The organism is Halomonas sp. PAMB 3232 (assembly GCF_031954225.1).
Classification (GTDB): domain Bacteria; phylum Pseudomonadota; class Gammaproteobacteria; order Pseudomonadales; family Halomonadaceae; genus Vreelandella.
The window spans coordinates 340,111-396,410 of the sequence record NZ_CP134865.1; the positions used below are offsets into that span (position 1 = coordinate 340,111).

Below are 56,300 nucleotides of genomic sequence, written 5' to 3' on the forward strand. Positions count from 1 at the left end.
AACCAATTGATTTCGGCTTGAGTAAGGCCGCTGGTGCTTGTCGAGAGTAAAGCGCCGGCCTTGCGCTGGCCTGTAGGCTGGTGCGAGGTCAGCAGCCGCCGGCTCCCGACCTGTTGCGCAAGCATCGTTTCGGCATCCCAGCGTGGGGTGCGCTGACCGCGCTCGTTCACGGCGGAGGCGACCAGCCGCCCCGACCAGTCGCCGCTTCGGTAGCCCGCGCTGTAGACCAGGTTGTTGCCTTGCAGGTCGAAGGTGTCGCTACTGACCGCCGAGGCGGTGCTCGACTGCGACGAGCTGATGATGCGACCCAGCACCTGACGCATGACCTGGTTGAGCGAGGCCTCGTCGTTGGCGAAGTAGGCGCGCTCGGTGCCGCCGGCTTTAGCCAGCTCGCCCAACGGGTCGGTGGGTACGCCCGGCAGATTGTTGATGTCCGGCGGCAGGTTGAAGCCCACTACGTAGGTGCGCACCGGGTTAGGCAAGGCGCTTGCGGTATCGCTGTAAAGGCGGCGAATGGCGTTCTGAGCATCGGTCAGTGCCTGGCTTACGTTATTGCCTAGCGAGCGACCGGTACGGTCTACCGAAGGCAGGCCGTCGGTGAGCCAGATGTTGGCGTTAACCAGGCACTGGCGAGCCGTCGCGTTGCTCATGTTCGGAATCGTAATGCCTGATTGGCGCCCCTGCGCGCTGCTAAACGAGGTGCCACTGCTGGTGTTGTTGAGAAAGTAGTCCCGCACGGTGTACATGGTGCCTTCGATAGGCGTTAGACCGGTGGCCAGCAAAGGCCAAGCGGGGTCGGTCATCGGGTTGCCAAGGCTGCTCCAGTCGTGGCGTTGGGGCTGTAGCTTTGTGAGAATCCGGCTCCAGTGTGCATCATTAATCGAGCCGTCCGTATTGAGCCCGCCGATCGGAACATGCAAATAGCCAAGCCCGGGGGAGGAGGTGGTGCGCCACTCCAGCTGATTGAGCTGCAAGGAAAGAATGTTTTGACCCCAGTTGGGAATGCCGCGCTGGCGCATGCTATCGACCAGCGCAATTTGAGCGGCACCATCATAGTCCGAGTAGTACAAACCGTTCGAGCCCTGGAGAAGACGCAGGTAACGATTGATGCTCTGGTCGCCGCTCGCGCTCACGCCGGTATTCGCCCAGTACTCGGTGCGATCGTCGCTTGCGTCCGGTGGCAGCAGGCTGGTTCGGTTGATGACGTAATAGCCGGGTAGGCCGACATTGAAAAACGCATGTATGCTGCTATTGGGTAGCCGCGTCCGATAACGCTTGGTAGTCGCATTCCAGGCGCCCTCGAAACTCGGGTTGTACCAACTGGGGCTCGCATCCGTTGAGTAGCGCACATCTAGCGCTCGCTCGGTCAAACGCCAAAGAACGGTATTATTGGCAAAGCTGTTACGGTCTCTGGACGCCTGGTTCTGCTGATAAGCCATCAGCCCTAGATTGATCTCCCCGCGATAACGGTTGATGAGCTCGCGCCCAACACTTTTCATGATGCTCGATTTGCTCAGCGGTGAACGAGCCCCTGCTGGACACCTGGAGGCATCAAAGGTATTGGTCTGACAGGCGGCTAACGTTTCACGATCGCCCAAGGCGTTACCAATCGCCACGCGCCCATCGAGCCCTTCCTGACCGCTTTCGGAGTTATCCAGAATAAGCAGAATGTTGGGCGGAACCTGGCTGACCACGTTGAGCGGCGCGTTGGAGAGCCCGGTTCTGTCCGCGGGGATCGCGTAGTTTTCGTCTACCGTCCCTTCGCCGCCGCTGATCGGCGTAGCCGGCGTAGGGGCGGGCTGGGTGGGCTCCTGCGGCGTCGGCTGGGTCGGCGTGGGCTCTGTCGGTGGCGGCGGGTTGTAGGTCGTACCGCCCCATGCCGGTGCCGTAGCCAGCCACATTAACAGTGCCAGCCAGCGCGTAAGTAAAAGCCGAGTACCGCTATGTTGGGACATGATCGATTACTCCACGCGAACGTAAAAGGCTTCGAGCCTGACGCTGGTATCCGTCAAGCGGCCACTTCCTCGAGCTTCGAGACGATAGAGGACCTCAAGTGTTTCGACCCCTTGGCTGGTAACGCGTGAGCCGATCACTTCGCCGGTTTGCTGAGGCATTTGATACTGCCCTTCAATGGTGGCACTTGCGCTATCTGCCGTGTAGGACGTCCACGTCGCTGGGGGCTTATTGCCTCTTTCCAGTACGCGCTCGGCCTCCTGCAGCGCGGCCTCGGCGGCCTGCAACGCCACGCTGTAATCCTGCTGATTGAGAGCCATGCTTCCCTGAGTCATGGCGCCCTGCATCGACGAGAGGCTCACCAGCGTCACGATCGTGAGAAAGATCAGGCTGAGTATCAGCGCCATGCCGCGCTGGGCCACCGGATAGAAGTCATCGTTTTTCACGACCGATTCCTCAGGTCGATGGTGGTCGTAAATACCTGATACAGGCGTCCATCGTTGGCGGTGAACGGGTTCGAACGGAAGTTACCGGTTTCGATAGTCGTCGGGGTTTGGCGCAAGTCGGTGCGCTCGCTCTGCACGATCAGGCTTACGCGCACCGCGCGTACGTTCTGCCACTCGTTGGCGTCCACGTCATTGACGGTGACGTAAGCATCGTTTTTCAAAAAGCGGGCGCGCAGCGCGACCACGTGGCTGGCGAGCACTTCGTTGACCGGCGTGGCGGTACTCGTATCCAAACGCATTAGCGAGGGTCTATCGGCGTTGGTCGGATCGCGGCCCAGGTAGTAAACGCCGCTGGTCAGCGCGGTCAGTGTGACAGCCTGGTTCTGGGTATAGGGCAAGGGCGCCGCCTGCGCGCTGCCCGCGGGCCAGCCCGTGGTACTTTTTTGTAGCTGGTCGGGCTGGCTGGCCGCATTGAGAAAGAGCTCGCAGCGCTGCGCGCTTTGAAGCAGCAGCATTTGGCCAGCCGCGTTATGAGCGGGCGCGAAGCTGAATGTCTGGTTGGATACGCCCGTAATACGGCCTTTTATCGGTGTGCCCGCCGCGCGATAAGCGATCACTTGAGCGTTGGCGAGGGGCTGCTCAAAGGTACTCGAGAGCGTCGTGTTCTGGGGAGAGGTAAACCCCTGCAGGCCAGGGGCGGGCGCGATGTTCGTCGTGCGCGCAAGGCTTGGAATGCTCACGTTGATCTGGCCCGGCGCGCAGCCACCTCTGAAGTCTGCCTGACGAAGTTCGCGGGCCAGTGTCTCCAGCGCGAAGCGCCCGGTATCCTGCATGTTGGCAAGTGCCGTGGTCACGCGATAATTCTGCTGCGAGGCGATGAACAGCTGGGTGGCGCCCAGAATCACCAGCACCCCGATCACCATGGCGACCAGAAGCTCGATGAGTGTAAAGCCTGTTTGTTTTTGGAAGACGCCACGAGCAGTATTCATTTCATAGCTCCGTGACCAGCTCGATCTTGCGTTTGCCGCTCGAGAAAGGATTGTTGAAGCGCACCGCGACGCTGACCTGACCATTCACTTCGATCTTGCCCTCGCCTTCGGGCAGCACCGCCTCGAGGTCGCATATCCACGTGGCGGTATCGTTGGCCACAAGCCCCGGGCCACTGCAGTCTTCGCCCACGTCTTCGTCAAAGTCCAGGTTATAGGCGCTAGCCTCATCGGGGTTGGCGCGAATCCGGTCCATCATGTCCTGAGCCATGTTGGTGGCTTGAGTTTCCAGGTAGGCGCTTCGCTGCTGAGTCAGTGCATTGGTTTGCAGCGCCACCACGCCCAGAAGGCCCACCGACATGATCAGCATGGCCACCAGCGACTCGATGAGCGAAATACCCTGCTGTGTCCGTCTCATATGGCTTCAGCCTCGCATCAGGTCGTGCACGCCCTGGGGGTGTCCTGTACGCGCGAAAGGCCGCTGGGTTCAAGACGGATACAGCGGCCTTTTCCATCGGCTTGCTCACCCAGCCAGATCGATATCCAGACGGTCTCGGGGCGGCTTCGTTGCAAGCGCCCCAGGCTGTTGAACGCCAGCCCCCCCGAAATGGGCTTTTTGGCCGCATCGAGAACTTGAATCTCAAGCCCCCGGGTGGACTGCGGCCAGTAGCGTAGCGCTTGGCTTCCGGACGCGACCTGCCAACCTGCACTCCATCCTTCGGGCAAGGGCGTAAGCGTCACGCTTTGATTGCGGCGAACCGCCTCGCTTCGTGCGTAATTCATGGCGGTCTTGAACTCGTTGGTGGCGCTCACGACACGGTTGATCTCGATCATGCGCAGGAAGTTGGGAAATCCGACGCCCAGCAGAATCCCCATGAGAGCCAGCGCCACTAAAAGCTCCAACAGCGTAAATCCTTTCAGGTAACGGTTACGGGCCATGGCATACTCGCTATCGGACCGAGCAGAGCCACTGTGCAGAGGGCTGCCATTGATCGATATGAAATAGTTAATCCGCTTCTAGCATTAAAGTACCAGATGAAGATCAAGGGTAGCGTTGAAATACCCGGGGTGAATAGGCCCATTTGCGTCGATACGTTCACTAGCCTTACGGTATCCCGCATTACTGATACCGACTTGTTCATCACCTCTTGACGTCATGTGACCGGGGCAGCCAGTGCGGCCCCGGTTGTCTCAGGTGCTCTCTTTTACCAGGAGAGCGATATTAAAACGCTTCCCACTCCGGTTCGGCCACCGAGGGTTTGGCAAGCGCTTTGGGCGCTGCCGGTGTTTGAGGTGGTATCGATGAAGAGGGTTTGGCCGGGTGCCGGGTTGCGACGTGGGTGGTGTGATCGAGAATGAACTCACCCATCAACCGATCCAGCTGCTCGGCATTTTCACGCATGCCTGCTGCAAGCGAGGCGCTCTGGCTGACCATGGCGGCGTTTTGCTGGGTCATGGTGTCCATTTCCGCTACTGCCGTATTCACCTGCTCGATGCCTGCTGTCTGCTCGCGAGCGCCCGCGGTGATTTCGCCGACCACGTCGGAGACCTGGGTGATGCTGCGGTGAATCTCGCGCATCTGCTGGGCGGCGTGGCGGACGATATCGTTACCCTGCTGGGCGTGATCGACCGAGACGTCGATCAGTGTGCGAATCTCCTGAGCCGCGCTGGCCGAGCGGCTGGCCAGGGTGCGAACCTCGTTGGCCACCACCGCGAACCCGCGGCCCTGTTCACCGGCGCGAGCGGCTTCTACCGAGGCGTTGAGCGCCAGAATGTTGGTTTGAAAGGCGATGGAATCGATCAGTCCGATAATGTCGCTGATTTTCGTCGAGGACTCGCTGATGGAGGCCATCTTCTCTTCCATGCGCGCCATCGACTCGGTGCCCCGCTGGGACGCACTGGCCGCCTCCACGGCGAGTCCGCTGGCCTGTTCGGAGGCCTGGGAGGTATGGGCGACCGTCGAATGAATTTGCTCCATCGAGGCCGAGGTCTCCTGAAGATTGGCGGCCGCCTGGTCGGTGCGCGTGGAAAGCTCCTGGGTGCTATCGGCCATATCCACGGCGGTGCTCAGCACCGTCTGGGCGTTGTGGCGTACTTCTGAAAGCGTGGCCTGCATGCGCTCGGCGAAGGCGTTGAAACCCTGGGCCAGATCGCCCACTTCATCCTGGGTGTCGACGCTCAAGCGGCGGGTCAAATCGCCCTTGCCCTGGGCGATATCCTTCATGGCCCGTGCGGTGTGCTTGATGGGGGCGAGCGCGCGGCGCGCGGCGAACGCCACCACGATCAGCAGCAGGCCGAACAGCACGACGCCTGCGATCAACAGCGACATCAAAAGCTGGTGGGTGACGCCGGTAAAGACCGACATCGGCACCGTGGTGCCGACCACCCAGGACGTCTCATCGACCGGGCTCCAGATCAGCGTTTTGCGCTCGCCGCTGGGCATGACGATCTCGCCGGTGCCCGGCTGGCCGCTGAGAATATCGCCGCTGAGCGCGCTCAACCCTTCGTAATCGTGGGTTTCATCGCCATCGGCGTAGTTGAGTGTGAGCCGGTAATCCGCGTTGGGGTGTGCAATCACGCGGCCCTGGCTGTCGATGAGCCAGCCGTAGCTGCCTTTTCCGACATCGATATCGGTGGTCACGCTCGAGAGGGTATCGAGCGATAGGGCGATGCCGATGATCCCCACGCGCTGGCCCTGCTCGTTAAAGAGTGTTTCCACCATGAGCGCGGCGGGCTCGTTGGTTGCCTTGGAGACGAAGGGGTCGAGCAGCATGCGATCCGCCGTGGCATCGGTCATCAGCGCCTGGAAATAGGGGCGCTCGGCGATATTGAGCACCATCCCTTCCTGGTTGATGGTATTGCCCTGCGCGTCAGAAACGAACAGGGACTCGATCGTGCCGTCGGTTTGATAGCGTTTGGCAAGCCAGTCCACATGTCTCTCCAGCGGTGCGCCCCGGCTCAAGCGCTCGTCCTGGGCGAGTACGTTCAGCCATTTGCGATAGCCGTTCAGCCACTGGCTGACTTCGTCGGCCCGGGCGTCCACCTGACGCATGGCCGTGTTGTCGATCAGCGATGGAATGGCCCGGCTCAACTGGGCTTGAACGATGATGCCCAGCACGATAGCCACCCCGCATAGCGGCAGCGCCACGGCGAACAGCAGCTTTTGGGTCAACGACAGGTGAGAAAGCTTGCGCATTGATGGCCTCGGTTTTTACGACATTATTTGACGGCGTGGTTGTCACGAATCGTTTTACGGCATCGTTTTACGACCGGGGCACAACACGACCTCGTACGCTGGCGAATCGGTCGAGCGGAGAAGCTTGCCCAGGGCTACGGCACCCGTTGTAATAACGACTCACGAGGCGACGACTTTAATAAAAATGTTCGCATTTAATTAAAATGGCGAAATTTTGCATTATGTTATGGGGTTTCGGCGTTTACCTGAGTATCAGGGAAGCGTTTACGGCGACCTGGCGTGTATGCTTGCTCGCTGGACTTAAAAACAACACAACGAGGTGACCTATGGCGCGGGACAAGTGGATAGGGGCTATCGCGATGCTGGTAGTGCTGTGCTGCCTGGTACCCTATACCCTGCTTTCAAACGTGGCGGCCTGGTACGGCAGCTTTCTTTTTTGGAGCGTGGCGGGCGTCGTCGTGATTGCGCTGAACGTGTTCATTACCAAGGGGTTCAAGGAGCACGATCGTGACTGAATCGATGATCTGGATGGCCATTGTCGCTTATCTTGCGGTATCGGTGATGATCGCCTTTCTCTCCCGCCAGAAGGGCGTGGAGAGCATGTCGGGCTTCTTTTTGGGCAACCGGCAGATGAACGGCTTCGTCTCGGCGCTGAGCTACAGCGCGACGACCTACAGCGCCTTCATGATGGTAGGGCTTGCCGGGCTGACCTACGCCGGCGGCGTGGGCGCGCTCGGTTTCGAGATCATCTACTTCGCCGGGGTGTCGCTGGTGGCGATTTTCGGGCCGCGCTTCTGGGCGGTCGGCCGCGCGTTCGGCTTCGTCACGCCCAGCGAAATGCTCGGTTTTCGCTATCACAGCAAGGCCGTGGCGCTGTCGATGTCGATCGCCAGCTGTATCTTTTTGATTCCCTACTGCGCGGTGCAGCTCGCGGGGGTGGGGTATCTGCTGGAGGGCATGACCAACGGGGCGATCGGTTTTACCACCGGGGTGTTGCTGGCCACCGCGATCGCGATTCTGTTCGCTTACGTGGCGGGGATTCGCTCGGTCATGTGGACCGATTCGCTGCAGGCGCTGGTGATGATCGTCGCCTCGACGCTGGTCGCGCTGTTGGTCATTCAGGCGCTGGGCGGTTTTGTCGAGCTGTTCGATACCCTCGCCCGCGAACACCCTGACGCCTTGACCGTCCCCGGTTCCGGACTTTTCAGCCTGACCACGTTTCTGGGGCTGAGTATCCCGTGGTTTTTCTTTAGTCTCTCCAACCCTCAAGTGAGCCAGCGGCTGTTCATGCCGGCGTCGCTTTCGGCCATGCGCCAGATGCTGATCGGCTTCATGGTGTTTGGCTTCGTTTATACCCTGGTGTCCATCCTGTGGGGCTTTTCCGCGCTGACGGCCTTTCCAGGGCTCGAGCGAGCGGATCTCGCCACCCCCACGCTTTTGGGCTCCGACTTCATTCCGCCGCTTCTGGGCGTGATCGTCATGGTCGGTATTCTGGCGGCGGCGGTCTCTACCATCGACTCCATCATGCTGACGCTGGCCTCGATGCTCTCGCGGGACGTGTATGCGCACGTAAAAAGTGATGTGAGCGAAAAGCGCCAGCTGCTGGTCGGCAAATTCGTCGTCCCGGTGATCGCGCTATTGGCGCTGGGCTTTGCCGAGCTTCAGCTCGATTTGATCGCGGTGCTCTCTGTGGCTGCCTCGTCGGGGCTGGTCGCCGTGGTGCCGGCGATCATTGGCGCGTTTTTCTGGCAGCGCGGTACGGCATTCGGCGCGCTTTTAAGCATTCTGGGCACCAGCGCGTTCGTTCTCACGATGTACGCGACCGGCAACGCGCTTTGGGGGCTACCGGCGGGTATCTGGGGCATCGCCGTCGCAACGCTGTTGTTCGTCGGTGGGAGCCTTTTGACCACGCCCCACGAGCCGTCCCGGGTGGCGTTTTTAGACGCGGTGAACGACGTACTGACCAAAAGACGCTAACCCGCAGTCCTTATACTTTGCGAGAAGCGCCCAAGGCAGCGGGCGATAGGGCTATAGGTGATAGGGCTATGGGTGATAGGGCTATGGGTGATAGGGCTATGGGTGATAGATCGATGGGTGACAGGACGACGGTTTAAGCGTCTTAGCCGAAATGCGAATAGTGATGAACGTAATATTACTACATAGTGGCTGGTTTTGAGATTGCGGGTGGTTTTGAAATTACCGGTGCCTGGGTAGATAACACTTGCTGGACAACAAGAGGCGGCTCTGTACCGGGCCGCGTTTCGATGCCGCGCCGACGTTTGGCGAGTAGGCGCGGCGGGGCTTTCTCATTCAGGGGAGACGACGAGTGAAAATAGGCGCACTAAAAGAGAGCAGCCGGGGCGAGGCGCGGGTCGCCCTCACCCCGGAGAGCGCGGGGCAGATTCAAAAGCTGGGCCACGAGTGCCTGATCGAGACCGGGGCCGGTGTGGCCGCAGGCTTCGACGATCAGGTTTACCGCGACGCCGGGGTGACGGTGGTCGACACCGCCCAGGCGATTTTCGAGGCCGCCGAGGTCGTGATCAAGGTGCGCGAGCCTTCTGATGAGGAGGCCGAGCGCCTGCGCGAGGGCCAGACGTTGATTTCCTTCTTCTGGCCGGCCCAGAACGAGGCGATGCTCGAGAAGTGCCGCGCCAAGGGCGCGACGGTCATCGCCATGGACATGGTGCCGCGCATCTCGCGGGCCCAGAAGATGGACGCGCTCTCGTCGATGGCCAACATCGCGGGCTACCGCGCGGTGATCGAGGCGGGCAACAACTTCGGGCGCTTCTTCACAGGCCAGGTGACCGCCGCGGGCAAGGTGCCGCCGGCGAAGGTGCTGGTGATCGGCGCGGGCGTGGCCGGTCTTGCCGCCATCGGCACTGCGACCAGTCTCGGTGCCGTGGTACGCGCCTTTGACGTGCGCCCGGAAGTCTCCGAGCAGATCGAATCGATGGGGGCGGAGTTTCTGTTTCTCGACTTCGACAACGCCCAGGACGGTTCGGAAAGCGGCGGCTACGCCGCGCCCTCGAGCCCGGAATTTCGCGAGAAGCAGCTCGAGTGCTTCCGCGAGCAGGCATCCGATGTCGACATCGTCATCACCACCGCGCTGATTCCCGGCAGGCCTGCGCCGAAGCTCTGGCTCGAGGACATGGTCGCGGCCATGAAGCCGGGCTCGGTAGTCATCGATCTCGCCGCCGAGAAGGGCGGCAACTGCGATCTGACGAAGCCCGATGAGCGGGTGGTGTCTGATAACGGCGTGATCGTGGTCGGCTACACCGATTTTCCCTCGCGCATGGCCACACAGTCATCGCTTTTGTACGCCACCAACATTCGCCACATGCTGACCGACCTGACGCCTGAAAAGGACGGCGTGATCGATCACAACATGGAGGACGACGTCATTCGCGGGGCTACGGTCACGCACCAGAATGACGTCACCTTCCCGCCGCCGCCGCCGAAGGTGAAAGCGATCGGCGCGTCCAAGCCCAAGCCAAAGGAGAAAGAGCCCACTGCCGAGGAGAAGAAGGCTCTAGAGACCGCCGCCTTCAAATCCCAGACCAAACGCCAGGTCACCCTTCTGGCCGTGGGCGGGGCACTGATGCTGCTGCTCGGCCAGGTCGCACCGGCCTCGTTCATGCAGCACTTTATCGTCTTCGTGCTGGCGTGCTTCATCGGCTTCCAGGTGATCTGGAAAGTGAGCCACTCGCTGCACACGCCCCTGATGGCGGTGACCAACGCGATTTCCGGCATCATCATTTTGGGGGCGGTGCTACAGATCGGCTCCGGTAGCGCGATCGTCACGCTCATGGCGGCGATCTCGGTGCTGATCGCGACCATCAACATCGTGGGGGGCTTTCTGGTGACACGCCGGATGCTCGCCATGTTCCAGAAATCCTGAGCGGCGGAGAAACGGTATGCTGAGTCAAGGGTTCGTATCCGCCGCGGCGATCGCGGCGAGTGTGTTGTTCATCCTCTCGCTGGGCGGGTTGAGTAATCAGGAAAAAGCCAAGCGCGCCGTCTGGTACGGCATCGTCGGCATGGCGGTGGCAGTGCTGTTCACCGCCTTTGGCCCCGGTATCGGCGGCTATGGCTGGCTGATTCCGATGATCGCGATCGGCGCGGCGATCGGTGCCTATCTGGCGCGCAAGGTCGAGATGACCGAGATGCCCCAGCTGGTGGCGGCGCTGCACAGCTTCGTGGGCCTGGCGGCGGTGTTCGTCGCCTGGAGCGCGGATCTCGAGCGTCGCCGGGTGCTGGCGGCGCGCGCTGCCGACGGCGTGATGCAGGAGTTTTCGGCGTTCGCCGCGCTGGTCGCCACCAAGGCGCCGGACGAGCTGACGTTCTTGCAGGTCGAGGTGGTGCTGGGTATCTTCATCGGCGCCGTGACCTTTACCGGCTCCGTAATCGCCTTCGGCAAGCTCGCCGGCAAGGTCGATGGTAAGCCGCGCCAGCTGCCCGGCGGGCATCTGCTCAACGCGGGTGCGGCGGTGCTCTCGCTGCTGCTGGCCATTTTGTATCTCAACGGCGCCGGCTTCTGGACGCTGTTGGTACTGGCGGGCCTGGCGTTCTTCATCGGCTACCACCTGATCATGGGCATCGGCGGCGCCGACATGCCGGTGGTGGTATCGATGCTCAACAGCTACTCCGGCTGGGCGGCGGCGGCGATCGGCTTCACGCTCTCCAACGACCTGCTGATCGTGACCGGCGCGCTGGTGGGGTCGTCGGGCGCGATTCTCTCCTACATCATGTGCAAGGCGATGAACCGCAACTTCGTCAACGTTATCCTCGGCGGCTTCGGTGGCAGCCAGGGCCCGGCGGCGGAGATCGAGGGCGAGCAGGTGGCGATCGACGCCGGCGGCGTGGCCAGCGCCTTGAACGATGCCGATAGCGTCATCATCGTGCCGGGCTACGGCATGGCGGTCGCCCAGGCGCAAAGCGCGGTGAGCGACCTGGTGCGCAAGCTGCGCGCCGCCGGCAAGGAGGTGCGCTTTGCCATCCATCCGGTCGCCGGCCGCCTGCCGGGACACATGAACGTGCTGCTGGCAGAGGCGAAAGTGCCCTACGACATCGTGCTGGAAATGGACGAAATCAACGACGATTTCGCCTCGACGGACGTGGTGATCGTCATCGGCTCCAACGACATCGTCAACCCGGCGGCGCAGGAAGACCCGAACAGCCCGATCGCCGGCATGCCGGTGTTGAAGGTCTGGGAGGCCAAGCAGGTGTTCATCTCCAAGCGCGGCCAGGGCACCGGCTACTCCGGCATCGAGAACCCGCTGTTCTACAAGGAGAACAGTCGCATGTTCTACGGCGATGCGCGGGAAAGCCTGAATACGCTGTTGCCGCTGGTGGACTGAGTTCACCGGGCCGGAGCGAAAAACCCGCGATCCAGGATCGCGGGTTTTTTTATGGGCCGCTGTTGACGGACAGCCCTTCAAGGGTAAACGTGACGTCGGTCCGAGGCGTTAGAACTCTTCCCACTCCGCCACTTCCGGCTGTGATTTGCGCGACGCGACGGGCTTGGCCGGCGAGGGCAGCGCGGAGGTGCCCTGAGACGCAGAAGGCCCTGCTGAAGCGCGTCCGGTAGAGGAGAGCGCAGAGGCGAACGAAGGCGACTCGTTGCCCAGCACGAACTCGCTCATCAGCCGGTCCAGGCGCTCGGCGTTTTCGCGCATATGCGCGGCGAGCGAGGCGTTCTGGCTGACCATGCTGGCGTTTTGCTGGGTCATGGTGTCCATCTCTGCTACCGCGGTGTTGACCTGATCGATCCCCGAGGTCTGCTCGCGCGCACTAGCGGCGATTTCGCCCATCACGTCCGTGACCTGAGTGATGCTCTTGTGGATCGCGCCCATCTGCTGGGCGACCGCATCGACGATCTGGTTGCCTTCCTGGGTGTGGCTGACCGAGACGTCGATCAGCGCGCGGATATCCTGAGCGGCGGTGGCCGAACGGCTGGCCAGGGTGCGCACCTCGTTGGCGACGACGGCGAAGCCGCGACCCTGCTCGCCGGCGCGCGCCGCCTCGACCGAGGCGTTGAGCGCCAGGATATTGGTCTGGAAGGCGATCGAGTCGATCAGGCCGATGATGTCGCTGATCTTGTGTGAGGATTCGTTGATCGCCTGCATCTTGGTCTGCATCTGGCGCATCGACTCGTTACCGCGCTGGGAGGCGCCGGCGGCTTCGAAGGCGAGGCCATTGGCCTGCTCGGACGCTTGCGAGGTATGCGCGACCGTCGAATGAATTTCCTCCATCGACGCGGAAGTTTCCTGCAAATTGGCCGCCGCCTGCTCGGTCCGCGACGAAAGCTCCCGGGTGCCATCGGCGATGTCGCCGGCGCCGATCAGCACCGTCTGCGCGTTATTACGCACTTCCAGCAACGTGCCCTGCATGCGCTCGACGAAGGCGTTGAAGCCCTTCGCCAGATCACCCACTTCATCCTGCGTTTTGACCTCCAGCCGGCGCGTCAAGTCACCCTTGCCCTGGGCGATATCCGCCATGGCGCTGGCGGTATGTTTGATGGGCGCCAGCGCGCGGCGTGCAGCCAGCGCCACCACGACCAGCAAGAGCCCGAAGAGCACCAGCCCGACAATCAGTAGCGAAAGCAAAAGCCCGTGGGTCACCGAGGTGAACACCGTCATGGGGATGGTCGTACCCACGACCCAGGACGTGCCGTCGACGGGGTTCCACATCAGTCGCTTGTGCTCACCGTTTGGCATGGTGATCTCGCCGGCACCTGGCGTGCCATCAAGCATTTGCGCACTCAAGGCACTCAGCCCTTCATAGCCGTGGGTCTGATCGCCTTCGGTGTAGTTGAGTGCCAGGCGATATGACTCTTCCGGGTGGGCAATGACCTGGCCTTGGCTATCGATCATCCAGCCGTAGCTGCCTTCGCCGACATTGATGTTCGTCGTGATATCGGAAACGGCGGACATGGCCACGGTAATACCCAAAAGGCCGATGCGGTTGCCGCTATCATCGAACACGGTATCGACGATCAGCGCGGTGGGTAGTCCGCTCACCATGGAAACCACCGGATCTGCCAGCAGCGTATCCGCGGTGCCGTCGACGACCAGCTCGCGAAAATAACCCCGTTCGGAAATATCCAGGCGCACGCCGGCGTGAGTCAGCGTATCCCCCTGAGCGTTGGCAAAAAACAGTGACTCGATAGCGCCATTGTCGGGATAGCGTTTGGCAAGCCACTCGAGATGGGAAGAGAGTGGAACGTCTTCGGCCAGCCGCTCATCCTGAGCAAGCGTTGCATTCCAGCTTCGCAGCCCATTGATCCAGCGACCTATCTCGTCGGCACGCGCGTCTACCTGACGAGCGGCAGTATTGTTGATCAGCGACGGTATCGCCTGATTAAGCTGAAAATTGACCACCACGCCCAGCACGAGCGCCACGGCCAGCAAGGGTAACGCGACCGCGAAAAGCAGCTTTTGCGTTAACGACAAACGAGACAACTTGCTCATTGATAGCCCCAGTAGAAGAAGAGTCGTGCGCCGCCGAGCCAGCCAGCGCAACCGAAGAGACGCACGTTATTGGTGTTTTTGCACTTCTTGTTAACGGCGTACCGGGCGAAACCTTGAGTAAAAGGGCGACATTCAAGACTTTGTGTCGTCAAGGGGTAAGAACTTTACATTATTGTTAATAACAACTTTCGGTATGCGCAATGAAGCCGAGCGGTCCTAACGCGCCCGCTCCAAGCTCTGCACCGTCAGATCCAGCGCCTTGTACATATCGAGCCGGGCGGACAGGCCGATATCCGGGTGGTTGAGATCATGGGCGCGCTCGGAGGGCAGGATCGGGGCGGTTAGATCGTCGGCGTCGGTGGGTTCGAAATCGAACTCCTCGCCGATCGGCAGGGCGCTGCGGCGTAACAGGATTCGCAGCTGCGCTGGCGTCAGGGTCGGGTCGATCGACATCATGGCTGCCAGCAGGCCCGTCACCAGCGGTGTGGAGTAAGAGGTGCCGCAGTGCGGCTCACCCTGCTCGCCTTCGCGGGACGTGGAAGCGCGCACGCAGGCGGCGGCGGTGATATCCACACGCATGTCGATGTTCGAGGCGTCGCGCTTGATCGCGTAGCGGACGTCCTCGATGGCGACCTCTTCGCCGCTTCGCTCGTGACCGCCGACCACGAACAGCTGGTCGGTGACGAAGGAGGAGGGCAGGCGGTAGTCGTCGCGCCCGGAGAACGACGAGGCGTTACCCGCCGAGTTCACCACGACCACGTCCGGGTGATCGCGGCGTAGCCACAAGAAGAACTCCTCCAGAAGCTCCTCATAGCCGTCCATGGCGATGCCGGAGCGCACCAGCGAGTCGACCTCGTCACCGTTGATATCGACGGTCCCCACGCGGTGAATGCCAAAGCTCCAGTTGAGGAGGCGGGCGCCGTCCTCCACCAGGTTGACCGAGGCGGCCACGTTGGCGGTGATGCCGGCATCTGAACCGCGGTCGACGATGACATCGAAGCCGGGGCCGACGCTGTCGAGCCCGCGTAAAAAACCGCTGTTGCCGCCCTCGTTCCAGGCGGCGGCCAGAATGCCCGCCACCGTGGTGCCGTGGCCGTCGGGTTCGGCGGCGTCGGTGGCGTAAACGCAGGTGCGCGTTGCGCTCTGGCGGCAGTCGCCCAGGTAGTCGGCGAAGTCCGGGGTATCGAAATCGACGTTGCGCTCGATGACGCCGATACGCACGGGGTGGGTGTCGATATCGTCGTGATCCGGATTCAGGCGCCGCTGATAAAAGTTCACCGCGTCCAGAAAACGGTTCGCCGCCCACTCCTGGTCGTGAGCCTCGGGCGGGGGGCTGGCGTCCTGCTCGATACCGTCTTCAGTACTCTCTTCGGCGTTCGACTCTTCCACCACCACGGCATCCACGCTGAGCTCGCTGCCGAGCCTGAGCACCAGCGCGTCGCGGGCAACCAGGTCCTCTACGGGCAGGCGCAGCTGGTAGGTGTTGAGCGGCGGGATCTGGCCGACGACCTCGGCGCCGTACTTCTCGGCCAGTCGCTGCGCCTCCTCCAGGCCGTCGTACTCCTCTTCGATGATCAGGCTGATCAGATCGACGTAGCTTGTGACACCGTCCATGTTCTCGGCGACTTCGTCGTCGGTGGCGGCGATCACGTGACTCCCCTGAAGGCTCAGCCAGACCGGGTTGCTTTGACGTTGGCGCTGTTCGAGCCACAGCGGGGCGCTTTGTGTCTCGCCGTCAACCGTGACGCGAAGCCTTTGCCCTTGACGCTCGATGCGAGAGGGCACAAGGGGTGAACCGCTCAGCATGAGCTGAACGTCATCGTCTTCAAGCCCGCTGGCCACCAGACAAAACGTTTGTGTCGGCTGGCTGAAGCGCTCGCCACAGGGCTGAAGCCTTTCGATGCGAAGCGGGTTCTCGGCGCTGGCGCTCGACGTGCTCACGGTTAGCAGTGCGACCAGGGGTAAAACGGCGTACTTGACGACCATGTCGCGAAATCCTTTACATCCATGAAGGGCAACAGCATAAGCGCGCCGCTTTAACTTAACGTGAACGGTTCACCCGGGGTTAGTCCCAAACGCCGAGCTGGCGCCGGTGAATCATCTGCGCTTGAGTGGCAGTGATTGGTCGAAGCCGTACCTCGGTGCCGGGCAGGCACTGGGCCAGGCGCGCGCAGGCGCTGGGGGTGAGCGCGCCGATGCGCGGATAGCCCCCGATGGTCTGGCGGTCGTTCATCAGCACGATCGGCTGGCCGTCCGGAGGCACCTGGATCGCGCCCAGCGGAATGCCTTCGGAAACGATACCGGAAGGTCCGCTCAAAAGCGGCGTGCCGGTCAGGCGGATGCCCATGCGGTCGGCGCGATCATCCACGGTCCAGCGCTGGTTAAAGGTGTGAAAGAGGCTTTGGCCAGCGAAGTGCGAGGCCTGAGCGCCGAGCACCAGGGAAAGCGGCCCGGGGGTATTCACCGGCAGCACTGCCTTCGAGGGCAGTGCGCGCGAGGCGACCCCGGCGCCGTGCCAGGTCAATCGGTCGCCCGTTTTCAAGGGTTTACCGTCATCCAGGAGCCCGCCCATCTGTTCGCGCACGGTACAGGCGCGGCTGCCGAGAATCTCGGGGGCATCGAGCCCGCCGGGAAAGGCGAGATAGGCGCGTAGTCCGGTTTTTGGCTGACGAAAGACCAAGCGCTGGCCGGCGCGAAGCTGAAAGCAGGCGTTGGGCGCGAGCGGCGCGGCGTCGAGGCGCGCGTCCAGGTCAGCACCGACGAGCGCCAGCGTCACCTCTTTTTCGGCCTCGAGCGTCAGGTTGCCCCCCAGCACGATTTCGAGCGCGGCGCTGTCCGGGGCGTTGCCGAGCAGCCAGTTGGCCCAGCGATAGGAGATCCAGTCGGCGGCACCGCCCTGGGTCACGCCCAGGTGGCTGACGCCGAAGCGTCCGGTATCCTGTATCAGCGCGAGCGGCCCTGCCTGGCGTACGATCACGCCCTGGTGGTTCGCGTTGTTGCTCACGGACGCTCCTCCAGCGGGGTGCTGTCGCCGCCGGCGGCTTCGAACTCGGCGCGTGTGATGGCCTTGAAGCGCACCTTGTCGCCGGGGCGTAAAAGCGGCTCGCCCTTTTTGGCGTACTCGAACAGCGGCACCGCGGTGCGGCCCAGTATGTTCCAGCCGCCGGGGGAGCGTAGCGGGTAAATAGCGGTTTGGCGCTCGGCGATGCCGACACTGCCCGCCGCTACCCGCTGACGCGGGGTCTTCAGCCGCGGTGTGGCGAGCGCTTTGTCCACCAGCCCCATGAAGCCGTAGCCCGGCGCGAAGCCCAGCGCAAAAACGCAGTAGTCATGAGCGCAGTGACGCTCGATGAGCGCGTCCACCTCTAGCCCGGCGCGCTGCGCCACGAGGGGAAGTTCCGGGCCGACGCTTTCGTCGTACCAGACCGGGATCTCGTGAAGCGTGCCGTTTTGGGACTCCGCCGGTGCCAGATCGGTCAGCGCCTTTTCGATGGCCTTGCGCGCGTCGGCAAATGACAGCCGTCGGCAGTCGTAGTGAACCAGCAGCGTCGTGTAGGAGGGCGTGAGGTCGATCAGAGCGCCGCCCATTGCCTGGCGCAGAGCGCTATCCGCCGCCATGATCCACGCCATGTTGTCTTCATCGATGGTCTCGAAAAGACGCACGGTGATGGCGTCCATGGCGGCGGTTTCAAGACGCGGCCTCACACCGACTCCAACGCGTTGAAGGCCTCGCGAATGGCCCGCACCGCGGCCACGGATTCCGGGTTGTCACCGTGTACGCAGAGCGTATCGCAGGCAAGCGTGAGCGAGGTGCCGTCGCGGGCGGTCAAGGGCTCACCCCTGGCAAGCGCCGTGGCCTGAGCGACGATGGTCGCGCGGTCGTGATGCACGGCGCCTTCCAGACGGCGCGAGGCGAGATGGCCGTTGGCCTCGTAGGCGCGGTCGGCAAACGTTTCGAACCAGAGTGTCACGCCCATTCGTTCGGCGAGCTCGCGCTGACCCCGGGTATCGGCGGTGGACATCACCATGAACGGGAGCGTCGCGTCGAAGGCTTTCGCGGCGCGAAGCGCGCCTTCGAGAAGCGCGAGGTTGGCGGCCATGTCGTTGTACATCGCGCCATGGGGTTTGATATAGGCAAGCTCGGCACCTTCGGCGCGGCAGATGCCGGCTAGCGCCCCTGCCTGGTAGAGAATCATGTCCTCGACCTCGGCGGGCGAGCAGGCCATGGAGCGCCGCCCGAATCCCATCAGGTCCGGATAGCCCGGATGCGCGCCAATGCGCACGCCATGCTCGGCGGCCAGCGCCACGGTGCGGCGCATCACGTGGGGATCAGAAGCGTGGTAGCCGCAGGCGATGTTGGCGCAGTCCACGAAAGGCATCACCTCGGCGTCCAGCCCCAGGCGCCAGTTGCCGAAACTTTCGCCCATGTCGCAGTTGAGCAGGGGGAGGGCCATGATGTCTCCTGTCGCGGTGTTGAAGGCAGTGAATGCCGTTTTGGACGTCTTTCCAATATAGGGGAGAGGCTTTTTTGATTGCCAGCCATTTTTCTGCGAATGCTATCGTATTGAAACGCCGGGCAATGCTGGCCAGCGGTGCGAAGCGTTGAAATAACGCACGATATTAGCGCCTACACTGAGAAAACCGGGCTGCCCGTTTGAGCCGCGATATTCGCCGCCATGGGATCGACGAGGATTTTGACGAGGGTTTTCGAACCCTTTGGTGCGTTTTATGGCGCGATGCAAGCGAGCTGCCAGACGGCAGTGCTGTTTGGCCTTGATGTTGCATCGATAGCGCATTCACATTCGAGTGTCTGCTTCAAAAACAACGACCCGATAGGGAACCAGAGGAACTCTCCATGCGTATTCGTGCCACCCAATCGCTGCTGCTGATATCTGCTTGCGCCTTCGCCTCGAGTGTACAGGCGGCGCAGTGGACCATGGCGACGCCTTACGGCGATGCCAGCTTCCATACCCAAAACACCAAACAGTTTGCCAAGGATGTCGCCGAAACAACCGACGGTGAGCTGACAATCACCGTTCACAGCGGCGGTTCGCTGGTGGCCCACGGCGAGATCAAACCGTCGGTGCGTCGCGGCACCATCGATGCCGGCGAAGTTTTCCTGTCGGTGCTCTCCAACGATAACCCGATTTTTGAAGTGGATACGCTGCCCGGTGTGGCCGGCAGCTACGATGAGGCCTTTGCGCTTTGGCAGGCAACCAGGCCGATGATCACCGAGCTCTTTGCCGAGGAGGGCCTGATTCCGCTCTATGCCGTTGCCTGGCCGTCTCAGGGGATTTACACCAGCGAGCCGTTGACCGACCCGGCGCAGTTCGAAGGACTCAGGGTGCGCGCACCGAACATCAATACCCAGCGCTTCGTCAGCAATCTGGGCGGCAGCCCCACCGAAACCGAGGAGTCGGACATTCCCACTGCCTTCAGCACCGGCCGAGTGGATGCGATGATCACCTCGAGTTCGACGGGCAACGCCATGACGGCCTGGGACTACGTCTCGGACTACACCGACGCCAACCTGTGGCTGCCGAAAAATATCGTGTTTATCAGCCAGCGAAGCTTCGACCGCCTGGACGAAGAGACGCAAAGCGCACTGATGGACGCGGCGGCCCGGGCCGAAGAGCGGGGCTGGGAGGCAAGCCGTGAAGACAACCAAATGAGCCTCGAAGCGCTCGAGGAGAACGGCATCGCGGTTTCAACGCCCAATGAAGAGGTCTCGGCGGCGCTGCAGCGCGCGGGCGACGCACTGTTCGAAGATTGGCGCTCACGGGCGGATGACGAGGCCGAGCAGGCGCTGAGCGACTATCGTGAACAGGTCGGTCGTGAACAGGTCGGTCGCGAATAAATCGGTCGAGAACAAACCCGTTGAAAGCGAACGGGTCGCTCAACCGACGAGCCAGGCATGAGCTTTACGCCGGTGCCCGGCGTCGGCGTTTTTACGAGGCGCTACGATGGTGTTCAAACTCGATAGGCTTTACCGGCTTGGCGCCTGGGGGGCGGCGGCGTGCATGATCGCGATCTGCACGCTGATCACCTTTCAGGTGCTGTTTCGCCTGCTGGATGCGCTGCTGGTGCTGGTTGGGCAGAGCCGGCTCGGCATCAGTATTACCGGCGTTTCCGAGATGGCGGCGTATCTGCTGGTGGGGGCCACGTTTCTAGGGCTGGCCTACACCTTCACCCACCACGCACACATTCGCGTGACGCTGGTGATTGCCCGGCTGCCTTCACGGCTGCGCGTATGGTTTGAGGTGTTTGGGCTGCTCGTGGCGCTGATCATCAGCGTGATGCTGTGTTACGGGCTGGTGAGCCTCGCCCGTGAAAGCCTTCAGTACAACGATGTCTCGTCGGGCTTTTTGTCGCTGCCACTGTGGATACCCCAAAGCGTGCTGATTCTGGGCGTAGCACTTCTGTGCCTGGCGCTTCTGGAGGCGCTGCTCATGGCCGTGCACATCGGCGTACGTGACCCGGCAAGCTTTCGCGAGGCGACGGCCACTGACGACAGCGAGATGCACTGACCATGGCTTGGCATTTGTCACGACCCTACCAGGCAGGTTCAAGGCGACGAGCACGCATGATCGAGAACGATACAGAGTGGGAGACGCGCTCGTGCTATTACTCAGCCTGATAACGCTGGTCACGCTCTTTGCGCTGCTGGGAAGCGGCGTTTGGGTGGCCTTTGCGCTCATGGGAACGGCCTGGATCGCGCTGGCGTTTTTCAGCCCCTTCGACCCTAACCCGATACTGGCCTCGGATTTCTGGGGCGCCAGTTACGGCTGGGATTTGACTGCGCTTCCGATGTTCATCTGGATGGGGGAAATCCTCTTTCGCTCCGGGCTTGCCGACAACATGTTTCGCGGCCTCTCGCCCTGGCTGAACCGGCTGCCCGGGCGCCTTTTGCATACCAACATCATCGGCAGCGGCCTGTTCGCCGCCGTCTGCGGCTCCTCGGCGGCGACCTGCGCGACCGTTGGCAAGATGACGCTGCCGGAACTCGAACGGCGCGGCTACGATAGCCACATGGCGATCGGCACACTCGCCAGTGCCTCGACGCTGGGACTATTGATTCCGCCTTCCATCGTGTTGATTGTCTACGGGGTCGTGACGGAGCAGTCGATTTCGCGGCTCTTCATGGCCGGCATCGGGCCGGGGCTGATGATTCTGGCGCTGTTCATGAGCTATCTGGTGCTCTGGGCGCTGATCAAGGGGCGCAGGGACGGGTTGACCGGCGCCGATGAAGCCGATATGCCGCTTTCCCAAAAGCTACGCAACACCCTGGCGCTGATGCCGATTCTACTGCTGATCGGCGGCATCATCGCCTCGATCTACGCAGGTCTTGCCTCACCCACGGAGGCGGCGGCGGTGGGCGTGACGCTTTCGATCGTCATCGCGCGCATCAACGGCCATTTCGATCGCCGAATCTTTGCCGATTCGCTGTTCGCCGCGGTGCGTACGGCGTGCATGATCGCCTTCATCATCGCTGGCGCCTCGTTCTTGACCTCGGCGATGGGGTTTACTCAAGTCCCCATGCGCCTGGCACAGGCGATCGGCGATATGGGCCTCTCACCGACGCAGCTACTGGTCGCATTGACGCTTTTACTGCTGGTGATGGGGTGCTTTCTGGACGGGATCTCGCTGATTCTGCTGGTGACATCGATCATCATGCCGGTCATCAGCGCAGCCGGGTTCGATTTGATCTGGTTTGGTATCTATCTGGTGATCGTGGTGGAAATGTCGCAGATCACCCCGCCGGTAGGCTTCAATCTATTCGTGATCCAGAGCCTGACGGGCAAGGATATTCTCACGATCACACGCGCAACGCTGCCGTTTTTCCTGCTGATGCTGCTGGCCATCGCGCTGATGCATCTGTTTCCCGCGATCGCGCTCTACTTGCCTCGTGTCATGACGGGGTAGTCAGCGTAAGCCTTGATCACTGGCCGTAGATCGACACGCCGCTGCGCCCCGAGCGCTTGATGTAGTACATGCTTTGATCGGCGGCGGCGATGAGCTCGTGTTCGCTTTCGAATACGCCGTCTGACAGGCAGGCGATGCCGATGGACACGGTGATGTAAAGCGGCTTGGTATCGTGGTAGGCCATGGCCTCTTTTTCCAGCAGCGTCATGATGCGCTGAGCGAGGCGCAGCGCGCTCTGCGCCGTTTCATCGGGCATGATGATCAAGAACTCTTCACCACCGTAGCGCCCCGCCACATCGGAGGCATCCACCAGCGCCAAAAGCGCCTTGCCAAAGCACTGCAGCACCTCATCGCCGACCCGGTGGCCGTAGCGGTCGTTGAGCGTCTTGAAATGGTCAAGATCGATGAATACGACCGACATGGTGCGCTTTTTTTGACGGCACTTTGCAAAGCGCTCCTTGAGCTGCTCTTCGAGCCAGGCGCGATTGGCCAGCTGGGTCAGAGGATCAAGGCGGCTATGCTCGAGCAGGGCGTCATGCTGCTGCTCGAGCTTGTGAAAACGCTGCTGCTGCGCTTCGAGCCGAGCGCTGATGGCCAGTGCGTGCTGAAACAGTAGCTGCTTGGCCTCGCTCAGCACGGCCTGACTGTCGATGGGCAGCGGTACCGCCAGTTTGAGAAGGTCGCTTAAAAGCTCAATTTGCTGATGCATGCGATGAAAAAGCGATTCAAGCAGGGCGACGTGCTCCGACTGCGCCGAGGAGAGCTCAAACAGCAGCGTGGAGAAGGATTGAGGCGCGTTGGGCGACAGCCAGGCATCTGCCAGCGGCCCGGAAAAGCGCACGCACAGCGCCACCGGGTCGTCGGTGAAAACAGTGTCATGGCTTTCGTCGATCATCTGAACCAGGCTCTCTGGAAGCCCCCACTTGGCCGCAAGCCAGGCACCGATGAGCGTATGATCACAGCCAAATCGCTGACGCTCCTCCTTGGCCAATTCCATGTGGGACAGATCACGCTGGGTGTAAAGCGTCGCTGCCTCTTCGGGGTAGGCCAGTTGAAGTGCCAGAATGCCGATATCCTGTAAAAGCGCTGCGGTGAACACCTGCCCCAGGCGCTCAGGGCAGCACTTTTGTGCAAGTTGGCTCGCGATCGCTGCCGAGGCGATCGCTCGCTGCCAGGTCGGCAGAGCGATGTCGCTGGTCTGCTCATCCTTGAACAGCGCAAAGCTCAAAACGGTGGCAAGCGTGGCGTCGGTGCCCAGCCGCTGCGTCGCCTCGAGACTCGTGATGGCGGGGTTGGGCGAGCGCACGTGGTGCGCGGTGTTCGCCACGGCGATCAGGCGCGCCGTCAGGGCCGGATCGTGTTCGATCACCCCGGCATACTCCTTGAGCGAGGCATTGGGCGCGCGCGCGATTTCCAGCACCTGCATCACCACGGCCGGAAGCGACGGGAGCGAGGCGGTCTGCCGTAGTGATCGGCTTAGAAAACGGGGCAGCTTGTCGGTCAAGGATTGATAAAGCGACTGATTCGGCGCCGAGTGGCTCTTCATTCTTTCTCCATACGCACTGCCTCAGCGCAATAAACGGTTATCATGATTCGTTGACCAAAGCATATACTTTTAGTCGCTTCCCGTCGCCTCGTACGCCTTTTCAATGTGCGTGAAGTGCCTATTTATAGAGTGGAAATCATCAGGGCTGAACGGTAAAAACGTTGTTTCGACTACGCTAATTCCAAAGGCGGGTTTGCTCATGCAAAAAAAGGATGAGACGGCAGAGACTTTTCGTCCACTGGCGAAAGGATTTGGGCGCGAAGACGCCAGGCGGTTTTATCTTTTAATGGCAGAAAAGCTGGCGCAGCTTTTACACATGGATCATGTGCTGATCGCCGAATATGTGGGCGCGCGTAGCGCCCAGGCCCTTGCCTTCTGGTCACAGGGACAATCCAGCAGTCACTTCACCTACTCGCTCGAGGGCACGCCCTGCGAGACCATCAGTGAGCATGCCCCCTGCCACTATCTGGAAAAGGTGCAGACGCTTTTCCCCCGGGACGAGCTGTTGACGTCGCTCAACGCGCAAAGCTATGTCGGCTTTCCCGTGTTTGGCTCAAACAGCGCGCTGCTCGGGTTCGTGGCAGTACTGGCGAACCGCGCAATTACCTGGGGGGCGTTCGAAAACGACATACTGATGATCGCCGCGGCCCAGCTGGGGACGGAGCTCGAGCGTCAGAAAACCGCGCTCGCGTTGAAAAAAAGCGAGCGGCTCTCCCGGGAAAGCGAGCGGCGTTTGAACACGCTGCTTAACCATCTGCCGGGCATGGCTTACCGCTGCCTCGACAATCGCCGCCGTGACCTGCAGCTCGTAAGCCTGGGCGCTCGGGCATTGACTGGCTATTCGATCGAGGCGCTAAAAGCGGGTCAGAGCGTCACGCTGGGCCATTTGATTCATGACGAGGATCGCGAGCGGGTATTTACCGAGCTTTATAACGCGCTCAAGGCGCGTAACCCCTACCGGCTCGTGTACCGGCTTCGCCATCGAGATGGCTGCTACCGCTGGGTATGGGAGCAGGGCCAGGGCGTATTCGATATCCAGGGCGCGACCGTTTGTCTGGAAGGCTTCATTTGCGATATTACCGAGCAGCACGAATTCGAGCGCGTACAAAATACGGTCGTCCAGGTCGCCTCGTCGGTCACCTCACGGGTGAACGGGCACTATTGCCAGCAACTGATCGCCACGCTCATTACGCTGCTGGAGGCGGATGGCGGCTTCATTGCGCTGATCGATAAGCCGCTGAGCCTTAGAACGCTTGATGCCCAGGCGCTTGACGAGCACATTGGCCGGGCGAGGATCACCACGGAAAGTCTGGTCGTGCGAGGTATTTCGCTACCGGCGCACGCCTTTGGTCTTCGCGGTTCGCCCTGCGAGCGGGTCGTGCGCGACCAGGAGGCGGTCGTTCAGGACAGCGGCGCCATGGCGCTGCCAGCGGTCGAGCTCTGTGCCAAGGCCTGGATCGGGCGGCGGCTCGATAACGCCGCGGGCGAGGCGATCGGTGTCATGATGGTGTTTTACCAGACGCCGCTCAGCGCCAACGCTTTTGCCACCTCGGTGCTGCGAATTCTCTCCAACGGTGCCGCCGCGGAGCTCGAGCGTCAGCGCGATCATCGTCGCATCGAGTATCTGGCCTATATCGATACCACTACGGGCCTACCCAATCGGGCCAGGTTCATGGAGCGTTTGGCCGCCTTCGCCGCGCGCGTTCATGCCCTATCGCTCGTGCTGCTGGATATCAAGGATTTTCGTGAGATTAACGATCTTCACGGTCACGCGGTGGGCGATGAGCTATTGATCGCCGTCGCAAGGCGGCTTCAGGCGGCCGCGCCGTCTGGAGCGTTCATCGCGCGACTATCGAGTAATGAGTTTGCGGTGCTTTTTGATAAAGCGAAGGGCAAGGCGCTCGACGCGACCGCCCTGCAGCTGGAAAACGCGGTGTGTCAGCCCGTATGCCTTGATCACCTAACGCTGTCGATCGGGGTCAATATCGGCCTGGCGCATTACCCCGACACGGTCGAGGCGCCTGACGATCTTTTCAATGCCGCCACCCTGGCGCTGCACCACGCCAAGCGCACGGCCCAGACGCGCTGTCGCTATCAGCCGGCGCTGCGTGTCGATATCCAGCGCCGCCAGGAACTCACCGAGCGGCTACGGCTGGCCATCAGCGAGCAAACGCTGGAGCTTTATTTTCAGCCGCAGCTGGATCTTGTGAGCGGCGAGCTGGCCGGGGCAGAAGCGCTGTGCCGCTGGCACGACGTCCAGTGGGGCTTTATCAATCCTTGCGAATTCATCGCGCTGGCCGAAGAGCGTGGGCTGATCAATCTGCTGGGTGAGTGGGTGCTGGCTCAGGCCGCCACCCAGCTAAAAGCCTGGGCGAGTGCGGGCACACCGCTGACGGGGCGCCTGTCGGTCAACGTCTCCGCTCAGCAGTTCGCCAACCCGCAGCTGTTGGAGAAAGTTAAGCGATTGACCCAGGGCGTTGCGCCGCAAGCGCTGGGTCTGGAGCTGACGGAAAGTGCCGTCATGCGCAGCCCGGATCAGGCCGTTTTGACAACGCAAGCGCTGCGCGAGGCGGGCTATACCATTGCCATCGACGATTTCGGCACCGGCTACTCCTCGCTCTCCTACCTGCGCCGCTTTGCCGCGGACGTGCTCAAGATCGACATCTCGTTCGTGCGTCATATCGTCGATAATCCGCAGGACCGGGCCATCACCCAAACCATCATCGATATCGCCAAAACCCTGGGGATCAAGCCGCTGGCTGAAGGGATCGAAAGTGAGGCCCAGGCACGGCTACTCACCGAGATGGGGTGTCACCAGGGGCAGGGGGACTGGCTGGGCGAGCCGCTTGATGGCGATACGTTTGCCCGGCGGTGGCTGGGCGCCTGAGCCAAGCAACGAATAAACTTATTTAGAAAGCTCCAAGCGCCTGACCGATCAGATTGGCGCCCACCAACAGCATGGCGATGATGACCAGCCGATAGAACAGTACGTCGTTGACGCGACTTTGCAGCCAGAGTCCGCTACGCACGCCTATCCACGCCACGGGCACCAGTAAAAGCGACGCCCAGGCACTGGTCAGGTTGACCTCCCCCAGCCACACGTAAGGCCCCAGTTTGATGGCGTTGACGATGGCGAAGGCCACCGCGCAGGTAGCGATAAAGGTCTCCTTGGCAAGCTTGCGCGGTAAAAGGTACACGTTGAGCGGGGGTGCGCCGGCGTGGGCGATGAAACTTGTGAAGCCGCAGACGCTGGCCGCCGGTAGCGCCCAGCGCGTCGAAATGGGCTTTTTGGCGACGGGCTTGAACAGCATGTACACCGCGAATACCAGCGATAATCCCCCCAGCACCAGCCGCACGCCCTGATCGCTGAGACTGCCGAACAACAGCGTGCCTACCGCCACGCCGATGAAAAGCCCCGGCAGAAAGCGCCACACTTCCGCCATGTCGTGCTTGCCCCACCACGCTTTCACCGCGAACACGTCCATCACCAGAAGCAGCGGCAGCAAGAGCCCCGCCGCCTGGGTCGGGCTGATCACGAGCGCCATCAGCGGCACCGACAGCGTACCAAAGCCGCCGGCAAATCCGCCCTTGGAAACGCCGGTCAGATAGACCGAAAAAATGATGAGCAGCCAGGCGAGAAGTGAAAAATCGGGGAGCATGAAAGCCTTGACGGTTGAGCGCGACCCCAGGATCGCGCGTCCATTGAAAAACGATAAATATGCTATCGGCTCGCCTCGTATGCCAGTACTGCCTTCCAGGCCCCTATTCCAGCTTGGAACGCATGCCGAGGCGGCCTGTTCACATCGAATCAGACCCGCACGTGGCAGGGCCTGAGCGCCTTATTAACGGCGATCGCTTAAAGAATGATCACCGTCGCCAGGCCCAGAAACGATAGAAAGCCCACCACGTCGGTCACGGTGGTCAGAATGACGGCACCCGAAAGCGCTGGGTCGATGCTCAGGCGCTTGAGAATGAGCGGGATCAGCACGCCCGAGAGATTCGCCAGGCTCATGTTAATGAAAATCGCCAGCGTGATGACCAGCGTGATGAGCACCTCGCCAAACCAGAGATACGAGATCGCACCGACCACTAGCGCCCAGACCAGGCCGTTGCTCATGCCGACCCATAATTCCTTGTTATAGAGCCAGCGCTTGTTGTTCCCGGCCAGCTGACCCAGCGCCAAGCCGCGTATCACCACCGTGAGCGTTTGGCTGCCGGCAATACCGCCCATACTGGCAACCACCGGCATCAAAATCGCCAGCGCCACGATCTGATCCAGCACCGCCTCGAACTGGCCGATGACGAAGGCGGCCAAAAAGGCGGTCATCAGGTTGATGCCGAGCCAAATGCCGCGGCTTTTGGCACTGCGCACGATCGGGGTGAACACCTCCTCCTCATCGCTGACCCCGGACATGTGTTTCAGCGTCATGTCCGCGTCGTCCTGGGTGATTTCCAGCACGTCGGCGGTGTTGAGCTGACCCACCAGCAGACCGTCGCTGTCGCACACCGGCGCGAAGGGAAGCTCCTTGGAGCGCAATAGCGTCGCTGCGTCGCTGATTTTCATCTGATCGTTCAGGGTGAAGAAGTCATCCATGAACTCATCGACGATCGCTTCCTGGGGCTGCTTGATCAGATCGATCAGCGTCACCGTCCCCAGCAGTCGCTTATCCTTATCGGTCACCATGATCTGCTGCGACTCCTCGTCGAGCAGGTGATGAATCCGGATATAGCGCTGCACCGCCTCCAGCGACACCCCTTGCTTCACATTCACCGTTTCCGGATCCATGTAACGGCCCACGACGTCCTCTTCGTAGGCATGCAGGTTCTCTACCTGGGCGCGAATGTTGTCATCCAGGCTGGCATAAACGGTCGTCTTGACGTCTTCGTCGGCGACCTCGAGCACCTCGGCCACGTCCTGGGCATCCAGCCCCCGGACGAGATTTTCGATATCGCTGACCGACAGGTCTTCCACGTAGTCGGCGCGAATGTCCTCATCAACACTCGCCAGCACCTCACCGAGCAGCGCCTCGGGAATATAGGCCCATAACAGATTGCGGGTTTTGGCAGGAAAGGACTCGAGCAGCCGCGCAATGTCCCACGCGTCGAGCTCGTTAAACAGCGCGCTTAGCGCTTCGGTGTCATCATCGTCGAGGCGCTGCTGCAGATAGAGCAGCTGTTCCTCGGCGTTGGTGTATTTTTCTTCCTCGTCCATAGGGTCCCTCCCTGGGCACTGGCGGGTGGAAGCCACTCACGTCGTGGGCGGATGGCATTCACATCAGTTTATGGCTCGAACGGCTTGAAAGCCATACGGTTTGGGTGATGGGATGCTGAGAATGACGAGAGCGCGAAGAGAGAAGTACCTGAAAACAAAAAAAGCGAAGTGTGCAGCTTCGCTTTTTAAAGAGGGCTTGTGATCGAGGCGTTTGAGCGATGAGTTTTTTAGTCGCGCGGATAGCGCGCTTCGAGTTCGGCGACCTGCTCTGGCGTCAGAATGCGCGGGTTTTCACCGCGCAGCAGCAAAAACAGCTTCGCGGTTTCTTCGAGCTCCTCGGTGGCGTAGACCGCCGCTTCCAGATTCTTTCCCGCCACGACCGGGCCGTGATTGGCCAGCAGCACGGCGCTATGCTGGCCCGCCAGGCCGCGCACGGCATCCCCCAATTTTTCATCGCCCGGCACGTGGTAGGGCACCAGCGGCAGTTTGCCTACGCGCATGGCGTAGTAGGCGGTGATGGGCGGAATGCAGTCGCAAGGGTCGATACCGGGCAGACAAGAGACCGCGACCGAATGAGTCGAATGCAAGTGGACGATCGCACCGGACTGCGGGCGCTCGTCGTACATGGCGGTGTGCAAGAAGTGCTCCTTGGTCGGCTTGTCACCGCTCAATAACTGCCCGTTTTGATCCAGGTGCGATATGCGCGCCGGGTCCAGTCGGCCAAGGCAGGCGTTGGTCGGCGTCATGAGCCAGCCGCCGCTTTCCAGGCGCACGCTGATATTGCCGCTCGAGCCCATGGTCAGGCCGCGGTCGAACAGCGATTTTCCCAGCATGCTGATCTGCTCGCGCAGCTGGTTGTGCTCGTGAATACTCATGGCAACACCTCGAATGCGCGTGTGAAAAAGTCGACGCCGCCGAAATTGCCCGACTTCAAGGCAAGCGAAAGCGGCGCGGCGTGGCCTTCCAGCTGTGCCTGGGTCCAGGGCACGCCCGGGTCGATTTGTTCGCCAATGCGAAGCGCGGTAATTCCCAACGCGGATACCACCGCCCCCGAGGTTTCGCCCCCGGCGACCAGCAGGCGCCCCACGCCCTTGTCGACTAGCGAGACGGCCAACTGGCTGAGCGCTTGCTCAACGAGGTGGCCGGCCTTCGCCACGCCGAGTTTTGCCTGGGCAGTCTTTACTTTTTCCGGGTCGGCGGAGGCGTAAATCAGCACCGGCGCGTTTTGCTCGATACGCGACAGCGCAAAATCATGAGCATCTTGCCAGTGAGTGTTATCCCGTGACAGCGCCAGCGGGTCGATGGCAAAACCGCCTTCTGGAGAACGCGTCAAAAAGTCATCGACCTGGGCCAAAGTGGCGCGCGAGCAGCTTCCCGACAGCACCAGCGCACTGCCGGAGGCAGGCTCGAGCCGGCCGGGCTTGGAAATATCTGCAAGCCAGCCCTTGTGACGATACTGCGCGGGCAGGGCCTGACCTAGCCCAGAGCCACCTGTGACCAGTGGCAAGTCGACGGTGGCACCGGCCAGCGTTTCAAGGTCGCTTTCGTCCACGCTATCGCAAATGACGTGACGCACTTCATCAGCTTTCAGGTCAGCCAGGCGCTGGCGCGTGGCTTCCGGGCCCTGGGTCAGTACGGCGCGGTTGATGAGACCCACTGTGTGCGGGGTCTGGCGAGCGAGAACGCGCACGAGATCCGCATCAGTCATGGGCGTGAGCGGATGGTGCTGCATGCCGCTGTCGTTCAAGAGACGATCACCGACGAACAGGTGGCCCTGGTAGACCGTACGACCGTTGATCGGAAACGCTGGCACCATTATGGTCTGCACGGCGCCCAAATGATCGAGCAAGGCATCCGCCACCGGGCCGATATTGCCCTGATCGGTCGAATCGAAGGTCGAGCAGTACTTGAAAAAAATCTGACGCGCGCCCAGTTCGCGCAGCCGATCCAGGGCGGCGACGGAGTCGGCGATGGCCTCCTCTGCGGCGCAGGAGCGCGATTTGAGCGCCACTACGACGGCATCGACATCGGACAGATCAGGCAGCGAGTCCGGCACCCCGATTACCTGCACGCAGCGCATGCCGCCGCGAACCAGGTTGTTGGCCAGGTCGGTCGCCCCGGTAAAATCGTCGGCGATGGCGCCCAGTACGATGGTCATGTTGCTTCTCCTTGAGTCGCTGTGCGGCGCCGTGCGCGTTTGATGAGTGGCATGACGAGCGTAGCTGTCAGCAGCACCAGTGCCACCGCCAGCAGCGTGGCACTGATCGGACGATCCAGAAAGATGTCGAAGCTCCCTTGCGACATCGATAGCGACCGGCGCAGCTCGCTTTCGGCGATAGGGCCAAGTACCAGCCCCAGAATGATCGATACCATGGGAAAGTTGATCTTTTCGAGCAGATAACCCATGACCCCAAAGCCTAACATTAGCCAGACATCGAACATGGAGTTACGTACCGAGTAGGTGCCCACCACGCAACACATGATGATAATCGGGCCGAGTGCCGAGTAGGGTACGTTTAGAAGTTTTGTGAACAACACGATGAACGGTTTGGAAAAAAGCAGGATCATGAAGTTGACGATGAAAAGCCCGGCGAATACCGCGTAGATCAAATCGCTACTGGTGAGCATGAACATCGGCCCCGGCTGCAGGCCGTGCATGATGAAGGCGCCCAGAATGACGGCGGTGGTACCGCTTCCGGGAATACCCAGTGCGAAAAGAGGCACCAACGCCCCCATGGCGGCCGCGTTGTTGGCGGATTCCGGGGCTGCGATACCTTCCGGGGCACCCTTGCCGAATTTTTCCGGATGCTTGGACCAGCGCACCGTTTCGCTATAGCTGACCATGGCCGCCGTGCTCGCCCCGATGCCGGGCAGAATGCCGATGATGACGCCGATGATCGAGGAGCGCGACAGCGTTGCGCCGATCTGGCGCAGAATGGGCATATCGAAGATTTTGACCTTCACTTTCGTGAGCGGCTGGTGGCTTTCGTGATCCAGGGTCCGCTTCATGACTTCGGACACCGCAAAAAGTCCCACGATGACCGGAATCAAGCCCACGCCTTCCGCCAGGTTGAGGTTGCCAAAGGTGTAGCGGCTGGTGCCGGTGAGCGGGTCGATGCCGATGGTGGCGATGAAAAGCCCAAGTGCCGCACCGATCAAGCCAAAGATGAGGCGTCCGCCTAATGATGCCACGACGGTCAAACCCAGCACGGCCAGCGCAAAGTACTCCGGCGACGAGAACTTGATCGCCATGTTCGCCAGAAGGGGCGTAAAGATGATAAGTGCGATGGTGCCGACGATGCCGCCAATGGCCGAGCTTAGCACGCCGATCCCCAGCGCCTTGCCCGCTTCACCGCGCTGGGTCATCGGGTAGCCATCGAAGGCGGTCATGACGGCTTCTGGCGTGCCCGGCGCGCGGTAGAGAATGGCGGTGATCAGTCCTGAGAACACCGTAGCCCCATAGATCGCGGTCAGTACCATGAAAGCGGTGGTCGGCTCCATGCCGTAGGTCACCGGCAGTAGTATGACGACCAGAATTACGCCGCTGATACCCGGCAGCGCGCCGCCGATGAAGCCGATGAAAACGGCGGAGGTTAACAGCAGCAGGTTCAGTGGTTGCATCACCACGGCTAACCCGGCCAGGAAATTTTCTAGCATGATCGACTCCCGGAACAATTAAGGGGTAGTGAAGCAGTCTCAGGGCATGGGGATGCCGAGCAGGGAGACGAAGACGCCCTGCATCAGCACGACGGCCACGACCAGCGTGATGGCAATGGTGATCCACGAGCGGGCGCCCAGCAGCAGCGTGCCGGCGAGCGTGAACACCACGCTCGCAATCAAAAAGCCGGCGACCTGCATCAACAGGGTGTATCCGACGGCGGCGGCGATGAACCACCAGTGGCGCGTACGTCCTATCGAGAAGGCACCGCTATTATCGCTGGGACGCTTTTCTTCAATATCGACGTTGGCACGGGCGCGGTCGCGCCAGGTCAGCGCCAGCAGCGCGATACCCAGTACGAACAGAATGATAAGCAGCGTCAGGGGCCAGACCCGCGGGCCGATGAAGGTAGAGACTTGAGCAGAGCTTGGGAATTGCAGGGTGGGGTAGAGCCCCACGACTGCGAGTAACACGATCCCCAGAGCAAAAATAGAGATTCTGGCGTGCATGGTAAATCCTGAGCGGACATGGGAAGACCGGCCTCGAAAGGCCGGTCCTTGATGCGAATGAAGAGTGGCGCGTCAGGCAAGCCTGGGCGCATCACTCGTTTTCAAGCAGGCGCGAGTAAAGCGTGAAGTTGTTTTCCAGACGCTCGCGGTACTCATCACCGTTCATCCAGCCTTCGCGATAGTCGAGATTGACCCGCTCGGCGTACTCCTGGTATTCCTCGGAGTCGTAGACCTCCTTGAGGATCTCTTCCAGACGCGCAACGATCGGCTGTGGCGTTTCAGCGTTGACGAACACCGCTCGGTCGTTGCCGTCGGTCAGATCCCAGTTGTGCTCCATCGTGGTCGGAACGTCCGGGTAATCCTCGAGGCGCTCATCGCTGAAGACCAGAATGGGGGCCATTTGACCTGCATCGATATAGCTCAAAAGCGGGCTGAGCGATGTCGTGGTGGCGTCGATATTGCCGCCCAGTACGTTGGCCGTTGCATTGCCCGTGCTGTCGTAGGGAATGAAGTTCATGTCCAGACCCGAGGCATCCGCCAGCGAGAGAAACGCCATGTGATCAGGACTTGCGGTGTGCGTCCCGCCAACCGTGACCTCGCCCGGATTTTCCTCGGCGTACTGTTTGAATTCCTCGAAGCTCTCGAACCGCTCCGGGTTAACGAACAGGGCCATGACATCGGACTGCATACGAGCAACGGGGGTCAATTGATCCAGACCCACCGGGTTTTGACCCGCCGCCAGAGAGGTAATGAACGTTGTCGAGGCAAAGTCCAGCGTATGGCCATCGGGGTCACCGTTCGCCACGCGCTGGTGGGCAAGCGCACCCGAGGCGGCTGGCAGGTTGATGACAGTGATGCGTGCACCGTCTACCGCCTCTTCGAACATGGGGCGAACGACGCGGGCGAAGTTATCGGTGCCGCCGCCGGCGCCGGCGGCCACCAGAAACTGGATGGCCTTGCTGGGATAGGCCTCTGCCTCTTCATCAGCCTGAACGGTAGTGACAGTTCCCACGAGCGCGAGGCCAAGGGCAGCGTGCTTGAAACGAAGTTGAGTCGGCATGTTTTTCTCCAGAGCGGTTATTGTTGCTTTTAGCGGTTATCTACATGGAACAAGGGCAGCAAAGATCGCTACCCCGATGGCGATTCGGAAGGTTATCCGGCAAAAAGCTCGTCCTGCTTGAGGCGAAGTTCCTTCAGCTTGCTCTCCGGTAGCTCCACATCGGTCAGCGTGATCGGTTGGCCAGCATCGATATCACGGATGATTTTTGCACCGGGAAGCAGATAAAACGGTACGTTGGCACTACCGGCCAGCGCTTCGGCGGGATGAATTTCCGGGCGCAGACCTTCGATGTGGCGGTGATGACCCTTCATTTCGAGCAGCTGACCGGCGGCGATGGCCTGAGTGGCGCGCGCCGTCAGATCGAACTTGGGCGTGGTGGCATTACCGCCGCCCGAGGGCAAGCAGTTGAGTACCGCATCGAGAAGCGAAATGGGGGCTTCGAGACCCAGTAGGTGGCGCGGCAGATACACCATGGCGCTATCGCCGCTTTGGCTCAACACGTGGCCCTTGTCGCGAAGCAGTTGCCAGACGTGGGGATCCTCGCAGCGCACCACCACGAAAACACCGCCGGCGAAGCTCAGCTCATCCGGGCGGCGCAGACAGTTGAACACCTCCAAACGTCGATTGCCTTGAAGGACACCGCCGTGAGCCTCGGTATCCAGCAGCGTGGGCACTTCGATGGTACGCAGCACCATGGCATGAAATTCGGGTAGGTCGGGCTGCAGGCCGGTGGCGTTGGCCACGTTGACCATTTCGCATAGATCCGGCACTGAGATTTGGGGAATGTCCGAGAGCACATCGCTGCGTGCGCTGACCGTTGCGCGAGCATCGTTGTCATCCAGTGCCCAAAGCGAGGTCATGTCGGCGGCGCTGTACTCGTTTCCATTGCAGGTGACCGTTGCTTTCGCTTCATCCCAGATGAAGTCGTACTCGCTACTCTTGCCAGCCGAAATAATTTCAAACCCAAGCGTTTCAGCCCAAGTCAATAGACCGACCAAAAGGCTGGGCTGGTCACCATCGAGAGGAGTGAAAAGCACGCCGTGCTGTTGAGCCAAGCGCGTAAGATACGGCCCGACGACCGATTCGGTTTCCTTGGTGGCGATACCGACATGTTTACCCGCCAGAATCGCGCTCTCGGCATACCGTGCGCCCACATCCGGAATGCCGGTCGATTCGACGAGGATGTCGAAGGGTAGCGTTTGCACAGTATGGAACGCCGCGGTCGCTATAAAATGCCCTTTCGACCACGCGCTTTCAGCTTCTTCACGAGAATGGCATACCATTATATCGGCGGCATCAATGCCCGCATGTTCCAAGGCTTCCTTGGCTCGTTCGGGATTGATATCGATGGCGATGCGCGCCGAAAGATTTTTCATCTTACGTGCCTGGCGCAATACGCCGCGGCCAAAGTCGCCGGCGCCCGCAATACAAGCTTCTACGGTATTGTCGCTTTCAAAATGGTTCAAGTAATTCATGGGTAAAAAGCAGTTCCTGGCGCAGGGCCGTGAGTAGAGGTAGTGCAGCATGGCGCTTTTTGAGCATTCGGCCACGCGGCAAACGATAATAGGATGGGAAGAATTTAGTGGTATACCATTTGGAAGGTCAACGACACGGGACTTCTACTTTAGTCGCTATTTATTTTTATGATATGTAAGTTTATGAATATACTGGTGAATTAAAAAAGCGCTAGGTGTATTGGTTTTATTTGAAAGGTAGTTTTTGGTATGCCAATCTTACCCATTGCCAACAACCGTGAATAACGCCATGGAAGAGACCGCTCGGACGACGCACGCTGGCCTGGTTGAAAAGGTGGCTCACTACCTGCGCGAGCACATCGTGATGGATCATTTTCAGCCGGGTCAGCGCCTGCCCGAGCGTACACTCGCCGTCGAGCTGAATGTGTCGCGTACGCCGCTGCGCGAAGCGCTGAAAATCCTGGCGGCCGAGGGTCTTGTGGTGATATCACCGAACCGGGGCGCCGTAGTGGCCGATGTCAGTGCCTCTGACATGAAGGAAAAGGCGTATGTTTTAAGCGTACTGGAGCAAGCGGCGGCGGAACTCACTTGCGCGGTGGCAACCGATGACGACATTGCCGAATTTCAAGCGCTGCATTACGAGATGAAAGCAGCGTTCGTGAGGCGGGACCGGCAGAACTACTTTCGCTTGAACCAGGATATCCACAACCGGATCGTATCGCTTTCAGGTAACTCGACGCTGATCGATATGCACGCGAATTTGAGTCGTCAGCTGTACCGTGTTCGCTATCTGTCGAATCAAAGAAACGAAAAGTGGGCCACCGCCATGGAGGAGCACGAAGCGATTCTGGCGGCGCTGGAGGCGCGCGACGGCAAGCGAGTCGGAGACGAGCTGCGTAACCACTTGGGGAAAACCTGGGTCAAGTACGCCAACGGTGAGCCGGTCGACCACCCCGGTCAATAGTTTTCAAGTCAAGCGTTGTAAGGTTTTCGTCAACTGTCTAAAGGGCCGGGTTTGCTTGGTAGTGCTCTATAAAAAGTTCACGAAAAATGCACAGTCATTCAATAGGCGTTTACAGCGTTTACAGGGACTTTTTCGATGTGTATCTCATGGTCGGCCTTGGCCTGCTGGGCTTTTTTCTGAACCGTTTCGGGTTTGGCGTGGCACCGGCGGTGATCGGTTTGATACTGGGGAGCGTGGCCGAAACCAATCTACGCCGGGGGCTACAGGTTTTCGACGGCGACTGGACACCGTTCTTTACCCGCCCGGTCAGTGTGGCGTTACTACTTCTGGCGGTGGTGTTTTTGGTGATGTCGCTGCGCAGTTCCTGGAAATCCGCGCCATCAAGTTGATCGAGAATAGGGAGTTTATGTCATGGCAAAGCAAAACCTGGTAGTTGTTCACGAGCTGTATCCGGAACTGATCGAGACGTTGGGCGCATCCTATAACCTGACGCACTTTACCCGCCTGTCCAGCGAGCAGGACAAGGCCGATTTTGAGCAGGCCATGGAGCACGCGGACGCCTATCTTGGCTCGAACGTGAAATTTACCGAGGCGCTGTTGGATAAGGCACCCAATCTGAAAGTGGTCGCCAGTGTCTCGGTCGGTGTCGATAGCTATCCCATCGAGGCGATGCATCAGCGCGGAATCGTATTGACCAATACCCCCGATGTGTTGACCGAGTCGACCGCAGACACCGGTTTTCTGCTGATGATGATGGCCGCGCGGCGTGCCGGTGAAATGCTGCGCAAGGTGCGCAACCACGAGTGGACCTCGTCGCTGGCGCGCCGTGACTTCGGTGTCGATGTGCACGGTAAAACGCTGGGCGTCGTTGGGATGGGGCGTATTGGCCAGGCCGTTGCCAAACGAGGCCACGACGGCTTTGGCATGCAGATCAATTACTATAACCGCTCGGCCAAACCCGACGTGGAAGAGACGCTGCAAGCGCAGCGCGTTGATCTGGACACCCTGTTTCGGGAGTCGGATTTCATCTGTGTGACGATCCCGCTGGATGCGCAGACCGAGGGGTTGATCGGCCAGGAGCAGTTCGCGCTAACCCGCCCGCACGCCGTGTTTGTAAACATTTCACGCGGCAAGGTCGTGCGCGAAAGCGAGCTGATTGCCTGTCTGCAGGATGGCACGCTGCACTGTGCAGGTCTGGATGTCTACGAAAAAGAGCCGCTCTCTACAGAGTCTCCGCTCATGGCGCTGGACAACGCGGTCTGCTTGCCCCACATCGGCTCCTCCACGTTTCAAACGCGAAACGCAATGTGCGATTTGGCTGCGGACAATGTCAATCGCGTGTTGAGCGGCGAGCAGGCGGTGACGGCTGTATAAGTGACTCGCGGCTTGTTGACTCGCTCGGCTCATGCGCCGAGCGAGCAAACCCCTCGATTTTGCGGCTACGAGCGCTAACCGGTTCTGGTTCGATCAGCGTTTAATCACCAGGCACAAAAAAAGCACCCGAAGGTGCTTTTTTTGTGGGGTGTTGGTGGAGGCGGCGGGAATTGAAACCGAAAACTTTATTTTAAAATCAATAGCTTATGTGGATTTGTTGGCCAGATCATGACTTCATGATCTTTATAAGCATTTTTTTAGAATTCGAATTAACTGATAGTAAGAGTTTTATTTATATTTCTCATCACCAGCTGCCATATACCCGGGCTTCTAAAGAAAGGATGCCATTGTTGAGGGGCTCGAAAGCCAACCTGGCTACCAGTATTCCATATCAAAACAACATTACCTCTTAGACCTGCATCGTTAGCTGCGTATTGTAGCGAGCTGTGGATGTCTTCTTGATCAGATGTGGATTTTCTAGTAAAGGCCGCATCGACGGGAATTATGACCATATCTTGTCCTTGCTCACGGATGTGAGCAACATCATATTTAGCCATGGCAGGTATCCTTAGTTATTGTGCCTTCTAACCATAATTTATATTGTGAAAGTTCGCCAATAGGGTGTGCTGAGGATTAGAGTACCTTTGATCTGCCAACATCCCCGCCTGACTATTCGTTGTTGGTATCCATCCCGAATAAATTCGTGCCGTGGTCACCACACTCGTATGCCCCATCTGCTTTGATACCCACGCCAACGGCTCGCCAGCGCTGACCATCATGCTCGCGTAGGTGTGGCGGGTTTGGTAGGGCCGCCGGTACCGAACGCCGGCGCGCTTCAGCGCATGAGTCCATAGCGTTTTGCGTATCGCCTGATCGCCAGTCTATGGCTCGCCGGTTCGCGGATTGATAAACACGCGGCCGCTGGGATGCAGTAGGCTGAGTGCTTTTTGTTGCTTCAGGGCTTCCAAGGCTCGGGGCAGCAGGTCGATCGTGCGGGTGCCGGCCGTCGTCTTCGTTATTTCTGCTTCTCCTTTCGCTGCCTGGGGGATGACTCGAGTGATTCGGCAGCGTTTTTGCTGTCGATATCGCCCCATTCCAGTGCAATCAGCTCTGATATGCGTAACCTGACCAGAATGCGAACTAGATAATAGGTGTGCCATGGCTTGCAAGTGCATTCAGGGCCGCAACTTAATTCTCTATCCTTAACAAGACGGATATATAAACTTACAGGCACAAAAAAAGCACCGCTAGGTGCTTGATTTGTAGGGGTGTCTGGTGGAGGCGGCGGGAATTGAACCCGCGCTCTATGTATCTAAATCATTGACTTATGCATAAAGCTGGCAAGTTGCTGACATAGTTGAGATATTTACATTTAGCTGTTTATAAATACAGTAAGCAGGTTGCCCTGTTGGCGTCTAGGGTCTATCATGCCATCTCTTTAGCAGTCACTTAGCATGAGGGAGGTTCGAAATATGGCATCGCCAGAAGCTGTAGCGAATTACTTCCTAGCGAAATCCTTTGACGAAGGGATCGCGCTTACACCTATGCAGCTACTGAAGCTCGTTTATATAGCGCATGGATGGCACCTTGGTTATTTTGATCAAAATCTCATCGATGGTGCGGTTGAGGCTTGGCGCTATGGGCCAGTAATTCCGAGCGTGTATCACAAGATAAAAAAATATGGGCGCTATCATATTTCAGCCTTGATAGATGGTGTTGACCCAGAGGACGATATTGAGTCCAACCCTCCCCATGAAGATACAATGGATTTGTTAGCTAACGTTTGGGAAGCTTATAAAGATAAAAATGGCATTGAACTATCTGCATTAACGCATGAAAAAAATACGCCTTGGGATATAGCTTGGTCTTCACCTGACGAACCAGGTCATTACTCGCCTAACAAGATTATCTCTAACAAATTGATTGCGCAGCACTATAAAGAGCTTATGAAAGGTTAAGGAGGCTGCGTTGTCTATTGATTATAGCCCTTTGAGGCGGCATGCTAACAAGCGTACCAATAGGCAGGCTCGCAAGAAGGCCTATGCCGAGCAAAAAGATATCGAAGGACCTTCACCTAAAACAGTCCGCAGGCACGCTCATAGAATCACAAGTTGTGCCCTATGGTTTGCTGCAATTCTTATCGCGATAATTATTAGCGTTCGCTTCTGGCATTTGGTCGGCTTTAGAGAGATTAATGGTGTGGCTCTGCGCTGGTTAAGTAATGAAGACCTTCAGAGTATTGATAAAATGCTCTTCAGCAGTGCCTTCGGTGGTGCTGCTCTTGCTTATATTAAGCACGTCATGTTGGAAGGTGCTGAGCAAGATGCGCGCGAAAAGCGCGCTAAAGAAGATTCAGAAAATTGAACTGATGTCGAACTTTGTAGTGGCTAGCATCCCCGGCTGGCTTTTCGTTGTTGGTATCCATCCCGAATAAATCCTTGCCGTAGTCACCACGCTGGTATGCCCCATCTGCTTTGAAACCCACGCTAACGGTTCACCGGCGCTGACCATCATGCTCGCGTAGGTGTGCCGCGTCTGGTATGGGCGGCGGTAACGGACGCCGGCGCGTTTGAGGGCGTGGGTCCAGAGCGTTTTTCGGATTGCCTGGTCGCCGGCCCACGGCTCGCCGGTGCGCGGGTTGAGGAAGACGCGGCCGCTGGGGTGAAGTAGGCTGAGCGCCTTTTGTTTGTTCAGCGCCTCGAGCGCGCGTGGTAGTAGGTCGATGGTGCGGGTGCCGGCGGTGGTCTTGGTGGTTTCGGCGGTTCCTTTCGCTGCCTGGGTGATCGCGCGAGTAATGCGGCAGCGCTTTTGGCGCCAGTCAATATCGCCCCATTCGAGCGCGACGAGCTCGGACGTGCGCAGGCCCGACCAGAACGCGAACTGGACCAGCGGTAAGCAGTCGCTGGGTAACGCTGCCAAGATCGCGGCTTGTTCCTCGGCGGTGAACGGGTCGATATCGTCGCTCTCTTTGGGCGGTTCGATCTTGCGGTAGTGCCAGGCGGCGAGCGGGTTGCTGGCGATCAGCTCGTCGTGCATGGCGTCATCCAGCGCGGCGCGTAGCGGACTGATGATGTTCGAGATGCGTTTGTTGCTGCAGGTGAGGGTGGCCGCCCAGGTGCGCACGTGGCCCCGGTTGAGCTCGGCCAACATCATATGGCCAAAATAGGTGAAGAATGGGTTTAAGTAGTTGTACGGTTTTTTCGGCTGAGAAAATGCTTTATAACCGAGAGTGTTGTAGTGGTACGTCAGTGTGCTGACGTGTCTACTCTGATTTATAAAATTATTAGGCACAAAAAAAGCACCCGAAGGTGCTTTTTTTGTGGGGTGTTGGTGGAGGCGGCGGGAATTGAACCCGCGTCCGCCAGCACTCGCCCATTGGCTCTACATGCTTAGATTTCGTCTTTTGCTTTAGCGCGACTGGCTCCGACGATCAGGATCCAGCTACGCGAGCCTTCTAAGGTTTAACGGTTGACGAGAAGACTCCGCCAACCGCGGTCCTATCAGCTTTAGCTCATATCCCCTTGGCGATGAATAGGCACATCACCGCAGGGCCAGACAAGAAGCTAGCAGGGTTTAAGCTGCCAGCGCGCCTTGAGCGTAGTTTTCGTCGTTTGCGACTATTTTTCGTGATGTGGTATTTACGAGATACATCACGCTCTCGGCATGCACCGCAGGGTTTGTCACCGGCGTCGAAACCATGTCGCCCCCAGAACTGAGCATTCTAACGTGCTCAACGTGAATTGACCAGCTACGCGCGGTTATGTTCCCGCATGATTCGTCCTTTTTGACGATTCCAGTCGCGATCCTTTTCGGTGGCACGCTTGTCGTGCAGCTGTTTACCGGTCACCAGCGCCAGCTCGCACTTGACCATGTTGCGCTTCCAGTAAAGCTTCAGCGGTACGCAGGTGTGGCCCTTGTCCTGAGTGACCGAGAAGATCTTGGCGATCTCCTTGCGGTGAAGCAGCAGTTTGCGCGTGCGGGTCGGGTCGGCGATCTCGTGAGTGCTGGCGGTGTTGAGCGGCATGATGTGACTGCCAAGCAAAAACGCCTCGCCGTTACGCACCAGAATGTAGGTATCGGTGAGCTGCGCTTTACCCGCGCGTAGGCTTTTGACTTCCCAGCCGGCCAGCGACAGACCCGCCTCGAAGGTTTCGTCGATATGGTATTCGAACCGCGCCTTCTTGTTTTGAGCGATCACGCTGCTGCTGGGGCCCTTGGTCTTGCCTTTCTTAGTGGCCATGAAACCTCATCGTTAATCTGTCGGTAGCCCCCCCTTCGTTATTGGGGGAGGCGTGGTACCATTCAAGGTCTGAAATAATGTTTCCCATGATACGCTGTGGGCACTGTGAAGTCAGCGGAGAGGTCAATGCCAACCGTTAATCGTTCCGCCCTGGTGCGGCACACTCCCCAACAGATGTTCGATCTGGTCAATGACTTCGAACACTACCCGGAATTTTTGCCCGGGTGCCGTCGTGCCCGATTGCTCGAGCGCGACGAGTCGCACCTGATCGGAGAGATGACGCTGGGTCGTGCCGGCGTCGAACAAACCATCACCACGCGTAACGATCTTTACGCACCAGAGCGTATCGAACTTTCGCTCGTCGACGGGCCGTTCAAGCGCCTGAAAGGGCGGTGGTTATTCACCCCCATGGGAGAAGACACCTGCAAGGTTAGCCTGGAAATGGAGTTCGAGTTTGCCAATCGGCTGCTAGGCATGGCTTTTGGCAAGCTGTTTCAGCAAATTGCCGGGCAGTTGGTCGATGCATTCACCAAGCGCGCGGATGAACTCTATGGCCGCTGAGCCGCTGTTCGCCGTTGAGGTGGCGTTTGCCACGCCAGCCAAACAGCACCTGGTCGTGGTCGAGGTCACACCCCACACCACCGCCCGCGAAGCGGTGATGAAAGCCAACCTCCCGACACTATTTCCCGAGCAGTCAGAAGGCGTGTTTGCTCACGCTCCCCTGGGTATCTTCGGCAAGGCGCTACGCGAGCCGCAGCGCCACACGCTGAGTCCGGGGGATCGCATCGAAGTGTATCGCCCGCTCGAGATCGACCCGAAGGCCGCCCGCCTGGCGCGTGCCGAGCGCCAGGCAAGGCGGTAGCCTTTCTTACTCCGTCACGATGACCGGGGTTGGCTCCGGCGTGGCGGCGGGTGTGGCCGCCGGTGCGTTCTCCGGGGTGGGCGTCGGCGTTTGCTGGTTCGGCGTCAGAAGCGGCATGACCGGGTCCGCGGTCTCCAGCGCCGGGCCGGCGCCGCGATTGGCACTGATCGACGGGGAGCGGGAGAGATCGCCCTGCTGCTCAATGTTAACGAGTCGACCTGTGTCATCGAAGGTCAGCGTGACGCGGCGCTGCTCCACCCCAGCGTAGGCCTTGTCCAATCGGTAGACGTAGTCCCACTCGCGGGAGTCGAAAGGCGCCTCCAGAAGCGGGCGTCCCATGACGTAGGTGACCTGCTCCTGGGTCATGCCCGGCTGTAGCTGGCTGACCATTTCCTGGGTCACCAGATTGCCCTGGGGGATGTCGCGCTTGTAGACGCCGACGTAGCTGCAGCCGCTGACGACGGTCAGGGCAACGGAAAGCGTAATGATACGAGTCAATTTTTGCATTTGGTCCTGTTCTTCACTATCGTGGTTTCGGTCGATGATACCCGACCTAACCTGTTACTGCGAAGAGCAACCATGGCCGATCAGAACCATGAACTACGCAAAGCCGGGCTAAAAGTGACCCTGCCGCGTGTCAAGATCCTGCAGATTCTCGAAAATGCTTCGGGCCAACACCACCTTAGCGCAGAAGAAGTGTATAAAACACTCATCGATGCGGGCGAGGATGTGGGGCTTGCGACCGTCTACCGCGTACTGACTCAGTTCGAGTCGGCGGGCCTTGTGATTCGTCACAATTTCGACGGCGGCCATGCGGTTTTCGAGATGACCCAGGAAGACCACCACGACCACATGGTGTGCCTGGAGAGCGGTGAGATTATCGAGTTCGTCGATGAGGTCATCGAACGGCGTCAGCAGGAGATCGCCGAAGAGCACGGTTTCGAGCTGATCGATCATGCGCTGGTGCTCTACGTGCGTCCCAAAGCCTGATACGCACAGTACTTTCGGCCGTATAACAAAAACGGTGCACGCCAAAAAACGCCCCTGCCGCAATCGCGGCAGGGGCGTTTTGGTTTTTATCGAACGTCGCTTTTCAGTGCGGTGGGCGCTGGCTGGCGTTGAGCATTTCGCGGGCGTGGGCCAGCGTCTGCTCCGAGAGTTTGACCCCGCCCAGCATGCGCGCCAGCTCGCTCACCCGCCCTTTTTCATCGAGCAGCGCCATGTGCGTCAGGGTGCTGTCGCGTTTGGCCTGCTTTTCGATATGCAGGTGCTGATGCGCCTGGGCGGCCACCTGGGGCAGGTGGGTAACGGTCATCACCTGGCCCTTTTCACCGAGCCGGCGCAGCAGTTGGCCGACGATTTCGGCCGTAGCGCCAGAGATGCCCACATCCACTTCGTCGAACACCAGACTCGGGATGGTGGAGTGGCTGGCCGCGACCACCTGGATGGCCAGACTGATGCGTGAAAGCTCACCGCCAGAGGCGACCTTCGTCAGCGGCCGGGCGGGTTGGCCAGGGTTGGCGCTGATCAAAAACTGTACCTGATCCAGCCCGTCCTGAGCGGGCGTTTCGCGGCTCGAGACGGCCACCTCGAAGCGCGCCTTGCCCATGGCCAGAAACGCGAGCTGCTGCTGCACTTCCTTGCCCAGTTTGCCGGCGGCTTTTTGACGCGCCTCGGAAAGCGCCCTGGCGTCCTGACGGTAGCGCTCACGGTATTCGGCGACCTGACTGCTTAGCGACTCGAGGTCTTCATCGCTTGCCTCCAGCTGGGCCACTTCGCGGGCAAGCGACTGGTGCAGCGCGTAGAGCTCCTCCGGGGCGACGTGATGCTTTCGCGCGATGCGGTGCACATCCGTAAGGCGCTCGTCGACCCACGACAGGCGCTCCGGGTCGAGCTCGGTGACACTGGCAAAGCGGGCGAGCTCGCCCGTGGCCTCTTCGACCTGAATGCGGGCGTCCGAGAGCATCGCCAGCGTGTTGGCCAGCACGCCCTTGTCGCTGCCAGGCAGGGCGCTGAGCCGGGCATAAGCCTGATTGAGTAGCGAAAGTGCGCCGCCGTCATCGCTTTCGCAGCACTCCACGGCGAACTGGGTTTCACGCAGGGTCTCCTCGGCGTGGGCAAGCGTCGACTGCTCCTCTTCGAGCACCTCGAGTTCACCTTCGCCCAGCGCCAGCTGGTCGAGCTCCTCGACCTGGTAGCGCAGAAGCTGGCGCCGCGCTTCGACTTCGCTCCCCGCTTCGCTGCGCTTTTTAAGCCGTGCGCGGGTCGCGCGCCACTCCTTGAAAGTCTCGGCCAGCGCCTGGCGCTTGCCCTTGAGACCGGCGTAGTCGTCCAAAAGCGCCAGGTGAGTCTCTTCGCGCATCAGCGCCTGGTGGGCATGTTGGCCGTGGACCTGAATCAGCAGCTCGCCAAGCGTCTTGAGATCGGCAATGGTCGCCGGCTGGCCGTTAATCCACGCCTTGGAGCGGCCGCTGGCGGTCACCACGCGGCGAAGCAAGCACTCCTGAGAGGAGAGCTCGCGCGCCTCGAGCCACTCGGCGGCGGCGGGCAGGCGGGCAATGTCGAAGTTGGCCGAAAGGTCGGTGCGTTCGCGGCCGTGGCGCACGCTCCCCGCGTCGGCGCGCTCGCCCAGGCAAAGCCCCAGGGCGCCGAGCAGGATGGATTTACCCGCCCCGGTCTCCCCGGTGATGGCAGTCATGCCGTCGGTCAAATCGAGTTCCAGACGGTCAACGATGGCGTAATCCTGAATGACGAGCTGAGTCAGCATAGGGCCTCCCGGGCAGGGCTCTATAGAAACTGGATGCTTATACAATGATTGTTGTTTTATACAGTAGTCGATAACTCACTTCAATGCCCCTCTTGAGATGCCAAACAAGGCCCCCATATAGCGTGCATACGCATTAATGAACCCGTTTATCTCACACACTTTATTTCAACCAGCGGGCGCTTACGCGCCGCGACCGCATTCAGGAGTACGGCATGGCGAAAGAACCGCAAACCCCGATCGATGACGAGCTGGCCCGCCAGGAGCAGGACGCCGAAGTAACCGAGCAGGCCGACGAAGAGCGCCTGATCGAAGGCGATCTCGAAGGTGTACTGGACGATGAGTCGCCGCTGGGTACCGAAACGTTCGACGAAGGCGTGAGCAACCCGGAAGCCGAGGTGCTGGCGGCCCGCGTCGAGGAGCTCGAACAGAGTCTTTCCGAGGCGAAGGATCAGTCGCTCAGAGCGTCTGCCGAGGCCCAGAACGTGCGTCGCCGCGCCGAAGCGGAAGCGGAGAAGGCGCGCAAGTTCGCTCTCGAGAAGTTCGTCAAGGAGCTGCTGCCGGTGGTGGATAGCCTTGAAAAAGCGCTCGACAGCATGCAAGAGGATGCCTCTGATGCGCACCGTGAAGGTGTGTCCATGACGCTCAAGATGCAGCTCGACGTGCTCAACAAGTTCGGCGTCGAAAGCGTCGAACCCAGTGGCGAGCCCTTCGACCCGCAGGTTCATGAGGCCCTGACCATGGTGCCCAACCCGGAACTCGAGCCCAACACGGTAATGGAAGTCGTGCAGAAGGGGTATTTGCTCAACGGACGCCTGGTGCGCCCGGCGATGGTCGTGGTCAGCCAGAAAGCGGGCTAGTCGAGTTGGGGGATAATGCAAATTCCCCCCTTGAAAAGTTCACGGCGGCCCCCAGATAAAGGCCAACCCGCGGTAATCACCGCAGACCGATTGCAACAGTTTTTGTCACCACCGAATTCGAGGTTTTTGCTATGGGACGTATTATTGGTATTGACCTGGGCACCACCAACTCTTGCGTGGCGGTTCTCGACGGCGACAGCGCCAAGGTCATCGAAAACGCCGAGGGCGGCCGCACCACTCCCTCCATCATCGCTTACACCGATGACGGTGAAACGCTGGTCGGCCAGTCCGCCAAGCGCCAGGCGGTCACCAACCCGGAAAACACCCTGTACGCCATCAAGCGTCTGATCGGCCGTCGTTTCAAGGACGACGTCGTTCAAAAAGACATCAAGATGGTGCCGTACAAGATCGCCGAAGCCGATAACGGCGACGCGTGGGTCGAAGTCAAAGGCAAGAAAATGGCACCGCCGCAGGTCAGCGCGGAAGTGCTCAAGAAGATGAAGAAGACCGCCGAAGACTACCTCGGCGAAACGGTCACCGAGGCGGTCATCACGGTGCCAGCTTACTTCAACGACAGCCAGCGCCAGGCCACCAAAGATGCTGGCCGCATTGCCGGTCTCGACGTCAAGCGCATCATCAACGAGCCGACCGCTGCGGCCCTCGCCTATGGCATGGACAAGTCGCGCGGCGACAAGACCATCGCGGTCTATGACCTGGGTGGCGGTACCTTCGATATCTCCATCATCGAAGTGGCCGACGTCGACGGTGAAACCCAGTTCGAAGTACTCGCCACCAACGGCGACACCTTCCTGGGCGGCGAAGACTTTGACCTGTCACTGATCAACTACCTGGTCTCGCAGTTCAAGTCCGACAGCGGCATCGATCTGTCCGGCGACAACCTGGCCATGCAGCGCCTGAAAGAAGCCGCCGAGAAAGCCAAGATCGAGCTCTCAAGCGCCCAGCAGACTGACGTGAACCTGCCTTACATTACGGCAGACAACACCGGTCCCAAGCACTTGAACGTGAAAGTGACGCGCGCCAAGCTCGAGTCACTGGTCGAAGAGCTGGTTCAGCGCTCGCTCGAGCCGTGCAAGATGGCGCTGAAAGACGCGGGTCTTTCTGCCTCTGAAATCGACGACGTCATCCTCGTCGGTGGTCAGACGCGCATGCCGCTGGTTCAGCAGAAAGCCGCTGACTTCTTCGGCAAGGAAGCGCGCAAGGACGTCAACCCGGACGAAGCCGTGGCCGTGGGCGCCGCGATTCAGGGTGGCGTACTCGGTGGCGACGTGAAAGACGTGCTGCTGCTTGACGTAACGCCGCTGACGCTGGGTATCGAAACCCTTGGTGGCGTCATGACGCCGCTGATCGAGAAAAACACCACCATCCCGACGAAGAAGACCCAAACCTTCTCCACCGCGGATGACAACCAGACGGCCGTGACCATTCACGCCGTGCAGGGTGAACGTAAGCAGGTTTCGCAGAACAAGTCGCTCGGTCGTTTCGATCTTGCCGACATTCCGCCGGCGCCGCGCGGCGTGCCGCAGATCGAAGTGGCCTTTGATCTGGACGCCAACGGCATCCTGAACGTCTCCGCGAAGGACAAGGCGACGGGTAAAGAGCAGTCCATCGTCATCAAGGCCTCGAGCGGTCTGTCGGACGAAGAAGTCGAGCAGATGGTGCGCGACGCCGAAGCTCACGCCGACGAAGACAAGAAGTTCGAAGCCCTCGTGCAGCTACGTAACCAGGCCGACGGCATGATTCACGCCACGCGCAAGACGCTGGAAGAAGCCGGCGACAAGGCGACCGATGAAGAGAAGCAAAACATCGAAACCGCCATCAGCGACCTGGAAGCCGCGGTGAAAACCGACGACCAGGACGACATCCAGAAGAAACTGGATGCGCTGACCGAGGCCTCTGGCCAGCTCGCGCAGAAGATGTATGCCGAGCAGGCAGATGCCTCTCAGGCTGCGGAAGGTCAGGAGGGCGAACAGGCCCAGTCCAAGCCGGAAGACGACGTTGTCGACGCCGAGTACGAAGAAGTCAACGACGAGCAGAAGAAGCAGTAACCGCTCTTTCTGTAAGGATCGCAGCAACGCGGGAGCCAGCTCCCGCGTTGCTGTTTCCAGGACCAAAACGATGATCACGGTTCGTACCGTCAAGAGCATACCCTAACCAGGAGGCGTAGGACCCATGTCCAAGCGCGATTACTACGAAGTCCTGGGTGTCGAAAAAGGGGCCGATCAGAAAGAGATCAAAAAGGCCTACCGCCGCCTGGCGCAAAAATTCCACCCTGACCGTAACCCGGATGACGAAACCGCCGCCGAGAAATTCCGCGACGTATCCGATGCCTACGAAGTACTCAGCGACGAGCAAAAGCGCGCTGCCTACGACCAGTTCGGCCATGCCGGCGTCGATGGCCAGGGCGGTGGCGGCTTTGGCGGCGGCGGTGGCGGCGCGGGGGATTTCAGCGATATCTTCGGCGACGTGTTTGGCGACATTTTCGGCGGTGGCGGCGGGCGTCGTCGTGGGCCCAACGCGCCGGCGCGCGGCTCGGATCTGCGCTATAACCTGGAGCTCGATCTGGAAAACGCGGTCGCTGGCACCACCGTCGACATTCGCGTTCCGCGCCATATCACCTGCGATCGCTGCGATGGCGACGGCGCCGAACCCGGCACCAGCAAGGACACCTGTCCGACCTGTCAGGGCATGGGCCAGGTGCGCATGCAGCAGGGCTTTTTCGCCGTGCAGCAGACCTGCCCGACCTGTCACGGCTCCGGCATGCAGATCAAGGTGCCGTGCCACAAGTGCAACAGCGAAGGCCGCGTACGCGAAACCCGCACGCTTTCGGTCAAGATTCCGCCCGGCGTGGATACCGGCGACCGCATTCGCCTGAACGGCGAAGGCGAGTCCGGTGTGAACGGCGGCCCGGCCGGCGATCTTTACGTGCAGGTGGCGATCAAGTCGCACCCGATCTTCCAGCGTGATGGCAAGCACCTGCAGTGCGACGTGCCGATCAACTTCGTCGACGCCTCGCTCGGCGGCGAGCTGGAAGTGCCCACACTCGATGGCCGCGTGAAGCTCAAGATTCCGCCGGAAACCCAAACCGGCCGGCTGTTCCGCCTGCGCGGCAAGGGCGTGAAGCCGGTTCGCGGCGGCGCCCCGGGCGACCTGCTCTGCAAGGTGGTGATCGAAACCCCGGTGAATCTGAACGAAGAGCAAAAGGACCTGCTGCGCCAGCTCCAGAAAAGCTTCGACGACAGCAACAGCCACAGCCACTCGCCGAAGAAAACCGGCTTCTTCGACAGCGTGAAGAAGTTCTTCGAAGAGATGAAGCCGTAGGAGCATGCCTGCATGCCCGTCGCGACGGTGCAACTGTTCCGCTAGCGTCGCGATACGTTCGCCATTAGCGTACTAAGTCCCCGGTGCCCACCGGGGACTTTTTTGTTTTCGAGGAAGTCGGTCATGACTGGATTACAGGATCGCCCGGGGCTGGGCATTTTCTTACGCGTGTTGTCAGGCGTAATGTTCACCGGCATGTTCGTGTGTATCAAGGCGGTGAGCGAGGCGGTGCCGGTGGGCCAGTCGATCTTTTACCGCTCGCTGTTCGCGCTGATTCCGATCGTGATCTTTTTGGCGATTCGCCGGGAGTTTCCTCAGGGGCTTGCGACCCGGCGCCCGCTTGGGCATCTGCTGCGTTCGGGGTTGGGAGCGGCGGCGATGTTCTTCTCGTTCTCGGCGGTGGCGTTCTTGCCGGTGGCGGAAGCCACACTTCTGGTGCAGCTCTCACCGATCTTCATGGCGGTGGGGGGCGTGCTGCTGCTGGGCGAGAAATTTTCGCTCTATCGCATGGGGGCCATCGCGCTGGCGCTGGCGGGCATGGCGGTGCTGGTCGTGCCGGAGCTAAGCGCGGGCAGCGGCGATGGGCGGCTTTTGGGCTACGCGCTGGGCACCGCCGGGGCGCTCTTGACGGCGGGCGCGCTGCTCACCATTCGGCATATCTCGCGCACCGAAACCGCCGGCTCCATCGCGTTTTACTTCATCGTGGTGTCGTCGCTGGCGGGGCTTGCCACGTGGCCGCTGGGCTGGGCCGACCTGACCGAGGCCGAGTTCGCCCTGCTGGTGCTTTCGGGGCTGTTTGGCGGGGCGGGGCATATCGCCATGACGCTGGCGTTTCGCTACGCCGAGGTGTCGAAGCTCGCCCCGTTCGAGTACGTGGCGCTGGTCTGGCCGATCGCCGCGGACTGGGTGCTGTTCGGCATTCCCATCTCCAGCGGTTTCATTCTGGCGCTGCCGCTGATGCTGGCCGGCGTGGCGCTGGCCTCGCTCGAAGGCCGGCGCTTCAAACGGCCTCTTCGACGATGAGCTGGGGGCGGCCCTTCGAACACGGCTCGATGCGCGCCGCCACCCGGTAGACCTGGCGCAGAAGCGCCGGGGTGATGACATCCTCGGTGGCACCGCAGGCGATCAGGCGGCCATAATCCAGCACCATGGCGGCGTCGGTGAAGCGCAGCGCATGATTCAAGTCGTGAAGCGCGACCAGAATCAGCATGCCGCGCTCGTCGGCCAGCCGTCGCAGTACGGTGAGCAGGTTGATCTGGCGGTTCAGGTCCAGCGCCGAGGTGGGCTCGTCGAGCATCAGGATTTCCGGCTCCTGCACCAATGCCTGGGCCGCACTCACCAGCTGGCGCTGGCCGCCGCTCAAATCCCCGATATCGCGCCCGCCGAGCGACGCGATGCCGAGCTCGGCAAGCGCCCGGTCCACCTGCTCGAGATCCTCCGGCTGTACCTTCAGGCTTCGCCCCTGCATGCGCGCCAGCAGCACCGATTCATACACGCTCAGCACCGCCTTCGCGCCGGTGTCCTGAGGCATGTAGGCCACCGGGCGCTCGGCGGTTGTCTCTTCGATGCTGACCGTGCCGTCGCCTGCCACCAGCCCCAGAATACGGCGAAACAGCGTCGACTTGCCTGCCGCGTTGGGGCCCAGCAGCGCGACGACCTGGCCGCCGTGAAAGCGGGGCGTGGAGATGTCTTCGACGATGGTGCGCCGCCCGTAGCGAGCCGATACGCCGTCAAGCGTGAGAGTTACCATGAGCGAGTCACCATGACGTCTTCTTGTGGTTGAGCACCAGAAACAGGAAAAACGGGATGCCGACCAGTGAAGTGATAATGCCGATCGGAATGATCGTGCCGGGGATGATGAGCTTGGAGATCACCGAGCCCACCGAGAGAATCAGCGCGCCGCACAGCGCCGAGCCCGGCAGGAAAAAGCGCTGATCCTCGCCCAGCAGCATGCGCGCGATGTGCGGCCCGACCAGCCCGATGAAGCCGATGGTGCCGACGAACGCCACCGCCACGGCGGAAAGAAGCGACACCAGTACCAGCACTTCCAGGCGCAGTGAGCGCGGCTTGATGCCCATGCTTTCAGCCTTGGCGTCGCCCAGGCGCATGGCGGTCAGCGCCCAGCCGTGGCGCGCCAGAAGCGGCAGGATGGCGGCCAGTATGCCAAGCGCAATCCAGAACTTGGGCCAGGTCGCCTTGGTCAGGCTGCCCATGGTCCAGAACACCACCGCGGCCACCGCTTCCTGGCTGGCGAAGAATTGGATCAGCGCCATGAGCGAGTTGAAAATGAACACCATGGCGATGCCCAAAAGCACGATGGTTTCCACCGTGACGCCGCGCTTGAGGCTCAGCGCGTGGATCAAAAACGCCGTGAACATCGCCATGACGAAAGCGTTGATCGGCACCACGAACTCGATGGCGGCGGGCACGATGGCGACGCCAAAGGCCAGGCCCAGCGCGGCGCCGAAGCTCGCGCCGGCGGAAATACCCAGCGTAAAAGGGCTCGCCAGCGGGTTGCTCAGAATGGTCTGCATCTGCGCGCCGGCCACTGACAGACTCGCGCCCACCACCAGCGCCATCAGCGCTACCGGCATGCGAATCTCCCAGAGAATCACCCGCGCCTGGTCGCTGACGCTTCCCGGCGTCAGCAGGGCGGCGATGACTTCCGTGAGGCTGTAGCGCGCAGGCCCAAGCGCCAGATCGACGCACAGGCTGAAAAACAGGGCGACCACCAGCGCTGCAAGGATCAGCTGGCGGCGCACGACCTGGCTTTTATAGTGGCTGCGCCCCTGGGTCGTCGGCGCGGCCACGGCGCTGTCACTCATCATTCAGGGAAATCCAGTAGCCGGGTTCATAATCGATTGGCAGAAAGCGCTCGTGAAGCTCTTCCATGGTCGCTTCCGGGTCGAGATCCTCGAACAGCTCTGGATGCAGCCACTTGGCCAACTGCTGGATCGCGACGAAGTAGTAGGGGCTGTTGTAGAACTGGTGCCAGATGGCATGCACGTTGCCGTCCGCTACCGCCTGTACGCCGGTCATGGCGGTGCGCTCGGTCAATGCTTCGAGCTTGTCGCGCGCCGCGTCCATGTCGGCACCCGGGCCCATGCCCACCCAGGCGCCGCCGGGCACGTAGGCGTCCCAGTTGCCGCCGGTCACCACCACGTGCTCCGGGCTTGCAGCGATGATCTGCTCCGGGTTGAGCGTGCCGAAGCTGCCGGGAATGATACCGTCGGCGATGTTGCTGCCACCGGCGAGCTCGACGTACTCGCCGAAGTTGCCGGGCCCGAAGCTCATGCAGCACTCGTCGGAGTAGCCGCCGGCGCGGTCGATGAACACGCTCGGCCGCGCCGGGTCGGCCTCATCGATGACGTCCGTTACGCGAGCGAGCTGCTCCTCGGCGAAGTCGATGAACGCCTCGGCGGCAGCGTCGTCGCCCATGATCTGGCCGATCAGGCGCATCGAGGGAATGGTGTGGGCCACCGGGTCTTCGCGAAAGTCGACGTAGACGATCGGGATATCGAGCTGGGCGAGCTTGTCGTCGTAGCCGGCATCTTCGGTGGCGGCCTTCGCTTCGAGGTTCATGAAGACCACGTCTGGCGAAAGCGAGGCGGCCTGCTCTACATCAAACGTGCCGTCCTTGAAGCCGCCGAAGGTGGGAATGTCGGTCATCTCGGGAAAGCGCTCGGCGTAGCGGGCATAGTTGTCCGGGTCCGCCTGGGAGAAGTCCTCGCGCCAGCCCACCACGTGCGTGAACGGTGCCTCGGGCTCGAGCAGGCCCAGCAGATAGATTTGACGCCCTTCGCCCAGGATGACGCGCTCGGCGGGGCCCTCCAGGCTAACGCTGCGCCCGGCAATGTCGACCACCTCGATGGGGTCGGCCAGAGCCGGCAGAGCGCCAAGCGTCGTGGCCAGCGTCAGCGACGTTAATAGGCCCGACGTTAAAACCGTGGACTTTGAAAAAGTGACGTTCATGGGCGGGTTCCGAAGAGTGAGTAAGGATGACCCCAACAGTCGTTCGACGTTCCGGATGGTTCGGCAAACTGGGTATGATTCGCATTTACATGGCGGCATTATCGAGAAATCTTGTGAAGCTGTACAGGGTCTGGCACGAAACTGTTCTGAATGGCGCAACGAATCGTTGCGCGCCCGCCAGTAGGCTCGGCGTGTATCGAAGGCGGTGAAATTGAGATAATGTGAATGTTTCTTGTTCAAGGAGAGCTGCATGCCGATTTCTCGCGCCGAAATTGCCACCCAGTCCGGTGGACGCCTGATCAACCGCCTCTGCAAGCACTGGTCGCACAAGCTCGAGGTCGAATACACCGAAAGCGATGCCAGAATCGTCTTTGCGGAGAAGGGCACCTGTCTGATGCACGCCGACGCCGACAAGCTCTCGGTGTCTATTGAAACGCTCGATGAAGCCTCTCTCGACCAGCTCGAAGGTGTGGTCGAGAACCACCTCGTGCGTATGGCGAAAGACGAGACGCTGGAAATCGTCTGGGAGAACTGAGTCCGGCGTCGAGCGCCTCTGATATACTCGCGCCATTTCACCCAACCGGGCCGCGCGCCCTCAAGGAGATTACATGACGCGAGTCGCTATCGTGGGCGTTGCCGGGCGCATGGGCCGCACGCTGGTCAGCGCCGTGAATGAAGATGCCGGCGCAACGCTTGCCGGCGGTATCGTTGAGCCGGGAAGCTCGCTGACCGGCGCCGATATCGGTGAGCTTGCCGGCACCGGTAAAAACGGCGTCGCCGCCGTCGACTCACTCGATGCGATCAAGGACGATTTCGACGTGCTGATCGATTTCACCGCCCCGCAAGTGACGCTTTCAAACCTCGCCTTCTGCGCCGAGCACGGCAAGGCCATCGTGATCGGTACCACCGGCATGAACGATGACGAGCTTGACGCGCTCGATGGCTACCGTGACCGCGTGGCGATGGTCTTCGCCCCCAACATGAGCGTGGGCGTGAACCTGACGCTGAAGCTTCTGGAAACCGCCGCCCGGGCGCTGGGCGACGAAGGCTACGACATCGAGGTGATCGAAGCGCACCATCGCCACAAGGTCGACGCGCCGTCCGGCACCGCCATCCGCATGGGCGAAGTCGTCGCGAAAAGCCTCGACCGCACGCTCAAGGAGCACGGCGTGTTCGAGCGCGTCGGCCAGTGCGGGCCGCGCAGCGACACCGAGATCGGCTTTGCCACCGTGCGCGCCGGCGACATCGTTGGCGAGCACACGGTGATGTTCGCCACCGAAGGCGAGCGCATCGAGATCACCCACAAGGCCTCGAGCCGCATGACCTTCGCCAAGGGCGCGGTGCGCGCTGCGCGCTGGGTAGCGGGACAACCGGCCGGTCGCTTCGATATGCAGGACGTGCTGGGGCTGGCGGACGTTTGAGCCGTCATGGTGGCCAAAAGGGCTAGCCCGGGCGGCGAAAATGCTGTAACATTCCAAAAATTTTGGCCGGGCGATAGACATGTGAGCAAGAACTAAACGGCAAAGCGCTGCGCTTGTTGCACTGGCCTCACTTGAAAGCCGTTCGTATCACATGGCCCTGCCACGCAAGAACAACAAGCGGGATGAAACCGATTTTTAATTTGTCGGCTTCGTCCCGCTTTTTTACGACCCGACGTTTGCCCGCAAACGCCGACACCGGATCGCCGAGCCTGCGCCCACAGGCTCCCACCAGCATGGGAGAACGAGCCTTGAATAACCCCGCATTGAGCAAACCCGCAATACTGGCCCTGGAAGATGGCAGCGTGTTCCACGGCATTGCCATCGGCGCCGACGGCGTTACGAGCGGGGAGGTGGTGTTCAATACGGCCATGACCGGCTACCAGGAAATTCTCACCGACCCCTCCTATACCCGCCAGATCGTCACGCTCACCTACCCGCATATCGGCAACACCGGCATCAACGCCGAAGACGTGGAGTCCGCCTCCATCGCCGCGGCGGGCCTGGTGATTCGCGATCTGCCCCTGTTGGCGAGCAGCTTTCGCAGCCAGCAGAGCCTGAGTGAGTACCTTGAGAGCCAGAACGTGCTGGGGATCGCCGAGATCGACACCCGCCGCCTGACGCGCATTCTGCGCGACAAGGGCGCACAGAACGGCGCGATTCTGGCAGGCGCTGAGGCCGAAGGTGACGACGCCGTCGAGCGAGCGCTGGCGGCCGCGAAGGCGTTTCCGGGGCTCAAGGGGATGGACCTTGCAAAGGAGGTCTCCTGCAAGGAGGCCTATGAGTGGAGCGAAGGCGAGTGGACCCTGGGCGCGGGCTACGCCGATACCACGACCATTGAGCGCCCCTACCACGTGGTGGCGTTTGATTACGGAGTGAAATTCAACATCCTGCGCATGCTGGCCGCTCGCGGCTGCCGCCTGACGGTGGTGCCGGCGCAAACCCCGGCGCAGGAGGTGCTGGCGATGAACCCGGACGGCGTGTTCCTGGCCAACGGCCCCGGCGACCCGGAGC

General features: G+C 60.6%; 54 protein-coding genes and 1 other RNA gene (2 of these 55 only partly in view). 24 read left to right on the forward strand and 31 right to left on the reverse strand.

Annotation, left to right across the window (positions count from 1 at the left end; translation table 11 throughout):
- The 6 genes from RN346_RS01575 to RN346_RS01600 all read right to left on the reverse strand — a co-directional run.
- On the reverse strand, nt 1-1,955 hold the 5' portion of the coding sequence (locus RN346_RS01575; RefSeq protein ID WP_311961929.1) for a PilC/PilY family type IV pilus protein. 1,429 nt of this gene lie to the left of the window's left edge; 1,955 of the gene's 3,384 nt are visible here — the first part of the coding sequence; it begins with the start codon at nt 1,953-1,955; its stop codon lies off the left edge, out of view.
- Nucleotides 1,956-1,961: 6 nt separating this feature from the next.
- Nucleotides 1,962-2,399: a pilus assembly PilX N-terminal domain-containing protein gene (locus tag RN346_RS01580; protein WP_263585368.1), complete on the reverse strand. Its 438-nt coding sequence runs from the start codon at nt 2,397-2,399 to the stop codon at nt 1,962-1,964.
- Nucleotides 2,396-3,388 carry a PilW family protein gene (locus tag RN346_RS01585; protein WP_311961930.1) on the reverse strand — a complete coding sequence of 331 codons (993 nt, stop codon included), beginning with the start codon at nt 3,386-3,388 and terminating at the stop codon, nt 2,396-2,398. The genes RN346_RS01580 and RN346_RS01585 overlap by 4 nt, the downstream gene beginning before the upstream one ends.
- A 1-nt stretch (nt 3,389) precedes the next feature.
- On the reverse strand, nt 3,390-3,803 hold the full coding sequence (gene pilV / locus RN346_RS01590; protein ID WP_311961931.1) for a type IV pilus modification protein PilV: 414 nt from the start codon (nt 3,801-3,803) through the stop codon (nt 3,390-3,392).
- 17 nt (nt 3,804-3,820) lie between these two features.
- Complete coding sequence (locus RN346_RS01595) at nt 3,821-4,324, reverse strand: GspH/FimT family pseudopilin (RefSeq protein WP_263585365.1); 504 nt, start codon at nt 4,322-4,324, stop codon at nt 3,821-3,823.
- Between the two features lie 283 nt (nt 4,325-4,607).
- A complete protein-coding gene (locus RN346_RS01600) occupies nt 4,608-6,581 on the reverse strand; it encodes a methyl-accepting chemotaxis protein (RefSeq protein ID WP_311961932.1) in 1,974 nt (657 codons plus the stop codon).
- A 326-nt stretch (nt 6,582-6,907) separates the two neighbouring features.
- Between RN346_RS01600 and RN346_RS01605 the strand changes: the two genes are divergently transcribed.
- The 4 genes from RN346_RS01605 (at nt 6,908) to RN346_RS01620 (ending at nt 11,938) form a co-directional block, all read left to right on the forward strand.
- Complete coding sequence (locus RN346_RS01605; protein ID WP_263585363.1) at nt 6,908-7,096, forward strand: hypothetical protein; 189 nt, start codon at nt 6,908-6,910, stop codon at nt 7,094-7,096.
- Entirely contained in the window at nt 7,089-8,558 is a 1,470-nt protein-coding gene (locus RN346_RS01610) for a sodium:solute symporter family protein (RefSeq protein WP_311961933.1), read from the forward strand. Before RN346_RS01605 ends, RN346_RS01610 begins: the two co-directional genes overlap by 8 nt.
- A 349-nt stretch (nt 8,559-8,907) precedes the next feature.
- On the forward strand, nt 8,908-10,479 hold the full coding sequence (locus RN346_RS01615) for a Re/Si-specific NAD(P)(+) transhydrogenase subunit alpha (protein ID WP_311961934.1): 1,572 nt from the start codon (nt 8,908-8,910) through the stop codon (nt 10,477-10,479).
- Nucleotides 10,480-10,495: 16 nt separating this feature from the next.
- A complete protein-coding gene (locus RN346_RS01620; protein ID WP_311959613.1) occupies nt 10,496-11,938 on the forward strand; it encodes an NAD(P)(+) transhydrogenase (Re/Si-specific) subunit beta in 1,443 nt (480 codons plus the stop codon).
- Nucleotides 11,939-12,046: 108 nt separating this feature from the next.
- Here RN346_RS01620 and RN346_RS01625 read toward each other — a convergent pair whose 3' ends face one another.
- From RN346_RS01625 to RN346_RS01645, 5 genes are all read right to left on the reverse strand, one after another.
- Nucleotides 12,047-14,050, reverse strand: a complete 2,004-nt coding sequence (locus tag RN346_RS01625; RefSeq protein WP_311961935.1) for a methyl-accepting chemotaxis protein — start codon at nt 14,048-14,050, stop codon at nt 12,047-12,049.
- A gap of 216 nt (nt 14,051-14,266) precedes the next feature.
- Complete coding sequence (locus RN346_RS01630) at nt 14,267-16,036, reverse strand: S8/S53 family peptidase (protein WP_311961936.1); 1,770 nt, start codon at nt 16,034-16,036, stop codon at nt 14,267-14,269.
- A gap of 79 nt (nt 16,037-16,115) precedes the next feature.
- Nucleotides 16,116-17,054, reverse strand: coding sequence for a biotin-dependent carboxyltransferase family protein (locus RN346_RS01635; RefSeq protein ID WP_311961937.1), 939 nt, complete (start codon nt 17,052-17,054; stop codon nt 16,116-16,118).
- Nucleotides 17,051-17,755, reverse strand: coding sequence for an allophanate hydrolase subunit 1 (locus RN346_RS01640; RefSeq protein ID WP_311961938.1), 705 nt, complete (start codon nt 17,753-17,755; stop codon nt 17,051-17,053). The genes RN346_RS01635 and RN346_RS01640 overlap by 4 nt, the downstream gene beginning before the upstream one ends.
- Nucleotides 17,752-18,504 carry a 5-oxoprolinase subunit PxpA gene (locus RN346_RS01645; RefSeq protein ID WP_263585342.1) on the reverse strand — a complete coding sequence of 251 codons (753 nt, stop codon included), beginning with the start codon at nt 18,502-18,504 and terminating at the stop codon, nt 17,752-17,754. Before RN346_RS01645 ends, RN346_RS01640 begins: the two co-directional genes overlap by 4 nt.
- Before the next feature lie 401 nt (nt 18,505-18,905).
- Between RN346_RS01645 and RN346_RS01650 the strand changes: the two genes are divergently transcribed.
- The 3 genes from RN346_RS01650 to RN346_RS01660 all read left to right on the forward strand — a co-directional run bounded on the left by RN346_RS01650 (nt 18,906) and on the right by RN346_RS01660 (nt 21,973).
- Entirely contained in the window at nt 18,906-19,907 is a 1,002-nt protein-coding gene (locus RN346_RS01650) for a TRAP transporter substrate-binding protein (RefSeq protein WP_311961939.1), read from the forward strand.
- A gap of 106 nt (nt 19,908-20,013) precedes the next feature.
- Nucleotides 20,014-20,577 (forward strand): TRAP transporter small permease, encoded by a 564-nt coding sequence (locus tag RN346_RS01655; RefSeq protein WP_263585340.1) that lies wholly within the window; start codon nt 20,014-20,016, stop codon nt 20,575-20,577.
- Between the two features lie 91 nt (nt 20,578-20,668).
- A complete protein-coding gene (locus RN346_RS01660) occupies nt 20,669-21,973 on the forward strand; it encodes a TRAP transporter large permease subunit (protein ID WP_311961940.1) in 1,305 nt (434 codons plus the stop codon).
- Nucleotides 21,974-21,989: 16 nt separating this feature from the next.
- Here the strand turns inward: RN346_RS01660 and RN346_RS01665 are convergent, their stop codons facing one another.
- Entirely contained in the window at nt 21,990-23,519 is a 1,530-nt protein-coding gene (locus tag RN346_RS01665) for a diguanylate cyclase (protein ID WP_311961941.1), read from the reverse strand.
- Nucleotides 23,520-23,805: 286 nt separating this feature from the next.
- Between RN346_RS01665 and RN346_RS01670 the strand changes: the two genes are divergently transcribed.
- Nucleotides 23,806-26,406 (forward strand): EAL domain-containing protein, encoded by a 2,601-nt coding sequence (locus RN346_RS01670; protein ID WP_311961942.1) that lies wholly within the window; start codon nt 23,806-23,808, stop codon nt 26,404-26,406.
- A gap of 22 nt (nt 26,407-26,428) precedes the next feature.
- Here the strand turns inward: RN346_RS01670 and RN346_RS01675 are convergent, their stop codons facing one another.
- The 8 genes from RN346_RS01675 to RN346_RS01710 all read right to left on the reverse strand — a co-directional run bounded on the left by RN346_RS01675 (nt 26,429) and on the right by RN346_RS01710 (nt 35,163).
- Nucleotides 26,429-27,178, reverse strand: coding sequence for a sulfite exporter TauE/SafE family protein (locus RN346_RS01675; protein WP_263585336.1), 750 nt, complete (start codon nt 27,176-27,178; stop codon nt 26,429-26,431).
- Between the two features lie 197 nt (nt 27,179-27,375).
- On the reverse strand, nt 27,376-28,731 hold the full coding sequence (mgtE, locus tag RN346_RS01680) for a magnesium transporter (protein ID WP_263585335.1): 1,356 nt from the start codon (nt 28,729-28,731) through the stop codon (nt 27,376-27,378).
- Between the two features lie 227 nt (nt 28,732-28,958).
- Nucleotides 28,959-29,606, reverse strand: coding sequence for a 3-oxo-tetronate 4-phosphate decarboxylase (otnC, locus tag RN346_RS01685; protein ID WP_263585334.1), 648 nt, complete (start codon nt 29,604-29,606; stop codon nt 28,959-28,961).
- Complete coding sequence (gene otnK, locus RN346_RS01690; RefSeq protein ID WP_311961943.1) at nt 29,603-30,889, reverse strand: 3-oxo-tetronate kinase; 1,287 nt, start codon at nt 30,887-30,889, stop codon at nt 29,603-29,605. The genes otnC and otnK overlap by 4 nt, the downstream gene beginning before the upstream one ends.
- The gene (locus RN346_RS01695; protein ID WP_311959667.1) at nt 30,886-32,388 is read right to left on the reverse strand and encodes a tripartite tricarboxylate transporter permease; all 1,503 of its coding nucleotides are present in this window, start codon (nt 32,386-32,388) and stop codon (nt 30,886-30,888) included. The genes otnK and RN346_RS01695 overlap by 4 nt, the downstream gene beginning before the upstream one ends.
- Before the next feature lie 39 nt (nt 32,389-32,427).
- Nucleotides 32,428-32,898, reverse strand: coding sequence for a tripartite tricarboxylate transporter TctB family protein (locus RN346_RS01700; RefSeq protein ID WP_311961944.1), 471 nt, complete (start codon nt 32,896-32,898; stop codon nt 32,428-32,430).
- A 91-nt stretch (nt 32,899-32,989) separates the two neighbouring features.
- Nucleotides 32,990-33,958 carry a tripartite tricarboxylate transporter substrate binding protein gene (locus RN346_RS01705; protein ID WP_311961945.1) on the reverse strand — a complete coding sequence of 323 codons (969 nt, stop codon included), beginning with the start codon at nt 33,956-33,958 and terminating at the stop codon, nt 32,990-32,992.
- Nucleotides 33,959-34,050: 92 nt separating this feature from the next.
- On the reverse strand, nt 34,051-35,163 hold the full coding sequence (locus tag RN346_RS01710; RefSeq protein ID WP_311961946.1) for a flagellar biosynthesis protein FlgA: 1,113 nt from the start codon (nt 35,161-35,163) through the stop codon (nt 34,051-34,053).
- Nucleotides 35,164-35,166: 3 nt separating this feature from the next.
- On the opposite strand from RN346_RS01710, the gene RN346_RS01715 reads away from it, so the two are divergent.
- The 4 genes from RN346_RS01715 to RN346_RS01730 all read left to right on the forward strand — a co-directional run bounded on the left by RN346_RS01715 (nt 35,167) and on the right by RN346_RS01730 (nt 37,771).
- Complete coding sequence (locus RN346_RS01715) at nt 35,167-35,439, forward strand: hypothetical protein (RefSeq protein WP_311961947.1); 273 nt, start codon at nt 35,167-35,169, stop codon at nt 35,437-35,439.
- A gap of 283 nt (nt 35,440-35,722) precedes the next feature.
- Entirely contained in the window at nt 35,723-36,397 is a 675-nt protein-coding gene (locus tag RN346_RS01720; protein WP_311961948.1) for a GntR family transcriptional regulator, read from the forward strand.
- A gap of 86 nt (nt 36,398-36,483) precedes the next feature.
- Complete coding sequence (locus tag RN346_RS01725; protein ID WP_311961949.1) at nt 36,484-36,786, forward strand: hypothetical protein; 303 nt, start codon at nt 36,484-36,486, stop codon at nt 36,784-36,786.
- Nucleotides 36,787-36,808: 22 nt separating this feature from the next.
- The gene (locus RN346_RS01730; protein ID WP_311961950.1) at nt 36,809-37,771 is read left to right on the forward strand and encodes a D-glycerate dehydrogenase; all 963 of its coding nucleotides are present in this window, start codon (nt 36,809-36,811) and stop codon (nt 37,769-37,771) included.
- Nucleotides 37,772-38,040: 269 nt separating this feature from the next.
- On the opposite strand, the gene RN346_RS01735 is transcribed toward RN346_RS01730, so the two are convergent.
- Nucleotides 38,041-38,328 carry a hypothetical protein gene (locus RN346_RS01735; RefSeq protein WP_311961951.1) on the reverse strand — a complete coding sequence of 96 codons (288 nt, stop codon included), beginning with the start codon at nt 38,326-38,328 and terminating at the stop codon, nt 38,041-38,043.
- A gap of 27 nt (nt 38,329-38,355) precedes the next feature.
- Nucleotides 38,356-38,637 (reverse strand): tyrosine-type recombinase/integrase, encoded by a 282-nt coding sequence (locus RN346_RS01740; protein WP_311962682.1) that lies wholly within the window; start codon nt 38,635-38,637, stop codon nt 38,356-38,358.
- 606 nt (nt 38,638-39,243) lie between these two features.
- On the opposite strand from RN346_RS01740, the gene RN346_RS01745 reads away from it, so the two are divergent.
- Entirely contained in the window at nt 39,244-39,729 is a 486-nt protein-coding gene (locus tag RN346_RS01745) for a type II toxin-antitoxin system antitoxin SocA domain-containing protein (RefSeq protein ID WP_311961952.1), read from the forward strand.
- A gap of 10 nt (nt 39,730-39,739) precedes the next feature.
- Entirely contained in the window at nt 39,740-40,135 is a 396-nt protein-coding gene (locus RN346_RS01750) for a hypothetical protein (protein ID WP_311961953.1), read from the forward strand.
- On the opposite strand, the gene RN346_RS01755 is transcribed toward RN346_RS01750, so the two are convergent.
- The 3 genes from RN346_RS01755 to smpB form a co-directional block, all read right to left on the reverse strand.
- On the reverse strand, nt 40,124-41,062 hold the full coding sequence (locus tag RN346_RS01755) for a site-specific integrase (RefSeq protein ID WP_311961954.1): 939 nt from the start codon (nt 41,060-41,062) through the stop codon (nt 40,124-40,126). The two genes, RN346_RS01750 and RN346_RS01755, sit on opposite strands and share 12 nt — an antisense overlap.
- Before the next feature lie 37 nt (nt 41,063-41,099).
- Nucleotides 41,100-41,479: a transfer-messenger RNA gene (ssrA, locus tag RN346_RS01760) on the reverse strand.
- A 40-nt stretch (nt 41,480-41,519) separates the two neighbouring features.
- Nucleotides 41,520-42,011, reverse strand: a complete 492-nt coding sequence (smpB, locus tag RN346_RS01765; protein ID WP_263585323.1) for an SsrA-binding protein SmpB — start codon at nt 42,009-42,011, stop codon at nt 41,520-41,522.
- A gap of 126 nt (nt 42,012-42,137) precedes the next feature.
- Here smpB and RN346_RS01770 point away from each other — a divergent pair, with 126 nt between their 5' ends.
- Together RN346_RS01770 and RN346_RS01775 are read left to right on the forward strand one after the other, a co-directional pair.
- A complete protein-coding gene (locus RN346_RS01770) occupies nt 42,138-42,572 on the forward strand; it encodes a type II toxin-antitoxin system RatA family toxin (protein WP_311959694.1) in 435 nt (144 codons plus the stop codon).
- Entirely contained in the window at nt 42,562-42,873 is a 312-nt protein-coding gene (locus RN346_RS01775) for an RnfH family protein (protein WP_311962683.1), read from the forward strand. The genes RN346_RS01770 and RN346_RS01775 overlap by 11 nt, the downstream gene beginning before the upstream one ends.
- A 6-nt stretch (nt 42,874-42,879) precedes the next feature.
- Here RN346_RS01775 and RN346_RS01780 read toward each other — a convergent pair whose 3' ends face one another.
- Entirely contained in the window at nt 42,880-43,380 is a 501-nt protein-coding gene (locus RN346_RS01780; RefSeq protein ID WP_263585320.1) for an outer membrane protein assembly factor BamE, read from the reverse strand.
- Between the two features lie 72 nt (nt 43,381-43,452).
- On the opposite strand from RN346_RS01780, the gene fur reads away from it, so the two are divergent.
- Nucleotides 43,453-43,863 carry a ferric iron uptake transcriptional regulator gene (gene fur / locus RN346_RS01785; RefSeq protein WP_263585319.1) on the forward strand — a complete coding sequence of 137 codons (411 nt, stop codon included), beginning with the start codon at nt 43,453-43,455 and terminating at the stop codon, nt 43,861-43,863.
- Nucleotides 43,864-43,966: 103 nt separating this feature from the next.
- Here fur and recN read toward each other — a convergent pair whose 3' ends face one another.
- Nucleotides 43,967-45,640, reverse strand: a complete 1,674-nt coding sequence (gene recN / locus RN346_RS01790; RefSeq protein ID WP_311959704.1) for a DNA repair protein RecN — start codon at nt 45,638-45,640, stop codon at nt 43,967-43,969.
- Between the two features lie 212 nt (nt 45,641-45,852).
- Here recN and grpE point away from each other — a divergent pair, with 212 nt between their 5' ends.
- The 4 genes from grpE (at nt 45,853) to RN346_RS01810 (ending at nt 50,859) form a co-directional block, all read left to right on the forward strand.
- On the forward strand, nt 45,853-46,497 hold the full coding sequence (gene grpE, locus RN346_RS01795) for a nucleotide exchange factor GrpE (protein ID WP_311959706.1): 645 nt from the start codon (nt 45,853-45,855) through the stop codon (nt 46,495-46,497).
- Nucleotides 46,498-46,628: 131 nt separating this feature from the next.
- The gene (dnaK, locus tag RN346_RS01800; RefSeq protein WP_263585316.1) at nt 46,629-48,563 is read left to right on the forward strand and encodes a molecular chaperone DnaK; all 1,935 of its coding nucleotides are present in this window, start codon (nt 46,629-46,631) and stop codon (nt 48,561-48,563) included.
- 124 nt (nt 48,564-48,687) lie between these two features.
- The gene (dnaJ, locus tag RN346_RS01805; protein WP_263585315.1) at nt 48,688-49,836 is read left to right on the forward strand and encodes a molecular chaperone DnaJ; all 1,149 of its coding nucleotides are present in this window, start codon (nt 48,688-48,690) and stop codon (nt 49,834-49,836) included.
- A gap of 123 nt (nt 49,837-49,959) precedes the next feature.
- A complete protein-coding gene (locus RN346_RS01810; RefSeq protein WP_311961955.1) occupies nt 49,960-50,859 on the forward strand; it encodes a DMT family transporter in 900 nt (299 codons plus the stop codon).
- On the opposite strand, the gene RN346_RS01815 is transcribed toward RN346_RS01810, so the two are convergent.
- From RN346_RS01815 to RN346_RS01825, 3 genes are read right to left on the reverse strand one after another with little or no spacing between them, the layout of a single operon-like run.
- Complete coding sequence (locus RN346_RS01815) at nt 50,837-51,586, reverse strand: ABC transporter ATP-binding protein (RefSeq protein ID WP_263585313.1); 750 nt, start codon at nt 51,584-51,586, stop codon at nt 50,837-50,839. The two genes, RN346_RS01810 and RN346_RS01815, sit on opposite strands and share 23 nt — an antisense overlap.
- A 7-nt stretch (nt 51,587-51,593) precedes the next feature.
- A complete protein-coding gene (locus RN346_RS01820; RefSeq protein ID WP_311962684.1) occupies nt 51,594-52,661 on the reverse strand; it encodes an iron ABC transporter permease in 1,068 nt (355 codons plus the stop codon).
- Nucleotides 52,654-53,808, reverse strand: a complete 1,155-nt coding sequence (locus RN346_RS01825; RefSeq protein WP_311961956.1) for an ABC transporter substrate-binding protein — start codon at nt 53,806-53,808, stop codon at nt 52,654-52,656. The genes RN346_RS01820 and RN346_RS01825 overlap by 8 nt, the downstream gene beginning before the upstream one ends.
- 250 nt (nt 53,809-54,058) lie before the next feature.
- On the opposite strand from RN346_RS01825, the gene RN346_RS01830 reads away from it, so the two are divergent.
- A complete protein-coding gene (locus RN346_RS01830) occupies nt 54,059-54,343 on the forward strand; it encodes a DUF2218 domain-containing protein (protein ID WP_311959712.1) in 285 nt (94 codons plus the stop codon).
- Nucleotides 54,344-54,416: 73 nt separating this feature from the next.
- On the forward strand, nt 54,417-55,229 hold the full coding sequence (gene dapB, locus RN346_RS01835; RefSeq protein ID WP_311961957.1) for a 4-hydroxy-tetrahydrodipicolinate reductase: 813 nt from the start codon (nt 54,417-54,419) through the stop codon (nt 55,227-55,229).
- A 127-nt stretch (nt 55,230-55,356) separates the two neighbouring features.
- Here the strand turns inward: dapB and RN346_RS01840 are convergent, their stop codons facing one another.
- On the reverse strand, nt 55,357-55,524 hold the full coding sequence (locus RN346_RS01840) for a hypothetical protein (RefSeq protein ID WP_263585309.1): 168 nt from the start codon (nt 55,522-55,524) through the stop codon (nt 55,357-55,359).
- 28 nt (nt 55,525-55,552) lie between these two features.
- Here RN346_RS01840 and carA point away from each other — a divergent pair, with 28 nt between their 5' ends.
- Nucleotides 55,553-56,300 carry the 5' portion of a glutamine-hydrolyzing carbamoyl-phosphate synthase small subunit gene (gene carA, locus RN346_RS01845; protein ID WP_311962685.1) on the forward strand. Its footprint extends 398 nt past the window's final position, so only the first 748 of its 1,146 coding nucleotides appear in the window; the start codon lies at nt 55,553-55,555; the stop codon falls past the right edge of the window.

Excerpts from the sequence above, each read along its gene's own strand:
- RN346_RS01585 (WP_311961930.1), bottom strand. The coding sequence starts at position 3,388 with ATGAATACTGCTCGTGGCGTCTTCCAAAAACAAACAGGCTTTACACTC.
- RN346_RS01595 (WP_263585365.1), bottom strand. The coding sequence starts at position 4,324 with ATGGCCCGTAACCGTTACCTGAAAGGATTTACGCTGTTGGAGCTTTTA.
- grpE (WP_311959706.1), top strand. The coding sequence starts at position 45,853 with ATGGCGAAAGAACCGCAAACCCCGATCGATGACGAGCTGGCCCGCCAG.
- RN346_RS01735 (WP_311961951.1), bottom strand. The coding sequence starts at position 38,328 with ATGGCTAAATATGATGTTGCTCACATCCGTGAGCAAGGACAAGATATG.
- RN346_RS01645 (WP_263585342.1), bottom strand. The coding sequence starts at position 18,504 with ATGGCCCTCCCCCTGCTCAACTGCGACATGGGCGAAAGTTTCGGCAAC.
- RN346_RS01830 (WP_311959712.1), top strand. The coding sequence starts at position 54,059 with ATGCCGATTTCTCGCGCCGAAATTGCCACCCAGTCCGGTGGACGCCTG.
- RN346_RS01630 (WP_311961936.1), bottom strand. The coding sequence starts at position 16,036 with ATGGTCGTCAAGTACGCCGTTTTACCCCTGGTCGCACTGCTAACCGTG.
- mgtE (WP_263585335.1), bottom strand. The coding sequence starts at position 28,731 with ATGGACGAGGAAGAAAAATACACCAACGCCGAGGAACAGCTGCTCTAT.
- dnaJ (WP_263585315.1), top strand. The coding sequence starts at position 48,688 with ATGTCCAAGCGCGATTACTACGAAGTCCTGGGTGTCGAAAAAGGGGCC.
- dnaK (WP_263585316.1), top strand. The coding sequence starts at position 46,629 with ATGGGACGTATTATTGGTATTGACCTGGGCACCACCAACTCTTGCGTG.
- RN346_RS01825 (WP_311961956.1), bottom strand. The coding sequence starts at position 53,808 with ATGAACGTCACTTTTTCAAAGTCCACGGTTTTAACGTCGGGCCTATTA.
- RN346_RS01655 (WP_263585340.1), top strand. The coding sequence starts at position 20,014 with ATGGTGTTCAAACTCGATAGGCTTTACCGGCTTGGCGCCTGGGGGGCG.
- RN346_RS01650 (WP_311961939.1), top strand. The coding sequence starts at position 18,906 with ATGCGTATTCGTGCCACCCAATCGCTGCTGCTGATATCTGCTTGCGCC.
- RN346_RS01600 (WP_311961932.1), bottom strand. The coding sequence starts at position 6,581 with ATGCGCAAGCTTTCTCACCTGTCGTTGACCCAAAAGCTGCTGTTCGCC.
- RN346_RS01605 (WP_263585363.1), top strand. The coding sequence starts at position 6,908 with ATGGCGCGGGACAAGTGGATAGGGGCTATCGCGATGCTGGTAGTGCTG.
- RN346_RS01705 (WP_311961945.1), bottom strand. The coding sequence starts at position 33,958 with ATGCCGACTCAACTTCGTTTCAAGCACGCTGCCCTTGGCCTCGCGCTC.
- RN346_RS01815 (WP_263585313.1), bottom strand. The coding sequence starts at position 51,586 with ATGGTAACTCTCACGCTTGACGGCGTATCGGCTCGCTACGGGCGGCGC.
- otnK (WP_311961943.1), bottom strand. The coding sequence starts at position 30,889 with ATGACCATCGTACTGGGCGCCATCGCCGACGATTTTACCGGGGCGACC.
- RN346_RS01720 (WP_311961948.1), top strand. The coding sequence starts at position 35,723 with ATGGAAGAGACCGCTCGGACGACGCACGCTGGCCTGGTTGAAAAGGTG.
- RN346_RS01715 (WP_311961947.1), top strand. The coding sequence starts at position 35,167 with ATGGAACGCCGCGGTCGCTATAAAATGCCCTTTCGACCACGCGCTTTC.
- RN346_RS01675 (WP_263585336.1), bottom strand. The coding sequence starts at position 27,178 with ATGCTCCCCGATTTTTCACTTCTCGCCTGGCTGCTCATCATTTTTTCG.
- fur (WP_263585319.1), top strand. The coding sequence starts at position 43,453 with ATGGCCGATCAGAACCATGAACTACGCAAAGCCGGGCTAAAAGTGACC.
- RN346_RS01810 (WP_311961955.1), top strand. The coding sequence starts at position 49,960 with ATGACTGGATTACAGGATCGCCCGGGGCTGGGCATTTTCTTACGCGTG.
- pilV (WP_311961931.1), bottom strand. The coding sequence starts at position 3,803 with ATGAGACGGACACAGCAGGGTATTTCGCTCATCGAGTCGCTGGTGGCC.
- RN346_RS01725 (WP_311961949.1), top strand. The coding sequence starts at position 36,484 with ATGCACAGTCATTCAATAGGCGTTTACAGCGTTTACAGGGACTTTTTC.
- RN346_RS01840 (WP_263585309.1), bottom strand. The coding sequence starts at position 55,524 with ATGCTGGTGGGAGCCTGTGGGCGCAGGCTCGGCGATCCGGTGTCGGCG.
- RN346_RS01665 (WP_311961941.1), bottom strand. The coding sequence starts at position 23,519 with ATGAAGAGCCACTCGGCGCCGAATCAGTCGCTTTATCAATCCTTGACC.
- RN346_RS01770 (WP_311959694.1), top strand. The coding sequence starts at position 42,138 with ATGCCAACCGTTAATCGTTCCGCCCTGGTGCGGCACACTCCCCAACAG.
- RN346_RS01700 (WP_311961944.1), bottom strand. The coding sequence starts at position 32,898 with ATGCACGCCAGAATCTCTATTTTTGCTCTGGGGATCGTGTTACTCGCA.
- RN346_RS01730 (WP_311961950.1), top strand. The coding sequence starts at position 36,809 with ATGGCAAAGCAAAACCTGGTAGTTGTTCACGAGCTGTATCCGGAACTG.
- RN346_RS01775 (WP_311962683.1), top strand. The coding sequence starts at position 42,562 with ATGGCCGCTGAGCCGCTGTTCGCCGTTGAGGTGGCGTTTGCCACGCCA.
- RN346_RS01745 (WP_311961952.1), top strand. The coding sequence starts at position 39,244 with ATGGCATCGCCAGAAGCTGTAGCGAATTACTTCCTAGCGAAATCCTTT.
- recN (WP_311959704.1), bottom strand. The coding sequence starts at position 45,640 with ATGCTGACTCAGCTCGTCATTCAGGATTACGCCATCGTTGACCGTCTG.
- RN346_RS01625 (WP_311961935.1), bottom strand. The coding sequence starts at position 14,050 with ATGAGCAAGTTGTCTCGTTTGTCGTTAACGCAAAAGCTGCTTTTCGCG.
- RN346_RS01695 (WP_311959667.1), bottom strand. The coding sequence starts at position 32,388 with ATGCTAGAAAATTTCCTGGCCGGGTTAGCCGTGGTGATGCAACCACTG.
- smpB (WP_263585323.1), bottom strand. The coding sequence starts at position 42,011 with ATGGCCACTAAGAAAGGCAAGACCAAGGGCCCCAGCAGCAGCGTGATC.
- RN346_RS01780 (WP_263585320.1), bottom strand. The coding sequence starts at position 43,380 with ATGCAAAAATTGACTCGTATCATTACGCTTTCCGTTGCCCTGACCGTC.
- RN346_RS01820 (WP_311962684.1), bottom strand. The coding sequence starts at position 52,661 with ATGAGTGACAGCGCCGTGGCCGCGCCGACGACCCAGGGGCGCAGCCAC.
- dapB (WP_311961957.1), top strand. The coding sequence starts at position 54,417 with ATGACGCGAGTCGCTATCGTGGGCGTTGCCGGGCGCATGGGCCGCACG.
- otnC (WP_263585334.1), bottom strand. The coding sequence starts at position 29,606 with ATGAGTATTCACGAGCACAACCAGCTGCGCGAGCAGATCAGCATGCTG.
- RN346_RS01620 (WP_311959613.1), top strand. The coding sequence starts at position 10,496 with ATGCTGAGTCAAGGGTTCGTATCCGCCGCGGCGATCGCGGCGAGTGTG.
- RN346_RS01670 (WP_311961942.1), top strand. The coding sequence starts at position 23,806 with ATGGCAGAAAAGCTGGCGCAGCTTTTACACATGGATCATGTGCTGATC.